The organism is Gammaproteobacteria bacterium, from assembly GCA_036381015.1.
Lineage (GTDB): Bacteria > Pseudomonadota > Gammaproteobacteria > Steroidobacterales > Rariloculaceae > ZC4RG20.
The window spans coordinates 114256-164398 of record DASVDR010000010.1 but is presented as its reverse complement, the minus strand read 5'-3'; the positions used below and the strand labels follow the sequence as shown (position 1 = coordinate 164398).

General features: G+C 67.1%; 56 protein-coding genes and 1 tRNA gene (1 of these 57 cut by a window edge). 14 read left to right on the top strand and 43 right to left on the bottom strand.

Annotation, left to right across the window (positions count from 1 at the left end; translation table 11 throughout):
- The 7 genes from dnaB to rnr form a co-directional block, all read right to left on the bottom strand.
- Positions 1 to 1266 (bottom strand): replicative DNA helicase (gene dnaB, locus VF329_04340; protein HEX7080221.1); only part of this gene is annotated, 1266 nt, incomplete at its 3' end.
- Between the two features lie 53 nt (positions 1267 to 1319).
- Positions 1320 to 1781: a 50S ribosomal protein L9 gene (gene rplI, locus VF329_04335; GenBank protein HEX7080220.1), complete on the bottom strand. Its 462-nt coding sequence runs from the start codon at positions 1779 to 1781 to the stop codon at positions 1320 to 1322.
- Positions 1782 to 1796: 15 nt separating this feature from the next.
- Positions 1797 to 2672: a hypothetical protein gene (locus tag VF329_04330; protein ID HEX7080219.1), complete on the bottom strand. Its 876-nt coding sequence runs from the start codon at positions 2670 to 2672 to the stop codon at positions 1797 to 1799.
- Positions 2673 to 2796: 124 nt separating this feature from the next.
- Positions 2797 to 3021 carry a 30S ribosomal protein S18 gene (rpsR, locus tag VF329_04325; GenBank protein ID HEX7080218.1) on the bottom strand — a complete coding sequence of 75 codons (225 nt, stop codon included), beginning with the start codon at positions 3019 to 3021 and terminating at the stop codon, positions 2797 to 2799.
- Positions 3022 to 3048: 27 nt separating this feature from the next.
- Positions 3049 to 3528: a 30S ribosomal protein S6 gene (rpsF, locus tag VF329_04320; protein ID HEX7080217.1), complete on the bottom strand. Its 480-nt coding sequence runs from the start codon at positions 3526 to 3528 to the stop codon at positions 3049 to 3051.
- A gap of 274 nt (positions 3529 to 3802) precedes the next feature.
- A complete protein-coding gene (gene rlmB, locus VF329_04315) occupies positions 3803 to 4552 on the bottom strand; it encodes a 23S rRNA (guanosine(2251)-2'-O)-methyltransferase RlmB (protein ID HEX7080216.1) in 750 nt (249 codons plus the stop codon).
- A 12-nt stretch (positions 4553 to 4564) separates the two neighbouring features.
- Complete coding sequence (gene rnr, locus VF329_04310) at positions 4565 to 6787, bottom strand: ribonuclease R (protein HEX7080215.1); 2223 nt, start codon at positions 6785 to 6787, stop codon at positions 4565 to 4567.
- Positions 6788 to 6925: 138 nt separating this feature from the next.
- Between rnr and VF329_04305 the strand changes: the two genes are divergently transcribed.
- Positions 6926 to 7012, top strand: a tRNA-Leu gene (locus tag VF329_04305).
- On the opposite strand, the gene VF329_04300 is transcribed toward VF329_04305, so the two are convergent.
- The 8 genes from VF329_04300 to VF329_04265 all read right to left on the bottom strand — a co-directional run bounded on the left by VF329_04300 (position 6991) and on the right by VF329_04265 (position 11781).
- The gene (locus tag VF329_04300; GenBank protein ID HEX7080214.1) at positions 6991 to 8595 is read right to left on the bottom strand and encodes a recombinase family protein; all 1605 of its coding nucleotides are present in this window, start codon (positions 8593 to 8595) and stop codon (positions 6991 to 6993) included. The two genes, VF329_04305 and VF329_04300, sit on opposite strands and share 22 nt — an antisense overlap.
- Entirely contained in the window at positions 8592 to 8762 is a 171-nt protein-coding gene (locus VF329_04295; protein HEX7080213.1) for a ribbon-helix-helix domain-containing protein, read from the bottom strand. The genes VF329_04300 and VF329_04295 overlap by 4 nt, the downstream gene beginning before the upstream one ends.
- Positions 8763 to 8855: 93 nt before the next feature.
- Positions 8856 to 9902 carry a hypothetical protein gene (locus VF329_04290; protein HEX7080212.1) on the bottom strand — a complete coding sequence of 349 codons (1047 nt, stop codon included), beginning with the start codon at positions 9900 to 9902 and terminating at the stop codon, positions 8856 to 8858.
- A 50-nt stretch (positions 9903 to 9952) separates the two neighbouring features.
- Positions 9953 to 10165, bottom strand: a complete 213-nt coding sequence (locus VF329_04285; GenBank protein ID HEX7080211.1) for a hypothetical protein — start codon at positions 10163 to 10165, stop codon at positions 9953 to 9955.
- 59 nt (positions 10166 to 10224) lie between these two features.
- Positions 10225 to 10443, bottom strand: coding sequence for a hypothetical protein (locus VF329_04280; GenBank protein ID HEX7080210.1), 219 nt, complete (start codon positions 10441 to 10443; stop codon positions 10225 to 10227).
- A gap of 185 nt (positions 10444 to 10628) precedes the next feature.
- Complete coding sequence (locus tag VF329_04275) at positions 10629 to 10895, bottom strand: hypothetical protein (protein HEX7080209.1); 267 nt, start codon at positions 10893 to 10895, stop codon at positions 10629 to 10631.
- 60 nt (positions 10896 to 10955) lie between these two features.
- Positions 10956 to 11336 (bottom strand): hypothetical protein, encoded by a 381-nt coding sequence (locus VF329_04270; protein ID HEX7080208.1) that lies wholly within the window; start codon positions 11334 to 11336, stop codon positions 10956 to 10958.
- Positions 11337 to 11421: 85 nt separating this feature from the next.
- Positions 11422 to 11781: a hypothetical protein gene (locus VF329_04265; protein HEX7080207.1), complete on the bottom strand. Its 360-nt coding sequence runs from the start codon at positions 11779 to 11781 to the stop codon at positions 11422 to 11424.
- A 225-nt stretch (positions 11782 to 12006) separates the two neighbouring features.
- On the opposite strand from VF329_04265, the gene VF329_04260 reads away from it, so the two are divergent.
- On the top strand, positions 12007 to 12135 hold the full coding sequence (locus VF329_04260; GenBank protein HEX7080206.1) for a hypothetical protein: 129 nt from the start codon (positions 12007 to 12009) through the stop codon (positions 12133 to 12135).
- Between the two features lie 184 nt (positions 12136 to 12319).
- Here VF329_04260 and VF329_04255 read toward each other — a convergent pair whose 3' ends face one another.
- The 6 genes from VF329_04255 to VF329_04230 all read right to left on the bottom strand — a co-directional run bounded on the left by VF329_04255 (position 12320) and on the right by VF329_04230 (position 15713).
- Positions 12320 to 12592: a hypothetical protein gene (locus VF329_04255; GenBank protein HEX7080205.1), complete on the bottom strand. Its 273-nt coding sequence runs from the start codon at positions 12590 to 12592 to the stop codon at positions 12320 to 12322.
- Entirely contained in the window at positions 12579 to 14534 is a 1956-nt protein-coding gene (locus tag VF329_04250) for an AAA family ATPase (protein ID HEX7080204.1), read from the bottom strand. The genes VF329_04255 and VF329_04250 overlap by 14 nt, the downstream gene beginning before the upstream one ends.
- Before the next feature lie 61 nt (positions 14535 to 14595).
- On the bottom strand, positions 14596 to 14958 hold the full coding sequence (locus tag VF329_04245) for a hypothetical protein (GenBank protein HEX7080203.1): 363 nt from the start codon (positions 14956 to 14958) through the stop codon (positions 14596 to 14598).
- Between the two features lie 4 nt (positions 14959 to 14962).
- A complete protein-coding gene (locus VF329_04240; protein HEX7080202.1) occupies positions 14963 to 15172 on the bottom strand; it encodes a hypothetical protein in 210 nt (69 codons plus the stop codon).
- 165 nt (positions 15173 to 15337) lie between these two features.
- The gene (locus tag VF329_04235; protein HEX7080201.1) at positions 15338 to 15505 is read right to left on the bottom strand and encodes a hypothetical protein; all 168 of its coding nucleotides are present in this window, start codon (positions 15503 to 15505) and stop codon (positions 15338 to 15340) included.
- Between the two features lies 1 nt (position 15506).
- Complete coding sequence (locus tag VF329_04230; protein ID HEX7080200.1) at positions 15507 to 15713, bottom strand: hypothetical protein; 207 nt, start codon at positions 15711 to 15713, stop codon at positions 15507 to 15509.
- An 83-nt stretch (positions 15714 to 15796) separates the two neighbouring features.
- Here VF329_04230 and VF329_04225 point away from each other — a divergent pair, with 83 nt between their 5' ends.
- Positions 15797 to 16159 carry a hypothetical protein gene (locus VF329_04225; GenBank protein ID HEX7080199.1) on the top strand — a complete coding sequence of 121 codons (363 nt, stop codon included), beginning with the start codon at positions 15797 to 15799 and terminating at the stop codon, positions 16157 to 16159.
- 30 nt (positions 16160 to 16189) lie between these two features.
- Here VF329_04225 and VF329_04220 read toward each other — a convergent pair whose 3' ends face one another.
- From VF329_04220 to VF329_04210, 3 genes are all read right to left on the bottom strand, one after another.
- Positions 16190 to 16702 carry a hypothetical protein gene (locus VF329_04220; GenBank protein ID HEX7080198.1) on the bottom strand — a complete coding sequence of 171 codons (513 nt, stop codon included), beginning with the start codon at positions 16700 to 16702 and terminating at the stop codon, positions 16190 to 16192.
- 545 nt (positions 16703 to 17247) lie between these two features.
- Complete coding sequence (locus VF329_04215; GenBank protein HEX7080197.1) at positions 17248 to 17457, bottom strand: hypothetical protein; 210 nt, start codon at positions 17455 to 17457, stop codon at positions 17248 to 17250.
- Positions 17454 to 17978 carry a hypothetical protein gene (locus VF329_04210; GenBank protein HEX7080196.1) on the bottom strand — a complete coding sequence of 175 codons (525 nt, stop codon included), beginning with the start codon at positions 17976 to 17978 and terminating at the stop codon, positions 17454 to 17456. Before VF329_04210 ends, VF329_04215 begins: the two co-directional genes overlap by 4 nt.
- Before the next feature lie 638 nt (positions 17979 to 18616).
- Between VF329_04210 and VF329_04205 the strand changes: the two genes are divergently transcribed.
- Positions 18617 to 18781 carry a hypothetical protein gene (locus tag VF329_04205; protein ID HEX7080195.1) on the top strand — a complete coding sequence of 55 codons (165 nt, stop codon included), beginning with the start codon at positions 18617 to 18619 and terminating at the stop codon, positions 18779 to 18781.
- Positions 18782 to 18861: 80 nt separating this feature from the next.
- Here VF329_04205 and VF329_04200 read toward each other — a convergent pair whose 3' ends face one another.
- The 7 genes from VF329_04200 to VF329_04170 form a co-directional block, all read right to left on the bottom strand.
- Positions 18862 to 19116, bottom strand: coding sequence for a hypothetical protein (locus VF329_04200; GenBank protein HEX7080194.1), 255 nt, complete (start codon positions 19114 to 19116; stop codon positions 18862 to 18864).
- Between the two features lie 127 nt (positions 19117 to 19243).
- The gene (locus VF329_04195; protein ID HEX7080193.1) at positions 19244 to 19690 is read right to left on the bottom strand and encodes a YetF domain-containing protein; all 447 of its coding nucleotides are present in this window, start codon (positions 19688 to 19690) and stop codon (positions 19244 to 19246) included.
- 48 nt (positions 19691 to 19738) lie between these two features.
- Positions 19739 to 20248 (bottom strand): hypothetical protein, encoded by a 510-nt coding sequence (locus VF329_04190; GenBank protein ID HEX7080192.1) that lies wholly within the window; start codon positions 20246 to 20248, stop codon positions 19739 to 19741.
- Between the two features lie 173 nt (positions 20249 to 20421).
- Positions 20422 to 20772 (bottom strand): P-II family nitrogen regulator, encoded by a 351-nt coding sequence (locus tag VF329_04185; protein ID HEX7080191.1) that lies wholly within the window; start codon positions 20770 to 20772, stop codon positions 20422 to 20424.
- On the bottom strand, positions 20762 to 21523 hold the full coding sequence (locus VF329_04180; GenBank protein HEX7080190.1) for a DUF1538 domain-containing protein: 762 nt from the start codon (positions 21521 to 21523) through the stop codon (positions 20762 to 20764). Before VF329_04180 ends, VF329_04185 begins: the two co-directional genes overlap by 11 nt.
- Positions 21523 to 22263 carry a DUF1538 family protein gene (locus tag VF329_04175; GenBank protein ID HEX7080189.1) on the bottom strand — a complete coding sequence of 247 codons (741 nt, stop codon included), beginning with the start codon at positions 22261 to 22263 and terminating at the stop codon, positions 21523 to 21525. The genes VF329_04180 and VF329_04175 overlap by 1 nt, the downstream gene beginning before the upstream one ends.
- A gap of 171 nt (positions 22264 to 22434) precedes the next feature.
- Entirely contained in the window at positions 22435 to 25212 is a 2778-nt protein-coding gene (locus tag VF329_04170; GenBank protein ID HEX7080188.1) for a TonB-dependent receptor, read from the bottom strand.
- 356 nt (positions 25213 to 25568) lie between these two features.
- On the opposite strand from VF329_04170, the gene VF329_04165 reads away from it, so the two are divergent.
- The 4 genes from VF329_04165 (at position 25569) to VF329_04150 (ending at position 28124) form a co-directional block, all read left to right on the top strand.
- Positions 25569 to 25958 carry a hypothetical protein gene (locus VF329_04165; GenBank protein ID HEX7080187.1) on the top strand — a complete coding sequence of 130 codons (390 nt, stop codon included), beginning with the start codon at positions 25569 to 25571 and terminating at the stop codon, positions 25956 to 25958.
- A gap of 4 nt (positions 25959 to 25962) precedes the next feature.
- Positions 25963 to 26784, top strand: a complete 822-nt coding sequence (locus VF329_04160; GenBank protein ID HEX7080186.1) for a hypothetical protein — start codon at positions 25963 to 25965, stop codon at positions 26782 to 26784.
- 85 nt (positions 26785 to 26869) lie between these two features.
- The gene (locus VF329_04155; protein ID HEX7080185.1) at positions 26870 to 27286 is read left to right on the top strand and encodes a DUF6152 family protein; all 417 of its coding nucleotides are present in this window, start codon (positions 26870 to 26872) and stop codon (positions 27284 to 27286) included.
- 16 nt (positions 27287 to 27302) lie between these two features.
- Positions 27303 to 28124, top strand: coding sequence for a hypothetical protein (locus VF329_04150; protein HEX7080184.1), 822 nt, complete (start codon positions 27303 to 27305; stop codon positions 28122 to 28124).
- Positions 28125 to 28211: 87 nt separating this feature from the next.
- On the opposite strand, the gene VF329_04145 is transcribed toward VF329_04150, so the two are convergent.
- The 3 genes from VF329_04145 to VF329_04135 are packed head-to-tail and all read right to left on the bottom strand — an operon-like array spanning position 28212 to position 31789.
- Positions 28212 to 28658, bottom strand: coding sequence for a cytochrome c (locus VF329_04145; GenBank protein ID HEX7080183.1), 447 nt, complete (start codon positions 28656 to 28658; stop codon positions 28212 to 28214).
- Between the two features lie 7 nt (positions 28659 to 28665).
- Entirely contained in the window at positions 28666 to 30504 is a 1839-nt protein-coding gene (locus VF329_04140; GenBank protein HEX7080182.1) for a thiamine pyrophosphate-dependent enzyme, read from the bottom strand.
- Between the two features lie 16 nt (positions 30505 to 30520).
- The gene (locus tag VF329_04135; GenBank protein HEX7080181.1) at positions 30521 to 31789 is read right to left on the bottom strand and encodes an MFS transporter; all 1269 of its coding nucleotides are present in this window, start codon (positions 31787 to 31789) and stop codon (positions 30521 to 30523) included.
- Positions 31790 to 32038: 249 nt separating this feature from the next.
- Between VF329_04135 and VF329_04130 the strand changes: the two genes are divergently transcribed.
- The 5 genes from VF329_04130 (at position 32039) to VF329_04110 (ending at position 36194) form a co-directional block, all read left to right on the top strand.
- Positions 32039 to 32989: a LysR family transcriptional regulator gene (locus VF329_04130; protein ID HEX7080180.1), complete on the top strand. Its 951-nt coding sequence runs from the start codon at positions 32039 to 32041 to the stop codon at positions 32987 to 32989.
- 230 nt (positions 32990 to 33219) lie between these two features.
- Entirely contained in the window at positions 33220 to 33648 is a 429-nt protein-coding gene (locus tag VF329_04125) for a DUF6152 family protein (GenBank protein HEX7080179.1), read from the top strand.
- Between the two features lie 71 nt (positions 33649 to 33719).
- The gene (locus VF329_04120) at positions 33720 to 34511 is read left to right on the top strand and encodes a hypothetical protein (GenBank protein HEX7080178.1); all 792 of its coding nucleotides are present in this window, start codon (positions 33720 to 33722) and stop codon (positions 34509 to 34511) included.
- Positions 34512 to 34617: 106 nt separating this feature from the next.
- Positions 34618 to 35652 carry an amidohydrolase family protein gene (locus tag VF329_04115; GenBank protein ID HEX7080177.1) on the top strand — a complete coding sequence of 345 codons (1035 nt, stop codon included), beginning with the start codon at positions 34618 to 34620 and terminating at the stop codon, positions 35650 to 35652.
- 179 nt (positions 35653 to 35831) lie between these two features.
- Entirely contained in the window at positions 35832 to 36194 is a 363-nt protein-coding gene (locus VF329_04110; protein HEX7080176.1) for a hypothetical protein, read from the top strand.
- A gap of 37 nt (positions 36195 to 36231) precedes the next feature.
- Here VF329_04110 and VF329_04105 read toward each other — a convergent pair whose 3' ends face one another.
- The 6 genes from VF329_04105 to VF329_04080 form a co-directional block, all read right to left on the bottom strand.
- On the bottom strand, positions 36232 to 37341 hold the full coding sequence (locus VF329_04105) for a 5-methyltetrahydropteroyltriglutamate--homocysteine S-methyltransferase (GenBank protein ID HEX7080175.1): 1110 nt from the start codon (positions 37339 to 37341) through the stop codon (positions 36232 to 36234).
- Between the two features lie 4 nt (positions 37342 to 37345).
- Positions 37346 to 39760 carry a DUF1592 domain-containing protein gene (locus tag VF329_04100; GenBank protein ID HEX7080174.1) on the bottom strand — a complete coding sequence of 805 codons (2415 nt, stop codon included), beginning with the start codon at positions 39758 to 39760 and terminating at the stop codon, positions 37346 to 37348.
- A 137-nt stretch (positions 39761 to 39897) separates the two neighbouring features.
- Positions 39898 to 41817 (bottom strand): PQQ-binding-like beta-propeller repeat protein, encoded by a 1920-nt coding sequence (locus VF329_04095; protein HEX7080173.1) that lies wholly within the window; start codon positions 41815 to 41817, stop codon positions 39898 to 39900.
- 91 nt (positions 41818 to 41908) lie between these two features.
- Positions 41909 to 43300, bottom strand: a complete 1392-nt coding sequence (gene pntB, locus VF329_04090) for a Re/Si-specific NAD(P)(+) transhydrogenase subunit beta (GenBank protein HEX7080172.1) — start codon at positions 43298 to 43300, stop codon at positions 41909 to 41911.
- 10 nt (positions 43301 to 43310) lie between these two features.
- On the bottom strand, positions 43311 to 44867 hold the full coding sequence (locus VF329_04085; protein HEX7080171.1) for a Re/Si-specific NAD(P)(+) transhydrogenase subunit alpha: 1557 nt from the start codon (positions 44865 to 44867) through the stop codon (positions 43311 to 43313).
- Positions 44868 to 45087: 220 nt separating this feature from the next.
- A complete protein-coding gene (locus VF329_04080; protein ID HEX7080170.1) occupies positions 45088 to 45816 on the bottom strand; it encodes a glutathione S-transferase in 729 nt (242 codons plus the stop codon).
- Between the two features lie 104 nt (positions 45817 to 45920).
- Between VF329_04080 and petA the strand changes: the two genes are divergently transcribed.
- Positions 45921 to 46487 carry a ubiquinol-cytochrome c reductase iron-sulfur subunit gene (gene petA, locus VF329_04075; protein HEX7080169.1) on the top strand — a complete coding sequence of 189 codons (567 nt, stop codon included), beginning with the start codon at positions 45921 to 45923 and terminating at the stop codon, positions 46485 to 46487.
- Between the two features lie 38 nt (positions 46488 to 46525).
- Here petA and VF329_04070 read toward each other — a convergent pair whose 3' ends face one another.
- The 3 genes in view from VF329_04070 to feoB are tightly spaced (at most 32 nt apart) and all read right to left on the bottom strand, a layout consistent with a single transcriptional unit that may run on beyond the window.
- Positions 46526 to 47770, bottom strand: a complete 1245-nt coding sequence (locus tag VF329_04070) for a multidrug effflux MFS transporter (GenBank protein ID HEX7080168.1) — start codon at positions 47768 to 47770, stop codon at positions 46526 to 46528.
- Between the two features lie 32 nt (positions 47771 to 47802).
- Positions 47803 to 48363 (bottom strand): NUDIX hydrolase, encoded by a 561-nt coding sequence (locus VF329_04065; protein ID HEX7080167.1) that lies wholly within the window; start codon positions 48361 to 48363, stop codon positions 47803 to 47805.
- A 31-nt stretch (positions 48364 to 48394) separates the two neighbouring features.
- Positions 48395 to 50143, bottom strand: partial view of a ferrous iron transport protein B gene (gene feoB / locus VF329_04060; protein HEX7080166.1) — the 3' portion only. Its footprint extends 450 nt past the window's final position; only the last 1749 of its 2199 coding nucleotides appear in the window; its start codon lies beyond the right edge, outside the window — the gene reads right to left on this strand; its stop codon occupies positions 48395 to 48397.

The following is a 50143-nucleotide window of genomic DNA, read 5'->3' as shown; positions in this document are numbered from 1 at the left end:
AATTCCCTTCCGCGGCGTATCGGGCTCATATACCTCCTCACGGTAGATGAACACGATGATGTCGGCATCCTGCTCGATGGCCCCGCTTTCTCTCAAATCAGACATCACCGGCTTCTTATCCGTGCGCTGCTCGACGCTTCGATTGAGCTGCGACAGCGCGATCACCGGCACATCGAGCTCCTTCGCGAGCGCCTTCAGACCGCGCGAGATCTCCGAGATTTCGGTGGCGCGGTTCTCCGTCGTGCCCGCGACCTGCATGAGCTGCAGATAATCGACGACGACGAGACCGAGGCCGTGCTCGCGCTTCAGCCGGCGGGCCCGCGCGCGCACGTCCGTCGGCGTGAGGCCTGCGCTGTCGTCGATGAAGATCGGCGCGTTCGACATCATCGACACGGCCGACTCGATCCGCGACCAATCCTCGTCGGTCAGTCTGCCGGTGCGCAGGTGCTGCTGATTCACGCGGCCGATCGAGCCGATCATGCGGAAGCTGAGCTGCTCCGCGGACATCTCCATGCTGAAGACCGCGACCGGGACGTTCGCGCCGATGGCCGCGTTCTCCGCGATGTTCATCGCGAACGTCGTCTTTCCCATCGACGGGCGGCCGGCAATGATGATCAGCTCGCCGCGCTGCAGGCCGGCGGTCATCCGGTCCATATCCGTGAAACCGGTGGAGATGCCGGTGATGTCGCCTTCGGAGTGGCTCAGCACGTCCAGCCGGTCGATCGTCTTCGGCAGGATGTGCTTCAGCGCGACGAAACCGGAGCCGCGCCGCTGACCGCGGTCGGCGATCTCGAACACGCGCTGCTCGGCCAAGTCGACGAGCTCCGCGACGGAGCGGCCTTCGTCGTCGTGGGCGCTCGCGGCGATGTCGCCGCCGATCTGGATGAGCTCCCGCAGCATCGCGCGCTCCCGCACGATCTGCGCATACGCTCGGATGTTCGCGGCGCTCGGCGTTTCCTCGACGAGCTGGGCGAGGTAGTCGACGCCGCCCGCCGCCTCGAGCTCTCCCTGCCGCTCGAGGATCTCGCTGACCGTGATCGCGTCCGGGGGCTGGTCGCGCTCGACGAGCGCGCGGATCGCCTCGAAGATCAGCCTGTGGTCGGCCCGATAGAAATCGGCGGCATCCACCGCATCGGCGATCTGATCCCATGCGCGCTGGTCGAGCATGAGGCCCCCGAGCAGGGACCGCTCGGCCTCGACCGAGTGCGGCGGAAGGCGCAGCCTCTCGGCCGCGCGGCGGCCCAGGCCGCCGGCCCGCTCAGCCATGGGCGGCGCCCGACCGTGCGTCGCGAGTCGTCATCTCGCGGGCGCCGGGCCGCCTACTCCACGACCTGTTCCGGCGACTCGACGACGACGGTGATCCAGACGTTGACGTCGCTGTGGAAGTGGAGCTCGACCTCGTGCTCCCCGACGACGCGAATCGGCCCCTCCGGCAGCCTCACCTCGCTGCGCTCCACCTCGACGCCGAGCGCCGTGCACGCCTCGGCGATGTCGAGCGTGCCGATCGACCCGAAGAGCTTCCCTTCGGGGCCCGCCTGCGCCTTGATCCGCAGCACCTGCCCCTCGATCTTCGCCGCGCGATCGCGCGCGGCCTCGAGCTCGGCCGCCGCGCGCTGCTCGAGATCCGCACGGCGCTCCTCGAACTTCGCGATGTTCTCCGGCGTGGCCACCGTGGCCTTGCCTTTGGGGATCAGGTAGTTGCGGGCATACCCGGGTTTCACCTTCACGAGGTCGCCGATCCCGCCCAGGTTGTCGATCTTCTCCAGCAGTATCACTTGCATGACGTCGTTCTCCGATCACGTGCGCGCGCGCAGCGGCGCGCGCAAATCGAACCAATTATCCATTAACCCGACCGCGCTCAACGCGAGCACGATCAGCGCCGACAGCGGCGTGACGAGCAGGACGTACACGGGCGCGACGAGCGCCGCGTGCCACCGGCGCGCATGCGCCCAGGCGTGCATGACCGAGACCCCTTGGAACAGGAACCCGAATAGTGCCAGAGCCGCGAGGTTCTGAACCAGTGGCCAATCGATCACGAGACCCGCCGTCACGAGAGCCGAGGCAGGTAACCCGAGCACCCGGCTCAAGCGCAAGCTTCGAAACTCGCGGCCGAAGAAGGAATCTCCGGCGGCGAGTCCGCGCCACCAGTACGCCAGAAACAGCGCGAGCAGCAGCGCGGTCAAGACGGCGGCGGCCAGCAGTCCGAGGACCAAAGGCTCCGCCGCCCGGAAAGCATCGATCTGCTGCTCCGTCGCGCCGCGCTCGCGCAACAGCGCGAGCATCAGCTCCAGGACGGGCGCGAGGAGATCCGCCCCTCCGGGCCCGAACGAGCTGACGACCAGCACGCCGGCGACGGTGAGCAGCACGACGGCCTGAAACGCGAGCGTGAGGCTGCCCGTCCAGCGGACGAGCGCACCGAGGCCGAGCCCGGCCCCGAAGACGACGGCCGTGATGGCGGCGACCACGGCGACATTCGCGCCGCCGGCGAGCGCAAGGGCGGTGACGCAGGCGGTGCCGAGAACCGCCACGAGAGCGCCCTGCGCGACACCGCGGCGCAACGTCTCTAGAGCGATCAGCGCCATCGTCACGCACTGAACGAACGGCGCGCTCGCGACAGCAAGGAGGACGAGCCGGTACTGACGCGCGAGGATCCAGTCGACGAAAAGCTTCATGGCGTGCGCGTCGGCGGCGGGCGATGACGCGTGGATTCGGGACCTGGCGATCCGCGAGCGCTACGCGCCGCCGTCGCGGTCAGTGCGGCTCGGTTTACCGCAGCAACGCGAGATATCGCGCGACTCAGTGCTGGTCGGTATACGGCAGCAGCGCGAGATATCGTGCCCGCTTGATGGCCGTGGCGAGCTGACGCTGGTACGGCGCGCGCGTGCCGGTGATCCGGCTCGGCACGATCTTGCCCGTCTCGGTGATGTAGGCCTTGAGCGTCGGCAGATCCTTGTAATCGATCTCCTCGACGCCTTCCGCAGTGAAGCGGCAAAACTTCTTGCGCCGGAAATAACGTGCCATGACTGTCTCCTCGATCCCGCGAATCCGCTATTCGGCCCGCTCGGCCGCGCCCTCGTCGCGCCGCTCCGCGGGGGCCTCGCTCGCCGACGACGAGCGTGCCGCAGGCCGGCCGCCGTCGCCTTCCTCCTCCGAGTCACGCTGGCGGCCGCCGCGCGCCGCTCCTTGCGAATCGCGGGTCTTCTCCTCTTCCTGCGCCTTGGCCATCGGCGACGGCTCCGTGATCGCGCGGTCGCGCTTGATCACGAGATGGCGAAGCACCGCGTCGCTGAAGCGGAACGCGCCGATCAGCTCGTCGAGCGTCGCCTTGTCGCACTCGATGTTGAGCAGCAGGTAGTGCGCCTTGTGAACTTTCGCGATGGAATGCGCGAGCTGTCGCCGCCCCCAGTCTTCCTGGCGATGAATCTTGCCGCCGGCGCCCTCGATCATGCTTCGATAGCGCTCCATCATGGCGGGCACTTGCTCGCTCTGGTCCGGATGGACCAAGAACACGATCTCGTAGTGTCGCATCGAACTCCTCTCGGTTTGGCAGCCTCCCGACCGGCCGCTCGGAGCCGAAGCCGAGCGCCACCGCGGTGAGGCAAGGAGCCTGTATCGGCCGGAGCGCTTCTCCGGCCGGGGCGCGCCATCCTACGCGAGCCCGGAGCGGAGCTCAAGCAATGCATCGGCCAACGGCGTCCGCCCGCCGTCGACGCGCGACGCTCGAATCCGGCGATCGGATCCCACGAGCCGCCGACCCCGAAAAGGTGTCAGACACCTTTTTCGTGACGCACGCTCCGCGCGCTCAGCGGCGCGGCCGCTCGACCGGCGACTGCCGCGCGAGCTCGTACATCAGCACCGCGGCCGCGACGGAAACGTTCAGGCTCTCGACCGCGCCGTGCATCGGGATCGCGACGAGCTCGTCGCACAGCTCGCGCGTGAGAGGCCGCAGCCCCCGTCCCTCCCCGCCGAGCACGAGCGCGAGCGGCGGCGCGAGCGCGGTGTCGAACAGCGGCCGCCCGCCCGCCTCCGCGCCGACGAGCCGCACGCCGGCCGCTTTCATCCAGCGGAGGACGCGCGCGAGATTCGGGGCGCGCAGCACGGGCACGGTCTCCGCCGCGCCCGTTGCCGCCTTCACCGCCGCGGGCGTGAGCTTCGCGGCGCGCGACCGCGGCACCACGACGGCGTCGATTCCCGCCGCGTCCGCGGTCCGCAGGCACGCGCCGAGGTTGCGCGGATCTTCGACCCCGTCGAGCACGAGCACGCGCAACGCGCTGCCGCGCGTCACGACGAGCTCCTCGAACTGCGCGAGCGGGAGCTCGCCGCCCGCCGTCGCTTCGACGACCACTCCCTGGTGCGTCCCGCCCCCGGTCAATCGATCAAGCTCCCGGCGATCGACGCGCTCGACCTGGATCCCGAGGGACTCGAGCGCCGCCTCGATCTCGCCGAGCCGCTCGGTCGACGCCCCCTTCTGGACCTTCGCGCGGCGAATCGATTCGGGGCGGCTCGCGAGGAGGCCGCGAACGGCGTGCAATCCGTAGACGAGCGTGCTCACCGGCGCCCCGCCCTAGCGGGAACGGCGCCGGAGCCCGGCGCGGCGGCGGCGCGTCTCCGGCTCGGCCTCCTCCGCGGCAGCCGCGCGCTCGATCGGCACGAAGTCGATCTTGCGCTCCTCCACGTCCGCGCGCACGAGACGCACGTGCATCGTATCGGTGAGCCCGTACGTGACCCCGGTGCGCTCCCCGCTCAGCCGCGTGCCCGCGGGGTCGCGATGATAGTAGTCGCGAGGCAGGGACGTGACGTGCACGAGGCCGTCGATCTTCAGCTCCGGCACACGGACGAACAGCCCGAAGGGCGCCACCCCGCTCACGATCACGCGGAAGTCCTCGCCGACCCGCGTGCTCATGTAGAGGCACTTGAGCTGCTCCTCGACGTCCCAGACCGCCTCGTCGGCACGTCGCTCGGCGCGCGAGCAGCGCTCGCCGAGCTGCTCCATCTCCGGCAGCGAGTACGGATAGCCCTTCGGCGAGGAGTGCTCGAGCGACCATCGGATCGCGCGATGCACGAGCAGATCCGGATAGCGGCGAATCGGCGACGTGAAGTGCGCGTAGGCGCCGAGCCCGAGCCCGAAATGCCCGACGTTGCGGGGCTGGTAGCGCGCCTGCTTCATCGACCGGAGCACGACCGTCTCGACCAGCTCCGCCTCGGGCTTTCCCGCGACGTGCTCGAAGACGCGCGCGATGTCTTTCGGCGTGAGCTTGCCGGGCGGCGGCAGCTTGAACCCGAATGACGCGAGGAACAGCGTGAGCTCCTCGAGCTTCTCCGCGTCGGGGCCTTCGTGCACGCGATAGAGCGACGGCAGGTGTGCCTTGCGAATGCGCTTCGCCGCCTCGACGTTCGCGGCGATCATGCACTCCTCGATCAGCCGATGCGTCTCGAGCCGCTCGACCGGGTGAATCGCCCGCACCTTGCCGTTCTCGTCGAGCTCGATCTTGGTCTCCGGCAGATCGAAATCGATGGAGCCCCGCCTTCGCCGTGCGCGCGCGAACGCTCGATACACGTCGCGGAGATGCAGCAATCCGGGATGAAGCTTGGCGTGAGGCCCGCGCGGCTTCGGGGCGTCGAGGAGCGCCGCGCTCTCCTTGTACGTCAGCCGTGCCGCGGAGCGCATCACCGCCCTGAAGAACCGCGACCGCTTCACCTGCCCCTGCGACGACACGATCATCTCGCACGCGAAGCACAGTCGATCGACGTGCGGGTTCAACGAGCAAAGACCGTTCGAGAGCTCCTCGGGCAGCATCGGCACGACGCGATCCGGGAAATAGACGGAGGTGCCGCGCGCTTGCGCTTCGCGGTCGAGCGCCGTTCCCGGCTCCACATAGTGGCTCACGTCGGCGATCGCCACGAGCAGCTTCCAGCCGTCGCCGTGCGGCTCGCAGTAGACCGCGTCGTCGAAGTCCTTCGCGTCCTCGCCGTCGATCGTCACGAGCGGAACGGAGCGCAGATCCTCGCGATCGCGCTTCGCGCGCGCCGGCACGTGATCCGGCAGCGCCTCCGCGGCAGCGACCACGGCCTCCGGCCATTCGCTCGGAATGCCGTGTGCGAGAATCGCGACCTCCGTCTCGATGCCGGGCTGGTCGAGGCCCCCGACGACCTTGATCACGCGACCGATCGCGAGGCTGTGCTCCGTCGGATGCTGCACGATCTCGACGTGCACGAGATCGCCGGGCCGGGCGCCGCCGCGCTGGCCGCGCGCGATCAGCACCTCGGTTCGCGACTCGCCTTCCTCGAGGACGTAGTCGATGCCGCGCTCGGTGTGAAAGTGCCCGACCAGCGTCGTCTTCGCGCGCTCCAGCACGTCGACGACGCGTCCCTCGCGCTGGCCGCGCCGGCCTTCGCTCACGCGCACGGCCACCCGGTCCCCGTCCCAGAGCGCGCGCATGTCCCGCGGCGGCAGATACACGTCGTCGCTGCCATCGTCCGGCCGCAGGAATCCGTAGCCGTCCCGATGCGCGAGCACGACCCCCGTCACGAGGTCGAGGCGGCGGGTCAGGCAGAACTCGCGGGCGCGGTTACGGATCAGCTGCCCGTCGCGCACCATCGCCTTCAGACGGTTCTCGAGCGCGCGGCTGTGCGCGTCTCCTTTGATCCCGAAGCGGCGAGCGAGCGCCTGGAGCGTCATGGGCCCCTCCGCCTGCTCCATCGCCGAGCAAATCTCGTCGCGGCTGGGAATCGGGTGCTCGTATCGGCGCTCGCGGTCGTCCCGCTCGTGCCGCTCTCGTCGCGCCATCAGGACGGAATCCGGCGCATCGGGTGGGTCATGTCATCCATTGGAACAGAATCTTATAACGAATCCGCTTCCGGCCGGCGAATGCCGTTTGACAGGTCCGAGGCGGGGTGAGTACATTTCTGCGCCTTCCTGCCCCCGGCCGAGGTGGCGGAACTGGTAGACGCGCTGGCTTCAGGTGCCAGTGGGGGAAACCCCGTGGAGGTTCAAGTCCTCTCCTCGGCACCATGAAATAGGGCGTTTACATACTCAGGACCTAGCCGCATCGTCGCGAAAACCTTACCGTTTTCTTCGGTGACGATTACGGGCCCCAAAAGCTCTTTCAACGCCTTTCGCGCCGGCTCGATATCACCTTGCGCGTGTTGCAGGTCGGCAACGAACGCGCGCCACTTCTCGCCGAGCTGCGGCAGAATGTCCGGCAGCTTCGCGCTGCGCGTCACGTGCTCGGCGAGCCGCTTCTTGGCGTTCGCTTGCTCGCGCTCGAGCGTCGCCAGCTTGCGCTTGAGCGCATCCGACATGCCGGCTTGGGTGATGGCGTCCACGACGCGCGCTATCTCGCCGTCGAGCTCCTTGAGCCGCAGCCGCAAGCCTCGCACCTCGCCGGCCGACTGCTTCGCGTTGCGGTTGCGCTCGCGGAGCTTGGCCTGGATACGCTTACCGGCTTCCCGGAGCAGATCGGGACTCAGCAGATCGTCCTTGATGCCCGAGAGCACTTCGCGCTCGACACGCTCGCGCACGATGTATCGCTTGTGGTCGCAGTGTCCGCCGTTCGTCTTCGCCGAGCATGTGAAGCTCCGGCCGTTGGCAATGATGTAGTTCGAGCCGCACGAGCCGCACTTGAGGATACCCGACAGCAGGTAGCGGGCCGGCCGTCCGCGCGGGCGTCGCGGTCCTTTCGGTGCCACGCGAAGCTTGGCCAGCCGCAACCGCTCCTGCGCGGCCTTGAACTGCTCATCCGTGACGATGCGCAGCTCCGGTATCTCGACTGTGCTCCATTGATCCTCGGGCCGCTTCAACTGAATGCGCTGCTTCGTGCCAGGCCGGTACTTCCCTTTCCGCTTGTTCCACGTCGCGCGGCCGGTGTAGATCGGATTGCGCAAGATACCCGACGCCTTCGACTCGGAGCCTGTCAGCGTGGTATGCGTCCAATGATCCGAGCGCCGCGCCTTGAGGCTCCAGTAACTCCCCGGTGAGGGTACGCCGCGCGCGTTCAGATCGCGTGCAATGGCTTTCGGTGATTCGCCGTCAACATACCGCTCGAAGATTTCGCGCACGATCGACGCTTGCTCCGGATCAATAACGCGGCGCCGGTAACCGTCCGGTGTCGGCTCCGACGTGTAGCCGTAGATTTTGCCGCCGGCCGATCGTCCCGCCTTGTGCCGCTCTCGAAGCGAGCCATACGTGCGATACGCGATCTTGCGCCGCTCCTGCGCGGCAGCCGTCGCCTTCACCGCTAACAGCCACCGGAACGACTCGCCGCTTCTCGAGTCGTCGCCTTCGGCCGTGACAATGAACTGATCGCCGAACTCCAGCACGTCCGCGAGCCGGTGCAGTTCCGCCTCGCTACGCGAAAGCCTGTCGAGCGCGTCGCATATGACGCCTTGCACGTCGCCGCGCTCCAAACACTTCAGCAGCTCGCGGTAGCCCGGCCGGTCGTTATCCTGCCCCTTGCCGGCCTCATCCTGAAACGTGAACGCGACATGGAACCCTTCGCGCTCGGCGAGTGCTTCGCAGTTCGATACCTGCCGCTCGATCGAAGTGGCGTCTTGTTGGTCCGTCGAGTAACGCGCGTACAGCGCGACGCGGGTCATGATCGCTTCCCCTTCGCGAGCGTGCGTCGGTACTTCTTGAATAGATCGTCTGCGGCCTCGCGCAGCAGCACTTGCTGCGGGATGCGCGTGACCGCCGACAGCCGTACCAGCTTCTCGCCTTGCTCTGCCGTCAGGTCGAGCGCGATGCGTTTCTTTCCGGGTCTCATTTGTTGCGGCTCCAGTCCAGTACTCTCATATGCAATTGTACGTCCATACTGGCATGAGCCGCAACGGACAGAAACGCACAGCGCGTCAGAGACTTATCCGGCCCTTACGTGCTCCGGCGGCGTGGTGTCGAGCCATTCGCGCTGTAGCTGAGGGTCAGCCGCGAAGACTTGGGACAGCGCCTCTTTGTAGGCCAGGCCTTGTTTGGCTTGCACGACTCTCACTCGCCGCTCGATCTCGGCGAAAACATCCCGCTCGCGCTCGAACGCGCTCGGATCGCTCCATGCCACCTCGACCGTGGTGAACGCGAGCGAGGTCGCTCCGGAGAAGGCGCGCTCCAGCTCGTCCAACAGTCCGTCTCGCATCACGGTTGCGTCGTCGTCGAGATTGAACAACCGCTCGAACGTTTCGCGCTGCGCCGGGAGGATTCGATTGTCCTTTACCGCGCGTTCGATGATCGCCTCGGCCTTGGCTCTGCGTTGCTTCACCTCGGCCGCGCGACTCTCGCCCAAGTCGGCCTCGAACTTCGCCGCCTTCGCTTTCTCCGCGTCGAGCTGCTTACGCAACTCGTCGTTCTCGGCCTTCAGCGGATCGACGGCCGCTCGGATCATCTCGGCAACCTTCGCCTCGTCGATGCCCGGCTTCTCCGGCTCATCGCTGAACTCGAACGACAGCCGCTCGCCCGCGTCCTCGAAACACTCGCGGCTCGCCAAGTACGTCGCCAAGTCCTTCAAGCCCGAAACAGCGGGTTGTGATGCACCGAGCAACGCAACGGCGTCCAACACATTGCCGAGCACCTTGCCCTGAAACTTCACGCCGCGCAGCAATTCGATACTCAAGCCGGAGTAGAGCCGCTTCTTGATTGCGTCCTTCACGATGCCGGGCACATCGCGAAAGTCCGCCAGCAGCTTGTCGCCGACACGCCGCACGTTCTCCGCGAACCCAAGCGCCGGCTGCTCGAGGCCAGTCCCGTCGTCGGCCAATTGCTCCTTGGCCTTGCCCTTGTGGCCGAGTTTCAACGGCACTCGATGCACCGCCGACAGCAGCGAGAAATTCGCCGCAATGTCGTCGAGCATCGCCTCGTCTACTTCGAGGCCATTCCAAACTCCGCTGCGAAACAGCACAACGTCTTTCAAATCCATTTTTATCTCCCGCAGAAAAGGGAGCGGCCCTCCGACCGCTCCCCGTCTGGTTACGCCTTTGCGCCGTTCAACAAAAACCGCGCTTTCTCGACAGTCCACCCGCGATGCTTCGCGACGGCCTCCGGTGTCACGTGACCCTCGGTCATGCTCTGATAAACAAGATCGAGATCGCGCTCGCGTGCGAACTTCGCGTCCAGCCTCGCGCGCTCGGCATTTCGTCGCGGCACGATCACGTCCAAGTAGTGCAGCTCGTCGGGACTCATGTCCTTTCGAGACTTCGGCCGTGTGTAACCCGTTTTCGGGTCCAGGCTTCGCAACGCCATTACGCACCTCCGTTGTGGTGCAGCGGCGGCGTCGTGCGCACGTACAGCTCGCACAAGTCGCGGTCCTCGTTGAAAACCGCTCTCACGGCCGCGCCATAATCCAACTGGCTGTTGGCGCTCATTAGCCTCCGAGCACGAAGGTCCGTCTCGCGAAACACGTCCTTCGCCTCGTTTTTCGCGTCGAAGGTGACGCGCTCCGTCAATTCATCAATTGTCATATCCGTCTCCGTGGAAAGTGAAATACGTCTCCCGCTTCTCCCGCTCAAAGGTCGCGCAGGCACGCGAGAACGAACAGCCGCCGACCACGGGAATAACCCGCTCGCGACGAGACGGCCGCACTCGACGTGCCGCGCTGTGAGTCCGCATGTCGGTGGCGGGAGGAACACCACTCGCGGACTCGAACTCAATGCAAAAACCTCACAATCTGCGCCTGGCTGAGACCCAGCACCTTGAGCCTCGCCTCGATCGACTTCGCGAGCCGCGCACGCTCCAAGCCGATCGGGAAGCGCAGCACATCGGCGCCCGCCACCTCGAGCGCCGCAACAAACGTCTCGACACGATGCCGCATCACGAGCTCGTGCGCCGCGAGATCGGCAATCAACCGCTCGAACGGCCCCACCTCACCGGTGAGCGCGTCCAGTATCTCGGCGCGGTACGTCTCGGCGTCCATCAGCCCGTCCGGATCGGTGAAGGCGGCGGATTCTTCAGCGGCCTCGGCGCGTGCGCTGTTTTAACGCTGATCGTCGTCATGTCCGATCCGCTCCCGCGCCGGCTGCTCGATCACCAACGGCTCGACACCGCCGGTACCGCCGCGATCAATGTTGATGACCACTTCGAGCCGGCCGCCGGCCGACTCCTGCCGATACTCGTCACGACTCTCCGGCGCGACCTCGAGCATCCACCGCGCCGAGCGCGAGTCTTTCGACGCGGCCACCTTCGCCGCCGCAGCCGCCAATACCGAATACCGCGCCGCTCGCACCGCGCGGCGGAACCGCTCATCCGTGCGCAACAACTCCGCAGCCTCCGCCGGCTCCAGCCCGCAGGCTCCCGACGCAAGTCGAAGCGTGCTCCCGGTCGAGACCAATTCGAGAATGCGCTGCTTCGTGTTCATGCCCGGCTCCTGGCGCTGAATTTTTTGTTGTCGGCCGCGTGTGCGTACCCGCGCCGAAACGAAAACGAAAATGGCAGCCTCGGCCTCATGGCTGGCCTCCGTTCACGATCGCCGAGTAGTCGTCGATATCGAATACCGGCCGAGACTGGCGCTCGATCCCAAGTGCTTTGAGGTACGTCACAAGCTGCTGTAGCAGCGCCGTGTACTCGCGCGTGCTCGCCGTATCCTCGCCATGCTCGATTCGCGATATGCGCCATGAGAGCCACACAGCGCGCCTCGCGAGCATATCCTGTGCCTCGCTCGGCTCCCCACCGGTCGCGTCCGTGAGCAGCTGCGTGTACTGCCTCATCAGCTCCCGGTGCTCGGTCCGCCGTAGGTCCAGCCTCTCGACAAAGGCCGGTGTCCACTTGGCGGGTAGGGTCGCGTTACGGCGGTCTCGACGCATGGCTAACTACCCGTCTCCATGTAGGTAAACATTCCGTAAATTGCTGATATCCCTAAGTATATCAGCATAGTCACGGGCGCCGGGGTCGCGATTGCCGAGACGGGTTTGCGACACTTGCCGTGCCGTGTGCGCTCACTGCTCCGTCTCCCGCTGGTACGCTTGCCGCCGGTGTCTCCAGCACCGATCGTGCAAGGTGAGCGTGCGGCACCGTGAGCCGTCCGGCTCGTGCGCCTCACAGCGCTGTACGCGGTCCTCCAGCCGTTCCGGTGCCGGGTCGTCGATCGTGTGCTCTCCGTACGCGTTCACGAGAGCACCCATGCGGCGGCCGTGAGCCAGAGCGGCGCCGTGATCTGAACGACGACAGCGGCGCGGTATAGCCGGCTCAATGCTGGCTCCTGCGCGCTCTGGGGATGTCTAGTTGCCCACCCGAGAAGACGTGCAATACCAATAGATTGCACATCGCGTGCCTCGGTCGAGGCGCGGCAGCGGCTAGCACGCGCTCGGCGTCGTCCCAATGCATGTCTCTGCTCCTCTTGTCTCAACCCCACGCGCCACACCACCAACAGCCGCGCTCGCAGCCGTGGCAGACATACCGGAAGCCGCGCCGCTTGAGCCGCAACGGCGGCTCCAATGCCGGCCGGTAACGCAGCACGTCGGCGAGCGCGTCCCGGTGCTCACGAATGAGTGCGCGCAGCTCGTCCGTGAGTGCAGCCGCCGGCCGTGCTCGGATGCGGCCGTCCACGAGCTCGACCGAGACGCCAGCACGGCGCAGCGCCGAGCGCACAGTGCGAATGGCGCTAGAAGTCCTCATGGTCCTGTTGCTCTTTGGCGCGGATTTGCGGGTCACAATGCCGGCAGCCCTTGCCGTGGCAGTTCAGGCATTCGTAGCGGTAGCCGGTCGCGCCGTTACGGCTACCCCCTAAGAGAGAGCCGTTACGATCCGTAACGATCCGTGACGGTGTTACGCTTCGTAACGGATCGTTACGGCTATCACTGGCAGGGGTATCTGTTACACCCTTCTTCGCGCGCTCGCGTTGTGCTTTCTGCCGACACGCTCCCGAGCAGTACTTTGCGTCACGTCGACGGCCTATGAATGTCTCGCCGCATTGCTCGCACTCGGCCGTGTGTCCGCCGCCGTCGCCAACCCCGAGTAGCTCGTCGGCCGTGCGAAACTCCCGCTCGGCGCCCCACTGGGTGTAAGGGTCGCCGGCCGCCGTCGTCGCGATGCGGAAGCTATAGCCGGTCGTATCGGCCGCAAGGTTGCACTTCAAGCACACGACCAGCCGTTGCTGCTCGTCCTCGGGATCGGGTACGACGGCGTACACGGCGCGCGCGGCGGCCGTGAACGCGACGGAGCCAATGACGCGGCCCTGTGGGGAGTCGGAGCCGCCCTTGCGGAAGTGCCGCACCGCGAGCACGGCGGCTCTCGATTGCTGCGCCAGCTCGGCGACGCCCGCGAGCACCCGCCGCACGTCGCCTTCGTTGTGAGAGTCGGCACGGCCCATATAGGCCGAGAGGGGATCGATGACGATCAGGCGCGGCTTGATCTGCCGCACACCGTCGGCAAGCTGGCTCCAGTGCCGATCGAGGGAGAGCCAGTCTATGCGGCCGTCCTCGCCACGCACGCCCGCGATAATGCGAATGCGTGAGCGATCGGCGCCGGCCGCGTCGAGTCGCGGAATGATAGTGTCCTCGGCGTCGTCCTCGGCCGACAGCAGCAGTACGTCACCCGGCTCGCGCCGCTCGGTATCGCACGGCCACGGCGCCCCCGTGGACACACGCGCGGCAATGTCGAGTGTGGCAAGCGACTTGCCCTTGCCGGGGTCGCCGACGATCAGCGTCGGCTTGCCGCACCACAGCACGCCCGGCCATACCGGCTCGAGCTTGCGCGGCTTGATCGTGCTCGCTTGGATCATGACGAGCGCCGGCTCGTCGCGTGTCTCGCGCTTTTCGTCGGCGACGAGCGCCGGGAAGTCCTCGATCGCGAGCCATTCGCGCAGCACGCCAGCGGTCGGGAATATCTCGGCAAGTGTCGGCCAACCCGTTACCGGCTTGCCGGCCGCGTAGTCGTCGCACGTGTCCTTTGCTGCGCGCACTCTATCGGCCAATTCTTCGTCGGTTACGGCGCACGCTTCGATGAACGTCACCACATCGTCCGCGCTCCAGCCGGCATGAGAGAGCGCACCCGCGAGCGCGAGCGCCAAGTCATGCCGGCCGGACTCGTGCCAGTGCATTGCAACGAGCGCAGCGGCCGCCGTGCGGTTGAGTGCGGCCGTCAGCTCCGCTAAACCGATCTCTACGGCCGGTGAGCGCACGAATGCGTCCCGAGCGTACCGATCTCCGTCCGGGTGCGTACTCGGCGGTATGAGCGACTGACAGCCCGTGGAGCGCAGCTCAACCAAAGTCCGGCCGCCGTGGCGCCACTTCTTCGTGGCGGCACCCGGACACACATACAGCCGATGCGAAGCCGGCCGGCGCTCGCGGCCGTAAATGTAGGTATCGGGCAGGAAGTACGGCGCGGCCTTCACGGCCTCGTCCGCGTCCAAGTCGATGTCAACAAGGCCGCCGCTCGGCTCGCCGAGCAACAGCCCGATATTCGAGTCGGCGCCGTTGAAGTAGTCGCCGACCGTCTCGGCGGTAATGCGCAGCGCCGGCCAGTTCGCGAGCACTGGCGCCTTTTGCTTGTGCGGGATCGGAATGACCGCGCGGCCCTTTTCGATCCAAGCTAGCGCGGCTGTTGTTGTGTCTCTCATAGGTGCGTCCCGTGGTAGAAGACGCGGCCGGCAGCAGGGGAGCCGCCGGCCGCGAGTCCGATCAAGCCGCTTCCGAGTCGCCGTCCTTGCCGAACGGGATCGCATCGTCAAATTCGACGGCCGAGACGCGAATCGCGTCCACCACGTCGCCCTTGAAGCTCACCTTCTCGCGGCGCAAGTGCACCTTGCGCGTGCTCCACTCGGCTACCTTGTTGCCGTACTCGCTCGCGATCATCTTGGCGTTGGTCTTGTTTAGTATTAATCCCCTGTCCTCGCCGACGAAGTAGAGAATCCACTTCGTGTCGTCGCCGACCTTCTCCTGTTCCACGCTGTCGATCTCCAGCGTTTTACCGGCGCGCGGCAGATCGGCCGCCTTGAGGTACTTGGAAGGGAACATGTCGTCTACTGTTACGTCTCTGCTCATGTCGTCACCTTTCATTTGCAGTAGTGAGTGCACCGGCCGCCGCGCCCGCGACGGTCTCGTGCTCGTGCGCGCTCTCGGCGAGCGCGGCTAGCCGCTCGGCTGCGTCGATCAGCTCGACGAGTGCGGCGTCAATATCGGGAGGAAAGGGGCAGCGCTGCCGAAGCGCTCGCCATTCGGCGGCCGTCGAGCGCGCGAGTGCGGCGAGCTCGTTCATGACGTGACTCGACGCGGTAGCCACGCTATGTGGTGGCCGCGTGCGCAGCGCAGCTCAGCCGCGTGCGGTCCACGGCCGGCCGCGATGTAGCCTGTAGCTACAGTGCAGCGGCAAGGTGCGCGCAGCACGACGGGTGCCGCGTCACCGCCGAAAAGATCCGGCGTCTCAGGTTTGCGGGTTGTCCGCTCGGCGGGTAAGATCCGCGTCGATCTCAGCATGTTTCGCACCTTCCGAGCCGGCCTCCAGCGCCGGCTCACTTTCTTCTAGAAGCCGCACAAACAGCTCGGCGAGCGCGTCTAGCAGCGCGTCGTACCGTGCCGTGCGTGCGTCCATATCAGCCTCGGCGCCGGTTCCGCTCGTACAACGCGGCGCATTGGCGCTGCGCCTCCGGCGTCAACATCGAGTACGAGCCGACGCTCACGGCCTCGACCCGGCCGGATTCGACATAGCGCCTGATCGTCATCTCACACGCGCCGAGCCATCGCGCGGTCTGCGAAATGGTCCGCATGTTGGCGAGCGTCTCGCGTAACTCGTCAGACATTCTTATCTCCGGTTCGGTGTTCAACGTGTATACTCTCGGACGAAGCGGCAGCAGATGCCGCCCATCGTTCGAGCAGGTTTTTCGTGAAGCGGGATCGAGACGTATTCGCTCGGGACGAGCGCGCGGCGCGCATCCATGACGCGGCGGCCGAGTCCGGCGTGCCGGTCGGCTCGCTGGCCTTATGGCGAGAGGGTTACGACGAGGCGGCGGATTACTGGCAGGTGCCGAAAAGCACGCTGTACGGCTGGATCAATCCTGCCAAGAGCGCCAACACCCGCATGGGGACGGCTGTTACCAGCAGCGTGCCGGTCCATTACATCGGCCCGCGCCCATATCTCAACGTCACATCATGCCAGCCAGGGATAGACCTATTTCGCAACTATGCTGGCCATGTCAGCCGCGCGAATGGTGCCAAGGGTGGACGGCCACGTAGCAAGAACCTCTAAAGCACGGCCGCCGGTGGCGGGAGGGGGCAGTTACTCGTCGAGACCGAGCCGCGCCTTGTATTCGCGTATCGCGTCGATCGACAGCGGTTTGTCGAGATACCCGGCTTCGCGTCCCGCTTTGATCTCTCTCGGACTGAGCGACGCCAGCTCGTGCGCGTGATCCTCGCAGCACCCGAGCGCGTTCACGTGCAGGAACCATTCGTCCAGCAACTTGTCCGCCGCTTCCGGGTTGCCGAAAGCCTTGCTCATCATGCGCTGCGCCGCGTCGCGCACAATGTCGTCCTTCGTCTTCTTTTTTGGCTTCGGGATCGACTCGTTGAGCTTCTTCGGCCAGCGCCGGAGCCGCCGCAAGCTGTTATCCGTGCGCACGCGGTAGACGGCGCGGACGTTGCTGTTCTCGGTCAGTAGCACATACCGCAGCTCCCGAAACGAGCGCGTGTACGAATGCGTGATCCGGTGCCCGGCGTCGGCGCCTTCGCTCTCGACGTAAGCCACTAGCGCGCGGGTCCGGTAGTCCTTGGCGAAGTCGAGCTTCTTCGGCATGCGGCTATTTCTGGCATTAACAAGTAGGCTTGTCAAGCCAAGGTACGTGTCTACGGTCGCAGAGCCGACGTTTGCCGATCGGTCGTTGCTACTCAATAGCTTGGAGATTTCGCGCCCGGTCGGGCGCAGTTTGCAGAGCCGACGTTTGCCGATCGGTCGTTGCTACGTCAGGAGGAAATTTCGGCCAAGTTGGCCGAAAAATCGTTGCAGAGCCGACGTTGCCGATCGGTCGTTGCTACTCAAGCCCTCGGCGGGCTGTCGCGCCGCAGCACTGGTTGCAGAGCCGACGTTGCCGATCGGTCGTTGCTACAGTCTCTCCCGAGACCCGCGCCGTTGCTTGCTCTGGCGGCGTATTTCCGAGCGGTGGGATAAATTCGGCCGTTCTGAGGCCGTTTCTGAGCCGATTTCAGGCGACCGCTCGCAGGGCAAGGGGTAACCAAGGGTCGGAGGCGATCGGCGATTCTGGCGGCTTCGGCAAAGCCGAGGGCGATTCTGGCGCAAAAAAAGCCGGGCACTGAGGCCCGGCTCGAAGGGGTGCGCCGCGGTCAGTCGATCTGCCCTTTCGTCGCCTCGATCTCGACGCGGATCGTGTGCTCGGCTTGGTCGAGTCCTGCCATGTAGCCGCGCGTGAAGGCTTCGGCGAGCATGATCGACACGAGCACGGTCGAGTCCGGCGCGCCGTGGATACCCTCCGGCGCGCGCTTCTCTATGATCTCGCGCGCGGCGCGGCCGGCGCGTGCCATGAGGCCGCTCATGATCCGTGCCTCGTGCTGATCCCGACCGGCGCGAGCGCGTCGAAGGTCGTCCGCAGCTCGAGCGCGACCGGCCAGCCGGAGATGTCCACCCACGGTCCCGCGACCGTCCGCGAGGCGATGAGCACGCCGTGGTCTACCACGGCATCGGCATCGTGCCAGTCGGCCCAGTGCGACGTTTCCGGGACGCGGTAGACGCGCTGGCCGCCGGACTGCATGTCGACCTTGCGCAGACTCGACCGCTCCGGTTCCCGCCGCGTCTCGACGGAGAACATGCTGCCGCACGTGACGCACTTGCGCGCGCCGGGGACGTACCCGGCTTCATGCCATGTCATGTGTCCGCCGCAGTCGGGACACGGCGGCAACGGCACGTCCCACCACGCGGTATTCGGCGGCAGCGTTCCCATGTCGATGTCGACCGGCGAGCATTCGTCGGCGGAGACGTAGGTGCCGCGGTAGAGGCGCAGTTCAGACTCGGGGCCGTAGCAGCGTAGACGGGTGAGATAGACTCGGGTGTTAGCCATGATCGTTACTCCTCGGGTAACGGTTGTGGTCAGAGCCGGCGGCGTGGTCGCACACGTCGTCGGCTCGCTTACCTGCCCGGCCGGCAGGATTCGGATAGCCGTCGCTCGAAGCGTTCGTCAGAGCGGCGGAAAAGGATCGAAAGCATGTGAAGGCGGGCTCGTGCGTCCGACATGCAGCCGTAGAGGCACGAGCGGCGGCGGGCACTCGGTCCGGGCTTTCGCCCGTGGGGTACACTATCTGAAGCCATTGGTAGCCCTCCTGTTCAGGGTTGCTGGTGGTCAGGCTCCGGCGGCGTGTTGACGCACGCGCCGGGGCCGCCTCAAGCGTATGTCACCCAAGGCATTTTTTCACGGTAGGTAATTCGAGTTTTCGAGCCAACGCGTCCTCGGCACCATGGTTTATCTACACGTTTCCGCAGCACCCACGGCTTATCCACGCCTCGAGTGCCCGGCGGGGAATCGGCGCAACGGAGCTGCGCGCCGGCCATGACATGCTCGTCACCTCTTGGCCGGGCGCTGCCACTTAAAGCGTTCAGTCAACCACCGGACACAACGGCGCCCATCGATGTGAAGCGCTTCACAACGCCGGATGCCTCGGGCTGTATCCTCCGCGACTGAGCGACGCGAAGGATGACGGCATGAGCAGTGGAGAAAAGGTCGACCCCACGAACACATACGTTCTCGAAGAGACTGCGGTCACGAAGGCGATGACGATCGAGGAATTGGCGAAACTGGCGACTACCGCGCCCGATGGCGGTCTCCGGCATGAAAACGGTGCGCCGAAGCCGTTCGAGGGGGAATGAAACCGCCGGGGCGTGCGCTAAAGCGCCGCCCGCATCGAGAGTCCTCGAGCCGCTTGCAGCCGACCGCGCGTTCCGCCGCTCTACTCCGTCGGGGAGATTTCGCCGGCTTGCTCGAAGACGCACATCTCGCCGTCGGAGCCCGCGAGCCGCCAGGTTCCCTCTACTCCGGCCGCGGTGATCACGACGATGTCGCCGGGGGCCACGCCCGGCGGAGGGGGAATGCGAACCTCGAGCAGCGCGGGCTGCGGTGATCCGCCGACGCGCGCAGGCTCGAGCTGAGACAGCGTCCACTTCGCGTCGTAGGAAATGCCGTTGATTTCGATCGGATTCGTCACTGTATCTCCCCGGTCGGATGCCACTGCCCGGTCGGCGATGCAACGCATGTGCCAGCCCGCGCGTAGCGGAGCGGATGCCCGGACCGGCGACGCAGCAGCCCGCGGCACCGGGAGCCCGCCCAGGCTCCTAGCGCGACTTCGGCACGATCGAGATGCCGCCGTTGCGCTCGAGCACGGCGTACTCGATCTCGTCCATGCGTTTCAGGCCTTGCAGCTCGCGCGCCGCGTTCAAGACGTCGCTCTCGTCCACGCGCGCCTTGTGCATGCGATCCGCCAGCGGCTTGCCGTGCTCGACGATGACCATCGGCACGCCCTCGACGAGCCGATCGAGCTTCGGCCACTTCCTCTTGAGCAGCGACAAGGTGATGTCGAGGAGAACGAGGGTGATGATCAGCAGGAAGGCGTTCGTCACCGAGAAGTCGTCGCCGAGCAGCGCCTGCTGCGTGGTCTCGGCGATGATCAAGAGGAGCACGAAATCGAAAGTCGTCGTTTGGCCCAGCGTGCGTTTACCGCCGATCCGAAACACGACGAGCAGGAACAGATAAATCGTCACGGCGCTGAGGAAGGTGTCCATCGCGGCAGCTCCATCGCTCGTCCCGCCCGGCCCGCGGCGCTCGCGCCGTCACGGGTAGACGAACTGACTGAACATCACCATCTCCCCGCCCTCGACGCCGACGCGGCCGCGCACGCGCCACGGCCGCTGCGGCTCGACCTCGAACGTCGCGCGGAGCGGCTCGCCGGCATGGGCCAACGCGAAGACGTAGATCAGCCGGTCTGCGGCCGCCTCGACGCTCTCGGGCTCGGGCGTGATGCGGTCGACCTGCACCGACTCGACGTACGCGCGGTCCATCCAGATGCGTGCTCGGTCGCCGGTCGGGACGGTTTGCGCGGCCACGCCCACCATCATCGGAGATTGCATGCGCCAGAATCGGTAGTACTCGACGGTGAGCGTGCCGTCGGCGGCCGTTGCCTCCGCGTGCCCGAGAAGGCCCTTGCCGAACAGTCCGAGAATCGCCGCGACGACGATCAGCGCGAGAACTGCCCAACCGAAGCGCTCGACGATCCACGTGCGGCGCTGAAACTCCATGTCCTCGGAGATTTCGAGATCCGATGATCGGCGCTGATCGGACATGCCTTTCCGACGGAATGAACGGCGGCCCCGGCGTGATGCAGTAAACGTGCCAGAGTGTTTCGAGATCAGCGGGAAGGGACGGGATCGGAGAGGGACGCAGCGACGATCGATGCACGAGCGAGAGCGCGCGTCGCGCAGCGCGACGCTGCCGCCGGGCGAGTGCTCTGCGCGCGTCAGATCTCCTCTTCTATCCGGTCGGTGAGGACTTGGATCTGCGACGTCAGGCCGATCGCATCCTCGATATCGACCTGGAAGGCGATACCCGATCCCGGCTCGCCGTCGAAATGGCCGGCCTCCGCGATCGTCTCGAGAATGCGCCGACTCAGGTGCTCCTCGACGACCAGAATGACGATGTCGCGGTGTCGAGTGAGGTCGAGACCGAGAAAGGTCTTCTCCTGCCGCAGGCCCTCGCCGCGCGCGCTCGTGATGACGGTGGCGCCAGTGGCCCCGGCCTCCCTGGCGGCCTTCAAGATCGGTTTGACCTTCGCGTCCTCGGTCAGCGCGATCAGCAGCTTAAATTGCACCTTTATCTCCTCTCTTCAGCCAAGTGTACAGCCGAAAGACGTGGGCAAACAGCAACAGCGATGCCGCCGGCCCGAATAGCGCGAGCACGATCAGCCCGAAGCCGTCCGTGAGTGCCGCGCGCCCGGGCATCGCGTTCGCCGTGGCGATCCCATAGGAAGCGATCAGGGGCACGGTGACCACGGAAGTCGCGATCCCGCCGCTGTCGAGCGCGAGCGGGACGATCGTCCTCGGCGCCGTGAGCGCGAGGATTCCGACGAGGATGACGGCGCCGCAGAGCAACGGCTCGAACGGAATGCCGGTCACGATGCGCACCGTTCCGACAGCCAGGCCGGCGGCGACGCCGAGCGCCACGACGAGGCGTAAGCTCCACGGCCGGACCGTGCCGCCCGACAGCTCGCGGAGCCGCTCCGCGACGGCGATCAACGTCGGCTCGATCAGCGTCGCGGTGAACCCGATCAATGCGGAAAAGACCACGATCGGGACGTAAGTGCCGGGATGCGTGATGTCGACGGCCCGCTCGACGAGCTCCGCCGCCATCGTGGCGCCCGTGGGGAGCACGGACGCCGCAAGACCCGCCCGGAACAGCGTCAAGCCGACGACGACGTAAACGAGCCCGGCAAGGATCCTGCCGACATTCGGTACTGCTGTGCGCACCGCTCCGACGTGAAACACGGCGAACAGGATGGCGATCGGCACGAGATCGCGCGTCGTGCCGAGGGCCTCCAGCGCCAGGGTGCGCAGTAAGTCCATTACCCTCCGAGTGCCACGGCCGCGAGCTGAATCACGATCATCGGCATCAGGCTCGCGCCGGCGATGAGGCCGAACCCGTCGGTAATCGGGTCGCGCGCGTCGATCAGGGACGCGAGCCCGGTTCCGAGCGTCATCATCAGCGGTATGTTGACCGCGGAGGTCGCCGCGGCGCCGGCGTCGAAGGCGACCGCGGCGAGCGGCGAGTCGTGCGACAGCGCGATCACCGTGGCGAGCGCGTAGCCGGGCACGACGAACCAGGCCGTCGGCCACCCCTTGACGATCCGGAACACGCCGGCCGCGACGGCGAGCCCGACCGCTGCCGCGACGATGTAGCGCAGCAGATCGCTGAAACGCTCGATATCCGCCGCGGTGCCGCCGAGCCTCCCCGCCGAGGACGCCGTCGCGGCCGCCTGATCGGCGACGGAGGCGAGCGCGGGCTCCGCGACGGTGCTGCCGAAGCCGAGCGCGAAACCGAACGCGATCAGCAGGATCAGGCTACCGCGCCGCGCGAGCCCGCCGGCGAGGCTCTCGCCGATCGGGAAGATGCTCATCTCGAGACCGCGCACGAACAGCGTGAGGCCGATCAGCGTGACGACGATGCCCGCGATCCGCTCGCCGAGATCCGCCATCGGCTGGCCGACGATGAACCACTGAAAAAACACGACGACGCCGAGGATCGGCAGAAAATCGCGGCAGTTCCTGCCCATTTCGCGGAGGAGCGCAAGTAGTTGATGCAGCATGTGAGGGGTCGTTTTTCCTGGTCCGAGTCGGCGGCCATACTACCGGACTGCCGAGGACCGGAGGAAATCCGGACAGGAACGTCCCGCGACGCGGGAGGCGCCGGGCAGGAGGACGGGAAGGTCGGAAAATGGTGTCAGACACTCGTGTCTGACACCATTTTGTCGGCGCGTCTAGAACGCGACGTCGAAGCCGACCCTCAGGACGCGCTGGCGCCAGTCGTAGATGTTGCTCGCCACCGGCAGGAGCGTGCCGAAGCGGTTCGGGTCTTCCTCGCCGAACACGTTGATCACGCTCGCGGAGAGGTTCACCGGGCCGAGCGTCGTGCCGCCGACGATGTCGAGCGTCGTGAACGGCTCCCGCTCGTTGATCTCGTTCGGCGCGCTGTTCGCCCCTTCTCCAAGCTCCGAGATATAGCGGAGCGTGGCGCGCGCGAAGTGATCGCCGCGGCGCCATGTCAGCGCGAGGTTGCTGCGGAGCTCCGCGAAGGTGTTGCCGCCGACGTTTTCCTCGGCGACGAGCCCGTCGGTCGAGATTTCGTACTTGTCCGTGTAGACGCCGGTGAGACGCAGGTTCCAGTCGCTGCCGAGCCCGAAGAAATCGTAGTTCAGCGTGAAATCGACGCCGGCCGTCTCGCGGAAATCCTGGTTGATGAAGCTCGTGATCACCGTCGCGATGTCGACGCCCGTGACGCAGTCGTCCGGAGCCGGCTCCCCGGAGTTCGGATCCCACCGCCCGGTGACCTCGCACACCTCGGCGGGGTTCGGGGCGTCGTCGAACAGCACGATCTGGGGGTTATCGAGGAAGCCGTCGGCCATGTCGGTCTCGATCAGCCCCTGGGCACTTTCGGCCGTGACGAGGTTCTCGAAGTAGACGTCCCAGTAGTCCAACGACAGGCTGAGGTTGTCGTTCACGTCCCACGTGAGGCCCACGGTCCAGTTCTCGGAGGTCTCGGGCTCGAGGTTCTCGTTGCCCTCCGTCAAGCCGCGCGCGTTGATCCCCTCGCCGCCGATCGGGATCGTGCTTGCGCCGCCCGGGCTCCGGCCGAAGAGCTGGATCTCCGTCGGCATCCGGAACGACGTGCCGTACGTGCCGCGCAGTGCAAAGCTGTCGGTGGCGTTCCAGATGAACCCGATCTTCGGATCGGTGCTCGACGCCCGGTCGAACTTCTCGCGCCGCGCGGCGAGTTGCACCTCGAGGCTCTCGGCCGGGTACATCACGAGCTCCGCGAACAGCGAATCGGCGTTACGGGTGCCGCTGAAGTCCGGAATCGCGGGCTGATTGAATCGGTAGCCGGTGCCGGTGACCGGGTCGAAGCCCTGCCGCACGAGCTCGTCCCAGCGCTGAGAGAAGTCCTGCTCGCGCCGCTGCAGACCGATGGCGATGCCGGTCGCGCCGCCCGCCATCTCCCACAGCTCGCCGACGAACTTGATCTCGGCCGCGCGAAGCTCCGCGTCCCCGTCGTTGCGCCGGTTGCCGACCACGAAGTCGAGCATCGCCGGATCGTTGTAGTTGGGATCGCCGGGAGAAGCGAGCGCGCTGTTCGCGAACGGGTTGAACCAGAAGCAGCCGATCTCGGTCGCGCCTTTGAACTCGCCGGTGGGATCGGTCTCTGGGCGATACGGGCAATCCTGTCCGCCGTAGCCGTTGATCGCGTTCAAGAAGCGCTCGCTCACGACGTCCTTGTTGATGAAGAACGTGCGGCTTCGGGACATCCACGTCGCGGCCGACCACTCCCAGTCCTCTCCGATCGGGCCGGTCATCGCCAAGCTCACGCGGTACGTGTTCTGCCCGGTGCGATGCAGCGCGCCGATCCTCTGGTTGGCCGGGCTCAGGAACCGGCCCCACCAGCGATACGGCTGGACCACGAAGCTCGGGTCCATCTCATGCTGCGCAATGACGCCGGGATTGTCCGCGGGCACGACCGGCAGCGGCGTCAGCAACGGCGTGACGAAGCCGAACGGGATCTCGAAGTCCGTCTGCGCGAAGCCGAGCTCGCCGTTGGCCGTGATCCCGTTGCCGAAGTCGTGCCGCATCAGCGCGAGGCCGTTCCACTGCTCGGAATCCGGCTGCATCGTTCGCCCGAGCGAGTTCACCTGCCCGCACGCGTCGCCGTTGATCACGCCCGCGCGCAGCCCGCTCGGCCCCGCGAGACGCGGGTCCTCGCAGAGCGGGTCCGGGAAACGGCCGGCGACGGGCGATCCGACCTCTCCCGGGACGAACGAGCCCGGGTTTGCGAAGCTCGAGATCAGCGTGTTCGCGAGCCTCTCGCGGTCCCACAGATCCTCGGCCAGAATCAACGAGGTCTTCTTGAACTCGATGCCGGCGACGACCCCCGAGTCGTCGCTCTGGGAGCCGGTGATGAAGCCGAAGCTGAAATCGCCGCCTTCCTCCGAAGCCTCGATCTGCTGCATGTCCAGACGGACTTCGCTGCCCTCGAAGTTGTCGCGCGTGATGTAGTTGACGACGCCCGCGACCGCATCGCTTCCGTAGATCGCCGAAGCGCCGTCGAGCAGCATCTCGATGCGCTCGATCATGATGGACGGCGCCATGTTGTTCACGTCGACGCCGGTGCCGCTGCCGTCGATCGTCTGCCTTCGCCCGTTCAGCAGAACCAGCGTGCTGCGGTTGCCGAGGCCTCTGAGGTTGATAGTGCTCGTGGGCGAGTTGCCGCCGCCCTCCTGGGTGTTGATCGTCGCGATGCCTCCGACGACCTGCGGCATGACCTTGAACATCTCCGCCAACGAGTTGCTTTGCTGAAGCTGGATCTCGGTGTTGTCGATGATCTGAACCGGCTGCGCGAAGTCGGCCTGCCTGCGGATCGAGGACCCGGTGACGACGACCTCCTCGAGCTGCTCTTGCTGAGCGTGCGCGGGAATCCCGACCAGGCCGGCGCAGACGACGGCCACGGCGGACGCCAGAGTGCGATAGCGAAGCTCCGCTGCATTCATGATGGTCCCCCCTCCCTTGTGTCGCTCGGGCTGCAAGCCGGCAGGCGGCGCCGCCCAGCCCGGTGTCCGAGGCGTTTGCTGCGGCATTCTAGGGCAACAGTCTCGACGGGCGATGTGAAGAAGTGCGGCAGTGGCGTGGCGTTTCCATCACAACCGGGCGCTACGCGGCCCCGCGCCTTGGGATTGGCCGTTTGCCGGCGCCGCCCTTCAGTATGGGAAGAACGCCACATACCGTCGCTGAATCGGCACTGGCACACGTCCGCTCGCGTTCGTAGCATCCCTCCGAGCCTACCGGCCGCGTTCGGCCGCGTACGCGCTTCCGCTTGAAGTTTTCACGAACCATCGAGATCGCCTTCATGAGACTATCGAGGAACTTGCTCGCTCGTCGCTTCGCGCCCGTGCTCGCTACGCTGCTCGCCGCCTCTTTCGTCGACGCCCAGGAGGGCTTTCCGCTCGACGGCACGTGGCGCGGCGAATGGGGATCCGGCAATGTCGTCGTCATCGCAATGGAATGGGACGGCGAACGCATCGAGGGCATGATCAATCCCGGACCGCGGGCGGTCCCGTTCACGTCGGCGGTGCTCGAGCCCGAAACGTGGACCGTGCGGATCGAGGCGCAAGGCGCCGACTCCGAGCCCATTCGCATCGAAGGGCAACTGAAGGACATTGGGTCCTACAACCGCTACGTCGAGGGCACGTGGACCGTCGGAAGCGAGCGATATCCTTTCAAGATCACGCGGGAATGACGCCGTGCGAACCGTCTTGACCGAAGCGGCGATCGCCGGCACGGCCGCTCTCGTGCTGGCCGCGACGGCCTCGCCATCCGACGCGGCCGCGCAGCCCGCCGCCGGCTCGCCCGAAGCCGCCGAGCACGGCAGCCGTCCCACGCCGCGTTTCCCGGACGGCACGGTCCGTTTCGATCGGCCGCCCGGCGAGAAGGGCTACTGGGGCCCGGCGAGCGTCAGCTCGCTGTTCGAGCGGGGCGTCGAGGTGGAGATGGACGAGAACGGCCTGCTCGCCGACATCGGCGACGCGAGCAAGGTCGCGCCGTTCCGGCCGTGGGCGGAGGCGCTCTACCGTTACCGGCAACAGAACGGGCTGAAGGACGATCCGGTGAAGAAGTACTGCATCTCGCCGGCCGGCCCGCGCCACCTGCATACGCCCGGAGGATTCCGCATCGTTCAGGACCGTCACTACGATCGCGTCTACATCCTGTTCGGCGGCGGCAACCGCAACTGGCGCCTGATCCACATGGACGGCCGCGAGGCGCCGAATCCCGAGGAGGTCGTGGGCACCTACTACGGCCATTCCACCGGCCGGTGGGAAGGCGACACGCTGGTCGTGGAATCGAGCGGCTTCAATGCCCGGTTCTGGTTCTCGAACGGCGGGCTGCCGCACACGGAGGCACTGCGCCTCGTCGAGCGCTTCTCGCGTCCCGATTTCGACACGCTGAAGTACGAGGTCACGATCGACGACCCGTACACCTACACCCGCCCGTGGACGGCGGAGTGGACGGTCGATTGGGTCGAGGGCGGCGAGATCGAGGAGCGGTTCTGCGAGGATCAAAGTTGACCGTGTCGGAGCGAACGGCGTGAATCGGGCGGGGGCGGCGCTCCCGTCGGTCACGAGCTCCTCTCGGGCACGAGGAGGCAAAAAAATGATACGAAACGGCTTTCGACTCGTTATCGGCGCTTTGCTCGCGGCGGCTGTCGCGGCCCCGGCGCTCGCGCATCATTCGTTCCGTTCACAGTACGACTCGAATCAGCCGATCACGCTGACCGGTGTGGTCACGAAGATCGAGTGGCTGAATCCGCACGTCTACTTTTATATCGACGTCACGAACGAGGAGACGGGCGAGATCGAAAACTGGGCCTTCGAAATGGGCCCTCCACACATGCTGCAACGCCGCGGCTGGAAGCGAAACTCGATGAACATCGGCGACATCGTCCAGGTCGAGGGGACTCGGGCGCGCGACGGCAGTCTCACGGCGAACGCCCGGCGCGTGATGATGACGGCCACCGGCCAGGTGCTCGGCGCCGCGTCGAGCGAAGGCCAGACGATCACCGGCAACTGACTTTCGGAGGCACGACGTGATGCAGCGTTCGAGCACGCGCGCCGCAACGGCCGTCGCCCTCGTCGCCGGCGGTCTCGCCGTCGCGGCCGTCCACGCCCAGGACCGCGACGCGGAGAAGCCGCGGCCGGCGCCCCACTGGCCGAACGGCATTATCAGCTTCACCGGCCCGCCGGGCGAGGTCGGCAACTGGGACGGGCGCGCCGGTGCCACGCTCTTCAACAACAATCGCGAGGGCGCGATCGACAACCCGCGCTACAACCTGCCGACCAACCTCGACATCGACGAGGTGCCGTTCCAGCCGTGGGCACGCGCGCTGTACGACTACCGGCAGGCGACGTTCACGAAGGACGACCCGCACACGCGCTGCATGCCGTCCGGCGGCGCGCGAATGTTCCACACGCCTTACGGCATGGAGATACTTCAGCTTTTCGATTCCCAGGAAGTGATCTTCGTGAGCGTCGGCTCCCCTCATTCCTGGCGCGTCGTGCACATGGACGGCCGCAAGCATCCGGAGAATCCCGAGCCCTCGTTCTTCGGCCACTCCATCGGATGGTACGAGGGCGATACGCTCGTGATCGATACCGTGGGCTTCAACGAGAAGTTCTGGCTGAGCCGCGAGGGTGTTCCGCATACGTCGCAGCTGCATACGATCGAGCGTCTATCGCGGCCGGACTTCGATACGCTGAAGTACGAGATCACGATCGACGACCCCGGCGCCTACACCGCCCCCTGGACCGGCGGCTGGTACATCCCATGGGTCCCGGAGAACGAGCCGTTCGATTACCTGTGCCAGGAAAACAATCTCGACGCGGAGCGGATGGTCGGCCCTCAGGGGTGATTCGGCGCGCGTCGGCGGCTTCGCGGCCTCGACTCTGAAGGCTGGTCTTCGCCGCCGGCGCCCCGGCGGCGAAGACCTTCCCCCCTCTCAGCGCCCTTCCCCCCGGCCGCGCCGAATCTCGTCCACGATGGCGTCGAGCGCAGGGATCGGCTTTCCCGGATCCGTCTGCGGCAGCGAACGAATGAAAGCGTGAATCGCGCCGGCGTCCTCGTCGGAGAGGACGTCGGCGGTATAGGGCGGCATCCGCGTCGGCAGCGGCGGATTGCGGAGATACGTCGTGAAAGCCGCGCGCGACAGCCGCATCGGGACGAGCGTCGCGCCGCCCGGGACGCCGGAATAGCCCGCGCCGGAATAGAGATGACACGCGTAGCAGCCGAACCGGACGTAGAGCTCCCGGCCCCGCTCGACGTCGTCGGGCCGGGCAGCGTCGGCCGCCGGCGCCGGAGCTCGTTCCTGCGCCGACAAGCCGCCGGCCGCGGCGAGCAGCGCGGCGAGGACCGGCGCGCGAAACCGCGATGAGACCGCTCGCCTCATTTGTGCGTCACCGCGGCTGCGTCACGACGTCGATCAGAGCCGGCTCGCCGCGCTTCACGCGCGCGATGCCGCGCTCGAGCGCCGGTCGCAGGTCGCGCGGGTCCGTGATCGGCCCTTCGCCATACACGCCGAACGACTCCGCCATCTTCGCGTAGTCGATGTTCGGATCCCGCAGCGTCGTGCCGATATGGGCGCGATCCGCGCGCCGGTTGTGCCAGTTGGCCATGCGCTGCATGAACATGACTTCCTGGTGGTACGCGCGGTTGTTGTGCATCACGGTGAGGAGCGGTATCCGGTGGTGCGCGGCCGTCCACAGCACGGCCGGCCCGTAACAGAGATCGCCGTCCGTCTGAATGTTGATCGACAGCCGACCGTGGCGCCGGTTCGCGAGCGCGGCGCCGACGGCCGCCGGCGCCCCGTAGCCCATGCCTCCGGCACCCTGCCCGCCGATGTAGTGGTAGTGCCGCTCGAAGCTCCAGAGTCGCCCCGGCCAGCCGCTGAGAAACCCTTGCGGCGACACGAGCGACCAGTCCTCGTCCTTGACGAGATCCCAAATCTCCGCGCAGAGCCGCGCGACGCTGATCGGGCTCGCGTCCCAGCCGAGCCGTGCCCGCGCGACGGCCTGCACCCGCTGCTGCACGTGCACTTCGGCGATGCGCTCGCGACGCGCGGCATATTCCCGGCGGCGCGATGCGGTGACGAGTCGGCGCACCTCCTCGATCAGACCCGGCAGCGAAGCTTCGGCGTCCGCGGCGACGACGAGCTCTCCGCGCGCCGCAGCCGGAGAGAGCTCGTAGTTGCCCGCCATCATCAGCTCGGCCGAGCTGATCGTGAGCTCTACCGCGCCCTCCGGCGCGCGTCCTCCGGACGTCTCGAGGTTCAGCACGACGTCGGCGTCGCCGACGCCGCTCCCCGCGAGCGGATGGCGCGACGGAAAGTTCACTCGGTCGTTGCCCCCTTCGACGGGCGCCGCGAGCAACTCGGCGAGCTCGACAAGGAGATCGATTCCGTGCTGCGAGCGAGCCGCGCGCCCGCAGCGGATCTTCGGGTTCGCCGCTTCGACGAGACGCCGCGCAATCTCGCGCAGCGACGCGGGGTCGGCGGACGGGGGACGCGGCATCGCGAGCTCCGGCACCGCAGGCGGGCGCTCCGGCATCGGCGCGGTCTGCATGTCGAGATCGACGACGAGAAGCACCGGAGCCGTGGGCGGCGTCATCGCGAGCCGGTAGGCCTGCACGGCCGACTCGGCAAAGTCGCCGAGGGTGAGCGGCTGGCGATCCCACTTCACGTAGTCGCGAACCATCGCCGCCATGTCGGTAGCGGCATGGGCCCGCACGGCATCTCGTCCGAGCCCGGCGATCAAGTAGACCGGCACGCGGTCGCCGTATGCGTTATAGATCGCCATCGAGGCGTGCTGAATGCCGATCGTCCCATGCAGCAGCGCGGCCATCGGCTTGCCCTCGATCTTCGCGTAGCCGTGCGCCATCGCGACGGACGACTCCTCATGGCAGCAGGTGAGGAACTCGGGGCTCGTGTTGTCGCCGTAATTGATGATCGACTCTTGCAGGGAGTCGAAGCTCGAGCCCGGATTCGCCGCGGCATACTCGATGCCGAGCGACTTGATGACGTCGACCATGAAGTCGGACTGGGGGCGCTCGACGATGATCGGCGGAAGCGGAGGCAATCGGCCGCCGGTCTCGGCCGCGACGTCGGCGTCGGAAGGAAGCGGTGCGGCCGGCGCGGGAGGCGCCGGCTGCGCCCCGGCCTCGTCGGCCGGCCGCCCTGCGGCCACCGCGGCCGCCGCACCGGCGGCGACGCCCTTCAGAAACCCACGCCGGCTCGACACTCCTTCCGGCTCGTGACTACCGTCCGACGGCAACGCTCGGCTCGGCGCGCACGACGGCCCGCTCGGCCGGCGAGACCCAGTAGCGCGGCTTGACCCACCAGATCGTCAAGGTCGCAAGCGTCGAGATCGTCCCGAACACGATCATGCCGGAGGTGAAGTTGCCGTAGGTGTCCGCAAACCAGCCGAAAACCGGCGGCCCGGCAGCGAAGCCGAGGTTCACGCACACCGACATGATCCCCATCGTCATGCCGATCCGTTCCATGCCGAAGTAATGCTTCGTGAGAATCGGCACGTCGACGATCAGCCCGCCGTGCGCGACCCCGCGCACGACGATGAACAGCAACAAGGTGCCGATGCCGACGACCGGCAAGCCGAGGAAGATCGAAATTCCGCAAAGCAGATAGAAGAACGCGATCCCGCGGATCGAGAAGCGGTCGTAGAACCATCCGGAGCCGACCTTCGCGAGCACACCGATGATCGCGAGCAGGCTGCCCGCCCACGAGATCGTCGTCTGCAGATCCATGCCGCGGTCGAAACGCAGGAAGTTCACGTAGTTCTGCATCAGCGCCTGGTCGACGCCGGACACGATGAAGATGCCCGCCGCAATCAGCCAAAACGCGGGCTCGCGGCTGATCGTGCGGAAATGCTGCCACATGCTGACGCCGCTCTTCGACACGGACGGGGCGTCGACGATCTTGCGCGTGCCTTCACTCTTCGCCATGAAGACGAGCCAGAGCGGCACGGCGATGAGCAACGGCCCGATCGAGAGCAGCGCGACGATCTCCCGCCAATTCATGACCTCGAGCAGCGGCGGCCACACCTGCGGCATCACCACGCCCCCGAAGCTCGTGGCCGTGAGGACGATGCCCATCGCAAGCCCTTGATTCGCCGAGTACAGCCGCGCCACGATGACCTTCATCGCCGCGACGATCGACGCGGCCGAAAACCCCTCAAGCGCGCCGGCGAGGTAGTAGACGGGCAGATTCGTGGCGAACAGGAAAAGCGCCATGCCCACTCCGCCGACGGCGGTGCCGGCGAGGACCGTCCACCGGCCGCCGACCTTGTCGATGAGCATGCCCATGCCGAGCGCCGCGATCGCACCGATCAGGAATCTCGCCGTGGCCAGGAGGTTGACCTCTGCGTTGGTCCACCCGAATTCCTGCATGGCCGGCCCGTACATGAAGGGGAGCGAGTAAGTCGGGACGCCGAACGCGAAGAACACCAGGAGGAAGGCCACGACCATCATCGGCCAATTCGCGGCGAGTTCTTGTCGCGCTGTGCTCATATCGAAGCTCCCCCGATCACCACGTGCGCATGATGCCCACGAGCGGGCCGGCGTGTCGAGCGTGCCCGGCTCCCCTCGCCGAATCCTAAGGGCCGCTCCCGCCGCGTACCAGTGCCAAAACGCCTCGCCTCTATGGCTTTCCCGCCAGATCGCGAACCGCGACCCGATCGCCCGCCGCGCTCACCGGGCACGGCGCCGGCGTTCGTGACCTATGGTAATGTTGCCATACTGCCGGACCGGGCTGCGGCGATGAAAGCGGTGAAGAAGGGGCAACAAGAGATCAAGCATCTGCTGCTGACGCGCTTTCGGATGCGCCAGCTCGTCGCGTACATCGCGGTTTACGAGCACCGCAACATTCAGGCCGCCGCGCGGGAGCTCTCGCTCGACCACTCCACGGTATCGAAAAGCATCTCGGAGATCGAGGACATTCTCGAGACCGAGCTGTTCGCGCGGCATACCCGCGGCGTGACGCCGACGCCGGCCGCCGACATCCTCTACCGGCACGCGCGGCAGATCGTCAATCAATGCGCGCGCACCGCCGCCGAGCTTTCGCAAATCAACTCCGAGCCGTCCACGCACATCGTGATCGGCTGCGTCTCGTATCTCGACACGGTGGCAGTCAAGGCGTTGACGCGCTTCAAGGCGCAGCGCGAGGAGGGGCAGATCATCCGGCTCGTCTTCGGCCGCACGAAGGATCTGCACCGGCGCCTGCAGCTCGGAGAAATCGATTTGGTCATCAGCCGGTTAGGGATCGCCGAAGATCACGGCGACATTCAATGCGTGAAGGCGTACGACGTCGGCGACATCATCGTCGCGCGCAGCGATCATCCGTGCGCCGGCCGCGACGACATCTCGCTCGACGACCTGATTCACTTTCCGTGGATCCTGCCGCCGCCGAACAATCCGTTCAGGAGCTACCTCGAAGGCTTGTTCTATCACGAAGGGCTGCCGTTGCCGAGCAACGTCTTCGAGATCGCGTCGATGTTCGCCGCACGGGACATTCTGCTCGCCGACGGCAGTGTCGTCTGCACGCTCCCATCGAAGAGCTTGCGCACCGACATCGAGGAAGGCCGGCTGGTCCGCCTGAACGTTCCGATCCCCCTGAACCCGCCGCCGGTCGGGGTGCTGCATAAGCGAGATGCGACGATGGACCGCTATGCCGAGGATCTGATCCGCGCGTTACGTGAAACGGTGAACTGAGCCGGGCCGTGCCCTCCGCTCTCCGGAGCTCCGGCCTACGCACTCGATCTGACGGATCGCCCATATCCCCGTCGGTGTTATTCATGACGATGGGCGGATGCGTGCAATAGAATTTCATCGGTCGGGCTCGAGCCCGAGCCGGACCGAGCGAGGGAAACCCGCTCGGAATTCGTCGTGCAACACCTTCACGTCGGGCGGCAGGCCGCCGACGGACGAAGCGAGAGGGTAGGATGAACGTTCACTCATCGGTTTTGGCGCGGATTTGCCTCGTCGGGACGTTGATCGCCGGGCCGGCCGCGGCGCATCACGCATTCACGGCTCAATACGACCAGACCAAGCCGATCTCGCTGACCGGCGTGGTAGTGAAGATCGAGTGGCTGAACCCTCATGCCTACTTCTATATCGACGTCGAGGACGAGAAGACGGGCGAGGTCGTCACGTGGGCGGCGGAGCTCGGCTCCCCGGTGTCGCTCGTGCGCCGCGGGTGGTCGCGGAACTCGATGAAGATCGGAGACGTGGTCCAGGTGGACGGGATCCTCGCGCGGGACGGCAGCTCGTCGTTGAACGCTCAAGCCGTGATCCTCACGAGCACCGGGCAGCGCCTCTTCGCCCGCTCGCCGTCCGAGGAACGGTCGGTGCAGACCGAGAGCGGCAACTGACCCGGGGACCGCGTCGCCTCGCCGTTCCCCTTTCCGACGTGCGGCTATCGATAAGCTCGAGGAGACTGAGCATGCACTCAACGCGTTACCGCGCGATCCGGCTCGCATCCGTGGCGCTCGCGGCTCTCGCTCTGTCACAGGCGGGAACCGGCGCGTTCGCGCAAGACGGGAAGGAGAGCGCGACTGCGCCGCCGACGCCCCGTCTGCCCGACGGCACGCCGAATCTCGGGCCGCTGGAGGACGGCAAGGGCTACTGGGGCCGCGGCCCCGGCCCGATGGTCGGCGGCGCCGACTATCCTCCGGCCGATCAGATCCCGTTCAAGCCGTGGGCGCGCGCGCTGTACGACTATCGACAAAAGACGCTCGCGAAGGACGATCCGCACGTGCGCTGCGCCCCTCCGGGCGGGCCGCGTCAATTCGCGGTGCCGTTCGGGCTGCAGATCGTGCAGGTGCCGCGAATGAAGCGCATCTTCATCCTTTCCGGCGGATCCACTCGCCCGTGGCGCGAGATCTACATGGACGGGCGGCCCCATCCGGACCCGGATCTGTTCAACCCGAGCTACTTCGGCCACTCGGTCGGTCACTGGGAAGGCGATACGCTCGTCGTCGACACGGTCGGATTCAACGAGCGCTTCTGGATACACCGTGAGGGTTACCCCCACACGGAAGCTTTGCATCTGATCGAGCGCATTTCGCGTCCGGATCTGAACACGCTCCGCTACGAGGTGACCATCGACGACCCGCATGCGTATACACGTCCATGGACGGCGGTGTGGACCAAGACCTGGGAGCCGGACTCGGAATTCATCGAGTACTTCTGTCACGAGAACAATCGCGACCAGTACCATATGGTCGGGCAGTGACGAAACGAGCGTCTCGCGCGGCAACGCGGGCCTGTCCTTCCGCCGGGCACGGCCGGCACGGCGATGCGCCGGCGCTCGAAACAGCCAAAGGAAAGACGCGAATACAATGATCATCGACTGTCATGCTCACGTGTCCGGCCCGAAAGCGTACTGGGCGTACAAAGCAGGGCTCGTATCCCATCGAGGGTCCCACGGCCGCGGCGGCCTGCGCTTGAGCGACGAGGAAATTCTTGCTGCGTGGAAGGCCAAGGAGATGGCGCCCACCGGCCATCTCGATCACATGAAGGCCTGCGGGATCGACATGCAATGCATCTCGCCGCGGCCCTTTCAGATGATGCATTCCGAGAAGCCGGCCGCGATCGTGCATGACTGGACGGAAGTCACGAACAACCTGATCCACCGCAGCTGTCAGCTCATGCCGGACAAGTTCTACGGCATCGCCGGCTTGCCTCAGGTTGCCGGCGCGCCGATCGAGGATTGTCTGCCCGAGCTCGAGCGGTGCGTCACCGAGCTCGGCTTCAAGGGCTGCGTGCTGAACCCGGACCCGTACGAAAACGGCGGCGTGAAGGCCCCTCCGCTCGGCGACCGGTACTGGTATCCGCTCTACGAGAAGCTTTGCGAGCTCGACGTCGTCGCGCACGTGCATGCCACGGGGTCCCGCGAGCCCGAGCGCGAGCCTTACACGCTGCACTTCATCAACGAGGAGACCACGGCCACCTACGGGCTCGTCAACTCGTCGGTGCTCGACGATTTTCCCGATTTGAAGATCCTGATCTCGCACGGCGGCGGAGCAATTCCGTTCCAGCTCGGCCGTTTCGATTCGGCTTCCGCCCGCCGGGAAGGCGAGCGCTTTCGCGACCGTCTGCGCCGCCTCTACTTCGATACCGTGCTCTACACGGCCGAAGCCCTCGAGCTGCTGATCAAGACCGTGGGGGTCGACCGCGTGCTCTACGGCGCCGAATGCCCCGGGGTCGGTTCCGCGATCAACCCCGACACGGGGCTGACGTTCGACAACATCGTCCCGCTGATCCGCGGCTTCGACTGGCTGTCGGCCGAAGACAAGGAAAAGATTCTGGAGAAGAACGCCCGGCAGCTGTTCCGGCTCGATCCCGCGCGCGCGGCCGCTGCTGCCGCCGGCTGACCGCGGCGTCGGCGCGCGGCGACATCTCCTATCCGACGCGCCCGCGCGCAGCGCCGTTTCCCGTAAGCGTTCCACCCGCCGGTGCCGAGGCCCGCGGCGCGGCGCGTGGGCAGCCAGTAGTGAGGTTTCGGGCCTTGTGCTACCGTCAACCGTCCAAAACGGCACCGGGAGGAGCCCGAATGAGATCTCCGACGACGTTCCCCGCCCTTCTGATCGGCATTCTGTCTCTGCCGGCCTTCGCCGATTGCGAGCAGCCTCCGCTCGTAATGCTTCCGGGGGCGGAGGAGGATGTCGCGGGCCGGGAAGACGAGATTCTCGAGGAGACGCAGGAGTACTTCCAGGCGATGCAGGAGTACGTCGAGTGTATCCGCGACGAGCTCGAGTCGGCCGGCGGCGACCAGGCGTCCGAGCTGTATCGGCAAATCATGGTGCAGCGCAACAACCGCGCCGTGGCGGAAGCGGAAGCGGTGCAGCGCTGGTTCAACACCCGCTTCCCGTCGGCCCCTACCGTGGAAGCGCCGGCCGAAGGGCAAGAAGACTAGGGCCGTAAGCCGCGCGCAGCGGGCTGCGGCGCCGCGGTCAACCCCAGATTTCCCGGGCAAGCTCGACGACGAGCGCGAGCTTGGCCTTCTGCTCGTCCTCCGAGAGCAGATTGCCTTGCATCGCGCTCGCAAAGCCGCACTGCGGCGAGAGGCACAGCTGCTCCAACGGAACGTGGCGCGCCGCCTCGTCGACACGGCGCATGATCTCGTCGCGGCTCTCGAGCGCTCCGCGCTTCGTGGTCACGAGGCCGAGGACGACCCTCTTGCCCGGCGGCACGAAGCGTAACGGTGAAAAGTCGCCCGAGCGCTCGTCGTCGTACTCGAGAAAAAAGCCGTCGACGTCGATCTCGTTGAACACGATCTCGGCCACCGGCTCGTAACCGCCTTCGGCGAACCAGCGGCTGCGGGCGTTGCCGCGGCAGAGATGGATGCAGACGCCCATGTCGTCCGGCCGCCCGGCGAGCGAGGCGTTGATGAGCCTTGCGTAGTCATGCGGCAGGCGGTCGATATCCTCGCCCCGGCCGCGCACCTGCGCGCGAATGCGCTCGTCGCAGAGATAAGCCAGGTTCGTGTCGTCGAGCTGGAGGTAGCGGCATCCGGCCACGGCGAGCGCGGCGATCTCCTCGCGGTAGATCCTCGCGAGATCGTCGAAGAACTCCTCGATCTCCGGGTATGCGACCGCATCGATGGCCTGCCTCCCGCCGCGAAAATGCACCATCGTCGGCGACGGAATCGTTTGCTTCGCGGTACGATTCGTGACGGAGTGCAGGAAGCGAAAGTTCTCGACCTCGATACCGTCCGGCGGACGCCGCATCTTCGCGGAGACGACGGCGACGAACGGCGCCTTGCCCGAATCGCCGGGCCGGCCGACCTGCTTGAACTCGACCCCGTCGATTCGGCGCAAGAAGTCGCCGTGGAAGCTTTCCCGCCGATACTCGCCGTCGGTGACCGCTTCGAGCCCGATCGACTCCTGGAGCCCGACGACCCGGCGAATGCAATCGTCCTCGTGGGCCCGCAGGGCTTCGATGCTCTCCTCCCCCCTGTCGACGCGCGCCCTCATCTCGAGCAGGCTGCGCGGCCGCAGCAGGCTGCCGACATGATCTGCCCGGAACGGCGGGCGCCGCGGATTCGTTCCCTCGACTCGCAACAGCCTACCTCGCGGCGGTCGTCACGCCGGGCTCCGGGCCCGCGGGGCTCGGCTCGCGCGCGGCCCGCCTCAGTCTGAACGGCGTGCAGTTCGTGATTCCGAGGATCAGCGAGGAGAAGCGGTAGTCGTCGTCCTCGGCGTCGCGGACGATCTTCCGCACGGCCGGCATGTCGTACGGCTCGAGGCCGCGGCCGAGCGCGTACGTCAGCAGCTTCTCGACGAGCACGCCGACGAACTGCTCGGGCTCCGCCGACAGCGCCTCGCGGAGCTCGCTGGGTCCGTTCACGAGCGTGCCGTCCGCAAGGCGCCCGGACGCGTCGATCTCGCCGCCCGGCTCGACCGTGCGCCAGCGGCCGACCGCGTCGAAGTTCTCGAGGGCGAGCCCGAGCGGATCGAGGATGTCGTGGCACGACGCGCAAACCGGGTTCTCGCGGTGATCCTGGAGCCGCTGCCGCACGGAGCGCGCGACGCCGCCCGGCTCGTTCTCGTCGAGCGCCGGCACGTTCGGCGGCGGGGCCGGCGGCGGCGTGCCGAGCACGTTCACCATGATCCACTTGCCCCTCAGGACCGGCGACGTGCGGTTCGGGTACGACGTGATCGTGAGGATGCTGCCCTGCCCGAGGAGCCCGCGCCGCGCGTCGTTCGGCACGTGGATCCGACGGAAATGGCTGCCGTAGATCCCGGGGATCCCGTAGTGGCGCGCGAGCCGCTCGTTCACGAACGTGTAGTCCGCCGTGAGGAGATCCATCACGTTGCGGTCCTCGCGAATGATGCTCTCGAAGAAGAGCTCCGTCTCCCGCCGCATCGAGCGCCGCAGGTTCTCGTCGAAGTTCGGAAACTCCTCGACGCCCGGCCGCGCGCTGCGCAGGTTGCGCAGGAACAGCCATTGCCCGGCGAAGTTCTCGACGAGCGCATGCGACCGCGGGTCCGCGAGCATGCGGCGCACCTGCGCTTCATAGACCGCCGGGTCCGAAAGCTCGTGCCGCTCGGCGAGGCCCAACAGCTCCTCGTCCGGCAGACTGCTCCACAGGAAGAACGACAGCCTCGAGGCGAGCGCGAGATCGTCGACGGGATAGACGCTGCCGGGCGCAACGCCGTCGGGATCGGGCTCGCTCCGATAGAGAAACGCCGGGTTCGCGAGCATCACGCGCAGCGCGTTCTGGATGCCGGCGTCGAAGTCGCCGCGAGCGCGGCCCGACTCGAAGAAGCGGAGGAGCAGCCCGATGTCCTCCTCCGTGGCCGGCCGGCGGTACGCGCGCCGCGCGAGCGTCGAAAGAATCTTCTCGGCGCACGGCAGCTCGTCGGCCTCGCTCGCCGGACGGCACGTGAAGATGCGCTCGCGGCTCGGCGTGGCGCCTCGGCCGCGGGGCTCGTACGGACCGGTGACGTTGACGTAATCGAGCAGCGGTACGCCGTTCATGTTCTGCAGGTCGAGGTCGCGCGTGTGCAGCTCGAGCGGCTCGTGCGTCTCGGCCGCGCTCTTTCTGACGAACGCGACCACCACGTCGTGCGGGCCGGCCGTGACGAAGACGCGGGTCCGCAGCCGCCGATCGATCGCGTCGGCCGCGGCCGAGAAGTTCGCGTCGGACATCGCATTGTCGGCCTCGCCGCCGACCTGCGCATGAAACACGCGCTCGCCGTCGACCGAGATCTCGAGCTCGTGCGGCCACTCGAGCCCCTTCATGTAGCCGACGATGTTGCGCAGCAGAAAGACGTTGAAGTCGTACTCGGCATCCAGCGGAAAGTTGTGCCGAAAGCGCATGCCTCCGCGGGTGCCGAGCGGCAGGCCTTCGATGTGCTCGCGCTGCGCGAGATCGGGCGGCGCGCGGTAGACGCGGGTCACGAGCGGCGTGCTCGGATCGCCGACGGCGAGCGCCGCGATCTTCGACGCCGCGGAGAGGTATTGCTCGAGCAGCGACGGCGACACGCGCAGGACGTCCGCGATGTTGTCGAAGCCGTAGGCTTCGTCGTCGGCGGGCAAGAGCTCGGCCGGATCGATCTCGAGCGCCAGGAGGTCGCGGATCGCATTGCCGTACTCGGCGCGGTTCAATCGATGGATCGGGGCCGGCCCGGGCTCCGGATCGAGTGCCGCGGCGGCGTCGAGCCGGGTCTCGAGGTAGGCGACGAACGCGTCGGCATCCCGGCCTTCGGGGCGCGGCCGTCCGGGCGGCGGCATCAAATTCCCGCGGAGCTTCACGATCACCTTCTCCCACAGCGCGGGATTCTCGGCGACGTGCGCGAGGTCTGCCCCTTCGAGCGTCATGTCGGCTTCACGCTCGATGTCGTTGTGACAGTCGGTGCAGAAGCGGTCGATCGTGGCCGTGTGCCGCGCGATCCGCTCCGCTTCGGACGGCTGGCATCCCGCGAGAATCAGCGCGGACGCGGCGATCGGCGCCGACTGCATGACGAAGTGCTTCACGTCTGGCTCCGTGGCCCGGCAACGGCTCCGCCAACTGTACCACCGCGAAGACGTGGATCCGAAAAAACGAAAAAGGTGTCAGACACCATTTTTCGGCGAATAAGGTGTCTGACACTTTTTTTCAGCGGACACCTTTTTCAGCGGGGCAGCGCGAACGCGACGATCGCATCGGCATTCGGAGGGCTCGGGTCGTCGATCGCGGCGGCGCCGGAGGCCGTGATCGCGACGTACTGCTTGCCGTCGCGGCCGAGATACGTGACGGGCACCGCGTGCGCGCTCATGTCGAGCTTCGCGACCCAGAGCTCCTCTCCGGTCCGCGAGTCGAAGGCGCGAAAGCGCCGGTCGTTCGACGCACCGATGAAGACGAGGCCGGTCGCCGTTGTGATCGGTCCGCCCATGTTCAACCGGCCGGTCCGCTGCTTTTCGGGAGGCAGCGTATCGGTGATCCCGAGCGGCACTTGCCATGCGATCTCGCCGGTGGCGGCGTTCACGGCGACGAGCCGTCCCCACGGCGGCTTTTGGCACGGCCATGCACGCTCGCCGGCGCCGAGGATGTTGCCGGACTCCGGCGTGCCTTCCGACCACTGGAACCGCGACGTCGGGCCGACCGCGCTGTTGCGCCGATACGGGAGCCTCGAGCCCGGCGGCGAAGCTTCGATCCAGCCGATGCTCGCCTCGTCCTGCGTGTTCACGAACACGTAGCCGAGCGACGGATCCGATGCGGTGCCGCCCCAATTCGCGCCGCCGATCGAGCCCGGGAAAAGGATCGTCGAGCGTGGCGGCCGACCGGCCGCGCGGTAAACGTACGGCGTGAACGGCCCCTCGTTGACCAGCTCGCCGCTCCGGGCCGCGAGCTTGCGGCAAAACGCCGCGTGCTCCGCGGTCGTGTCCTCCGCCGTGACGATGTCGTCGGGCGCGAACGATACGCGGGCGATCGGCGGCGGTGCGAGCGGGATCGGCTGCGTGGGCGAGGCGCGCTCGCCGGGCACGTCGCTCGGCGGCACCTCGCGCTCCTCGATGCCGAACACCGGCCGTCCGGTCTCCCGGTTCAGGATGTACATGTAGCCGGTCTTCGCCGCGAGCGCGAGCACCGGCACGCGCTCGCCTTCGATCGTCACGTCGAGCAGACCCGGCGGCGCCGGCAGATCGTAATCCCACAAATCGTGATGAACGACCTGGAAATGCCACTTGCGCTCCCCGGTATCGACGTCGAGCGCGACGATCGAGTTGCCGAAGAGGTTGTCGCCGGGACGATCGCCGCCGTAGTAGTCGAACGGGCCGGGCGCGTCGAACACGGCATAGAGCGTGCGCCGCTCCGCGTCCACCGTCATCGAGAAGGCCCAATGGAGCGCGCCGGAATTGTCCCGCCACGCGTCGTTCTCCCATGTGTCGTTCCCGGTCTCGCCCGCGCGCGGAACCGACCGAAACGCCCACACTTCGGCGCCGTCGCGCGCGTCGAATGCGCGCACGCTGCCCGGCGGGCCGTTCGACCCGACGATCAGCAGGCTCTCGAACACCGTCGGCACGCCGTCGTAGCTCACCGGCATACGCACCGCTCCGGCCTCGCCGAACCCGACGGCCGGCCGTCCCGTGGCGGCTTCGAGCGCGTGCAGCATGCCTCCGGACGTGACGAAGACGCGCGGCTCGTCGCCTTCGCCGCCCGGCCAATAAGCGAGGCCGCGTCTCGACGGCACGCGCTCGCCGAGCGAATGCCGCCAGATCTCGCGGCCGGTGTGCGCTTCGATCGCAACGACCGCGTCGGGCGTCGTCGCATACATCACGCCGTCGACGACGACGGGAGTCAGCTCGGATCCGCCGGAGATCGAGCCCGCGGTCGGATGCTCGCCTAGCCGGAACGACCAGGCTTGCTGCAGCGTCGCGACGTTGCTCGGCGTGATTTCGGTCAGCGGCGAATGGCGCGTGCCGGCCAAATCGCGGTTGTACATCGGCCAGTCGCCCGCATCGCCCGAGACCCGCTGCGCGGCCGCCGCCGCGCTCCACGACGCGGTCACGACGGCCAGCGCCTCGATCCAAAGCCCGCGTCGTGAACGTGGCATGACGCCGTCTCCCCCGGGGTCGTTCGATGCGCCGCAGCCGCCTCGCTCGGCCGCGGCGCTGCATCGTGCGCGGCGCGCAGCGGACGCCCTCTCAAAGCGCGCTGATCAGCGCCGTCAACGTATCCCGCGCATCGCCGAAGAGCATGTACGTGTTGTCCTTGAAGAACAACGGGTTCTCGACGCCGGCATAACCCGTCGCCATGCTGCGCTTCAGCACGAACGTCGTCCTGCCCTTCCAGACCTCGAGCACCGGCATCCCGGCGATCGGGCTGTCCGGGACCTCCTGCGCGGACGGGTTCACGATATCGTTCGCACCGATCACGATCGAGACGTCCACGTTGGGGAAATCGTCGTTGATCTCGTCCATCTCGTGAACGATGTCGTACGGCACGTTCGCCTCCGCGAGCAGCACGTTCATGTGTCCCGGCATACGGCCGGCGACGGGATGGATCGCAAAGCGCACGTCGACGCCCCGCTGCTGCAGCCGCTTCGTCAGCTCGTAGACGGCGTGCTGCGCCTGCGCGACCGCCATCCCGTAGCCCGGCACGATCACGACGTGCTTCGCGTCGGCGAGCATCGCCGCGGCGTCGGGGGGCTCGAGGGAATGCACCTCGCCGGCCTCCGCCGTGCCGGCTGCCGGCGTCCCGCCGCCGGTGCCGAATCCGCCGGCGATCACCGAAAGGAAGCGCCGGTTCATCGCCCGGCACATGATGTAGCTCAGGATCGCGCCGCTCGAGCCGACGAGCGCGCCGGTGACGATCAGCAGATCGTTGCCGAGCATGAAGCCGGTGGCCGACGCCGCCCACCCGGAGTAGCTGTTCAGCATCGAGATCACGACCGGCATGTCGGCGCCGCCGATCGCCATGACCATGTGGATGCCGAAGAGGAGCGCTACCGCGGTCATCAGGAGCAGCGGCAGGAGACCCGCGCCGTGCTCGGATGCGTCGAGAAACCACCCGCCGAACCAGATCGCGAGCACGAGCAGGCCGAGGTTCAGCCAATGGCGCGCGGGCAGAACGAGCGGCTTGCCGCCGATCTTGCCGCTCAGCTTGCCGAAGGCGATCACGGACCCGGAGAACGTGACGGCACCGATCAGGATGCCGAGATACGTTTCGACGTCGTGAATCGTCTTCTCGACGCCCGCGAGCTTCGCGGCCGGATCCATGAAGTTCGCGAAACCAACGAGCACGGCGGCGAGGCCGACGAGGCTGTGCAGGATCGCGACGAGCTCGGGCATTTGCGTCATCTGCACACGCCGCGCGAGCACCAGGCCCGCGGCCCCGCCGACGACGAACGCAACGAGCAGCAGGCCGTAGTTGGCAGTGACGACGCCGAACAGGGTCGCGAGCAGCGCGATCCCCATGCCGATCATCCCGTAGAGGTTGCCGCGTCGCGCGGTTTCCTGATGGCTCAGACCGCCGAGCGCGAGGATGAACAGCACCGTGGCGCCGATGTATGAAGCGGTGACGAGTCCGTTCGGCATCGGCGTCTCCCTAACGGCGGAACATGGCGAGCATGCGGCGCGTGACCGCGAAGCCACCGGCGATGTTGACGGCCGTGATCAGCACAGCGACGCCGGCCAATACCATGATCATGGGCTCCGGGGAGCTGATCTGGAGCAGCGCGCCGATGATGATGATGCTCGAGATCGCATTCGTGACGCTCATCAGCGGCGTATGCAGCGCCGGCGTGACGTTCCAGATGACCATGTACCCGACGAAGCACGCGAGCACGAAGACGGTGAAGTGGGCCATGAACGACGGCGGCGCCGCGAGCCCGAGACCGAGCAGCACCAGCGCTCCGACGCCGAAGACGGCGGCTGCACCGAGCCCGTGCGACCTTGCGCCGCCCGTCGCGGCCGACGGCGAGGCGGCCGCGGCGGCGGGCTTCGACGCGGCCGGTGCAGGCGCCGGCGGCGCGGCCGAGAGCTTCGGGGGCGGCGGCGGCCACGTGATCTCGCCATCCTTGACGACGGTGGCGCCGCGAATGACCTCGTCCTCCATGTCGACGACGACGGCGCCGTCCTTGCCCGGGCACATCTCGGCGAGCAGATGCCGCAGGTTCGTCGCATACATTTGGCTCGACTGGCCCGGCAGCCGGCTCGGCAGATCCGTGTAGCCGATGATCGTGACGCCGTCGTGGACGACGACGTGCCCGGCCTCGGTGAGCTCGCAGTTGCCGCCCTGCTCCGCCGCCAGGTCGACGATCACGCTGCCCGGCTTCATCGACTCGACCATGTCTCGCGTGACGAGCTTCGGTGCCGGCTTCCCGGGGATCAGCGCCGTGGTGATGATGATGTCGACTTCCCGCGCCTGCTCGCGAAAGAGCGCCATCTCGGCCTCGATGAACGCGGCGCTCATGACCTTGGCGTACCCGCCGGTACCCTCGCCTTCCTCCTCGATGTCAACCGTGAGGAACTCCGCGTCCATGCTCTCGACCTGCTCCTTCACGGCCGCGCGGGTGTCGAACGCGCGCACGACTGCGCCCAGGCTCTTCGCCGTGCCGATCGCGGAGAGCCCGGCGACGCCCGCGCCGATCACGAGGATCTTCGCCGGCGGTACCTTGCCGGCCGCCGTGATCTGGCCCATGAAGAAGCGGCCGAAGTGCTCGGCGGCCTCGATGACGGCGCGGTACCCGGCGATGTTCGCCATCGAGCTCAATGCGTCGAGCTTCTGTGCGCGCGAGATGCGCGGAATGCTCTCGACCGCGAGCGCCGTGACGCCCTTGTCGGCGAGCTTCTGCAAGAGCTCCGGGTTCTGTCCCGGCGCGAGGAAAGCGACCAGAATCTGACCGCGCCGCAGCCGCTCGACCTCCTCGTCGACCGGCGCGCGCACCTTCAGCACGATCTCGGCGTCCCAGACCGCCTGCGTGCTCGGTGCGATCTCGGCGCCGGCAGCCCGATACGCGTCGTCCGTGAAGGCGGCGGCCGCACCGGCACCGGCCTCGACGAGCACCGAGAAACCCAGCTTCCGCAGATGCCCGACCGCCTCGGGCGTCGTCGCCACGCGTTTTTCGCCGCTCGCCACCTCCTTCGGCACGCCGATCCTCATGCAATCGCTCCTTCTTGTTGTTTCCTCGACGGACGGGCCGCCCCTGCGGCGACGCGCAGATTACCTTAAAGAAGGCGGCTTGTTGACCCGATCGACTTGGGGGATCGGCAGGATCGGGAGCCGCGCGGGGATCGGCGGGACGCGACTCGAGCCGCCGCGCCGTTCGGGAGCGCCACGACAGCCGGCGGAAGCCGGCCGCGTCGGCGGACCGGCGCAGCGGTCACTCGTCGAGCTCCGGGTAGCGGCGAAAGAGCCCGTGCTCGTTGAACGGGACCCGCCGGCCCGATCGGACATAACGCTCGATGCGAGGACGGCTGAACACGCGCTCGTGCAGCGCGAGGAGCTCCGGATGCTCGCTCAGCGCCCCGCGGCTGCGCTTCGGGAACGCGTAGCTGAGCCCGGCGACGACCTGCGCGAGCGAGAGGTCGACGTAGGTCGGGCTCGAGCCGATGAGCCAGCCGCTTCGCTCCGGGTTGCGCGCGAGCACGGCGGCGAAATACGCGAGAAACTTCGGCATTCGGTTATCGAGAAAGTCCTTCGAGCGGCGCTTCGCAGCCGGCTTCTGCTGCTCGTAATAGAGGCTGCTCGCGATCGGATGATGCGTGTCGTGGATTTCGGCGACGAAGTCGGCGATCGTGAGCTGGAGCTGATGCGCCCAGAGCTTGCCCCCCTCGTCGCGCGGCGCGAGACCGAGCCGGCCGCCTAGAAACAGGAGGATGTTGGCCGTCTGGGCGATCATGCGGCGGCCGGCCTTGAGGAACGGAGGCGCGAACGGCGGCCGCTCGACGTCCGCGTCGGAAAGAAAGCGCCGCAGACCCGCGATTCCGCCGCCCTGATCCTCGGGCACGAGCGCCATGTCGCGGTACTCGGCTCCGCCCTCCTCGAGCGCCAGCCGCACGAACTCGGCGCGCCCTTGAATACCCGGCCAGTAGTAGAGCTCGTACGTCACGTCGGGGAAGCTACCACAGTGCGGCGCTCGGTTTCACTTCGGGCCGATTCCTTTACAATGCGGAAGCAACTGACTCCCTGAGAGCCGCTCGGAAGGAGAAGGCTTTGAACAGGCGCGGATTCTTGAAGCTCTCGCTCACCGGCCTTTCGGGCCTCGCAGCGTTCCTCGGGTCGATCCCGTTCGTTCGAAGCTTCTTGCCGAGCGCGAAGGCGAAGGCGCTCGGAAACCCGATCGAGGTGGACCTGTCCCGGCTGCGGCCGGGCGAAGTCGGGGCCTACGCTTACCGGGGCCGCACGATGCTCGTGCTGCGGCGCACGGACGAAATGCTCGCGCAGCTCGGTGCGGCCGAGCAGCGTCTTCTCGATCCGGGAATCGTGCCGGACCCGGCCTACGTGCACGCGCCTTACCGGTCGATCGACCCCGAGTATCTCGTCGTCGAAGGCTTCTGCACGCACCTCGGGTGCGTCCCGCGGCTGAAGGATCGGGAGGAAGGCCGGCAGGCCATGGGCGGCTGGTGGCCCGGAGGCTTCATCTGCCCGTGCCATCGCTCGGGCTACGATTACGCCGGGCGCGTGATCCAGGGCCCGGCGCCCACGAACCTGCCTATCCCGCCGCATCGCTACGTCTCCCCCACGCGTATCGTGATCGGCGAGCCCACCGAAGTCAGCTGAGCCTCGCGCGGCGGAACGGCCGCGCTGAAATTTACACTTCAGGCGCGCCGGGCCGTCTGCGCCGGAAGCGATGTCGCGATCAGATTCGCCGCGGCCGTAGCCGCGAGCATCACGGCGATGACCGGCAGCGGCGTGCCGTCGTAGAACACGCCCGTCAGCGCACCGAGCAGCCCGCCGAACGAGAACATCATCGTCGTGTACACCGACGACGCGCTGCCCGCGAGCTGCTCGAAGAAGCCCATGTAGCGGGCTGAGCCGGCCGGACCGACGAGCCCGAGCGTAGACATCGCGACGACGATCAACGGCACGACCGTCGCGAGCGACGCCGCGCCGAGCACCAGCACGAGAACCAGCAACGCGACGGCCGCGATCTGGATCAGCAGACCCACGCGGAAGAACGCGGCGGCGTTCACCGGCGTCAGCCGCTTCATGCTGAAGAGATTCATCGACATGAAGCCGAGCACGCTCAAACCGAAGTACAACGGAAACCGGTCCGCGCTCACCTGAAAATATTGCATGTAGAGGAACGAGGCATTGGTCACGAAGATCATCAGAACGCTCACGGAGAGCGCCATGGCCACGGCATAGCGAATCGGCACGAGGCGGCCGCCGACGCGCCGCGAGACGACGCGCGCGCATTGCGCGAAGAGCGCGCGCAGCGACCAGTCGCGCCAACGTCCGCTCCGCGTCTCCGGGACCACCGTCGTGTAGATGCCGAAGAGCAAGAGCGCGTATGCGCTTTTCACGAGAAAGATCGCACGCCAGCCCCACGCGAGCAGGAACGAGCCGAGCGCCGGCGCAACGAGCGGCGCGACCAGCACGACCATCGTGAGCGTCGCGAACTTGCGCCCCAGCTGCTCGACCGGATACACGTCGCGGATCGAGGCCATGCAGATCACGGTGGCGAAGCCGCTGCCGATCGCCTGCACGAACCTGAGCCACTGCATCATCTCGACACTCGACGCGAACGCGATCGCGAAAGTCGTCGCGAGATAGAGCGCGAGACCGGCCGTCCCGATCCGCTTGCGGCCGACCTGGTCCGACAGCGACCCGCCGAAGAACTGGCCGAGCGCGTAGCCGAGCAGGAATACGCTCAGCGTGTTGTTCAAGCGGACGATGCCGACGCCGAACTCCTCGGCCATGCTCGGGATGGCCGGCAGATAGGCATCCATGCTCAAGGGTCCGAGCGCGGCGAGCGCGCCGAAGAAGAGCACGAGGCTGCCCCGCGCGCGCGTGCCGCCGGCAAAGGCCGCCGGCGCGGCGCCGCGTGTCGAATCGTCCATGAGCGTGCGGGCGGCGTGTAAAGGGGCGGAAATTATCTCAGAGCCGCGCCGCCGGCGTCATGCAGGTAGCGCCACAGCGTGGCGACGACGAGCGCGTGGTCGATGACGCCTTCGATCAGCAGCCGCGAAATCTCCGATTGCGGCACGATCTCGACGCTCGTGCGCTCGGCTCCGGAGTTCCGGATCGGGCCGACCCGCTCCGCACCTTCGCCGACGAACGCGTGCAGGCGGTTCGAGAAAAGCGCGGGATTCGGGCTCAGCACGCCCAACGGGCGCACGGACGCCGCGCGGTAGCCCGTCTCCTCGAGCATCTCCCTCACGGCCGCGTCGCCGGGGGCTTCGCCGCGGTCGACGAGACCGCCGGGAATTTCGAGCGTCTCGCGCTGCACCCCGTGGCGGTACTGACGCACCATGACGACGTCGCCCGACGCCGTGACCGGCACGATCTGCGCCCAGTCCACGGACTTGATGCGGTAGAAGTCGTGCTCCGTGCCGTCCTCGAGCAGGCGCGCGGACGAGCGCTCGACAGAGAAAACGCGGCAATCGGCGACGTGCGCGCACCGCACCTCGAGCCATTCGCCGATCGTCTTCATCGCCTCGGCGCCCGCGCGGCCGGAACGTCCCTCACGTGGACCCGACCTGATAGATCAGCATCGCCGCCGTGTAGCCGAGAGCCGTCATGTACGTCCAGGCGAAGATCGGCCACCGCCAGCTGTTCGTCTCGCGGCGGATCACCGCGAGCGTCGCGGCGCATTGGAGGCACCACGCATAGAACACGAGCAGGCCGAGCACCATCGGCAGCGTGAAGACCGGCGTGCCGTCGGGCCATGTGGCCGCTTGCAAGCGGCCCGCGAGGCGCTCCTCGTCGGCCTCGCCGCCGACGGCGTAGATCGTGCCGAGGACGGCGACGACGACCTCGCGCGCGGGGAAGCCCGCGATCACCGCGGCGGAGACGCGCCAGTCCCAGCCGAGGGGCCGAAACACGGGCGCGACGGCCTGTCCGGCGCGGCCCAGCCAGCTTTGCGCAAGATGCGCCGCGGCCGCTTCGTTCTCGATGGCCTGGAGGCGGGCTTCGAGCGCGTCTCCCGACAGCGTCGCCGTCGCGGCCTCCACGGCCGCCGCACGCTGGGACTCGACCGCGTCGGAGCGCGGGAAATAGGCGAGCGCCCACACGATGACCGCGACCGTGAAGATCACCGTGCCCGCCCGGCGCAAGAACACGCGCACGCGGTCCAGCAGCTTCATGCCGACCGTGCGCGGATGCGGCAGCCGAAAGTCCGGCAGCGGGAGCACGAAGGTGGGATTCTCGCCGCGGAGCGCCGAGCGGCGCAGGAGCAACGCCGTGCCGATGCCGCCGACGATGCCGAGGACGTACAGGCCGAACAGCACGAGGCCCTGCAGGTTGAGCATCGCGATCTGCCGCTCCGGAACGAACGCGGCGATCAGAAGCGCATACACCGGCAGCCGCGCCGAGCACGTCATGAACGGCGCGGCGAGCATCGTCGCGATGCGGTCGCGGCGATTCGGAATGACGCGCGTGGCCATGATCGACGGCACGGCGCAGGCGAAGCTCGACAAGAGCGGAATCACGGACTGACCGGACAAGCCGACCGTGCGCATCGCGCGGTCCACGAGGAACGCCGCGCGCGCGAGATACCCGGTGTCCTCCATCAGGATGATGAACAGAAAGAGGATCACGATCTGCGGCAGGAACACGATCACGCTGCCGACGCCGGCAATGACGCCTTCGGTGAGGAAGCTCGTGAGCACGCCCTCGGGCAGCACGGAAGCGACGCTCGCGCCGAGCGCGCTGACGCCGGCGTCGATCATGTCCATGAACGGCGTGGCCCAGGCGAACACGGCCTGAAACACGACCGCCATCGCGAGCACGAAGAGCAGGGTTGCGGGCCACGGGCGGTTGATCCAGTCCATGATCCGCGCGCGGGTGCCGGCGACGAGCGAGCCGCGGGACTGCACGTCCTCGAGAGTGCTACGTATCCACGCGTAACGCCGGCGCGCCTCGACGGCGAGCGGCGGATCGGCGCCGAAAAGGCGCGCCCGCGCGGCGGCGACGGCTCGGCGCGCGGGCTCGTCGAGCGCGGGAGCGCGAAGCTCGTCGCCGAGAAACTCGCCGTCGATCAGCAGCCGTTCGATCTCGACGCGGTGCAGCGCCGGGGCGTGCCCCGCGAGCGCCCGCTCGAGCTCCTCGGCCGCACGTCTCAACGCCGGCCAATGCTCGACCGGCTCCGGAGGCCGCGCGCCGATCAGCCCGGCGAGAGCGGCCTTCAGAGGGCCGAACCCGCGCCCGGTCGTCGCGACGACCGGAAACACGCGCACTCCGCCGAGGTGCCGCTCGAGGCGCTCGAAGTCGAT

Bases quoted from the DNA above. Each gene is read 5' to 3' on its own strand.
- rpsF (HEX7080217.1), bottom strand. From the start codon at position 3,528: ATGCGACACTACGAGATCGTGTTCTTGGTCCATCCGGACCAGAGCGAG.
- VF329_04295 (HEX7080213.1), bottom strand. From the start codon at position 8,762: ATGAGACCCGGAAAGAAACGCATCGCGCTCGACCTGACGGCAGAGCAA.
- VF329_04145 (HEX7080183.1), bottom strand. From the start codon at position 28,658: ATGAGGCGAGCGGTCTCATCGCGGTTTCGCGCGCCGGTCCTCGCCGCG.
- VF329_04235 (HEX7080201.1), bottom strand. From the start codon at position 15,505: ATGGACGCACGCACGGCACGGTACGACGCGCTGCTAGACGCGCTCGCC.
- pntB (HEX7080172.1), bottom strand. From the start codon at position 43,300: ATGCCGAACGGACTCGTCACCGCTTCATACATCGGCGCCACGGTGCTG.
- VF329_04065 (HEX7080167.1), bottom strand. From the start codon at position 48,363: ATGAAGACGATCGGCGAATGGCTCGAGGTGCGGTGCGCGCACGTCGCC.
- VF329_04190 (HEX7080192.1), bottom strand. From the start codon at position 20,248: ATGTCCGATCAGCGCCGATCATCGGATCTCGAAATCTCCGAGGACATG.
- VF329_04240 (HEX7080202.1), bottom strand. From the start codon at position 15,172: ATGAACGAGCTCGCCGCACTCGCGCGCTCGACGGCCGCCGAATGGCGA.
- VF329_04165 (HEX7080187.1), top strand. From the start codon at position 25,569: ATGAGACTATCGAGGAACTTGCTCGCTCGTCGCTTCGCGCCCGTGCTC.
- rnr (HEX7080215.1), bottom strand. From the start codon at position 6,787: ATGGCGCGACGAGAGCGGCACGAGCGGGACGACCGCGAGCGCCGATAC.
- VF329_04300 (HEX7080214.1), bottom strand. From the start codon at position 8,595: ATGACCCGCGTCGCGCTGTACGCGCGTTACTCGACGGACCAACAAGAC.
- VF329_04120 (HEX7080178.1), top strand. From the start codon at position 33,720: ATGCACTCAACGCGTTACCGCGCGATCCGGCTCGCATCCGTGGCGCTC.
- VF329_04115 (HEX7080177.1), top strand. From the start codon at position 34,618: ATGATCATCGACTGTCATGCTCACGTGTCCGGCCCGAAAGCGTACTGG.
- rpsR (HEX7080218.1), bottom strand. From the start codon at position 3,021: ATGGCACGTTATTTCCGGCGCAAGAAGTTTTGCCGCTTCACTGCGGAA.
- VF329_04245 (HEX7080203.1), bottom strand. From the start codon at position 14,958: ATGAGCAGAGACGTAACAGTAGACGACATGTTCCCTTCCAAGTACCTC.
- VF329_04130 (HEX7080180.1), top strand. From the start codon at position 32,039: ATGAAAGCGGTGAAGAAGGGGCAACAAGAGATCAAGCATCTGCTGCTG.
- VF329_04070 (HEX7080168.1), bottom strand. From the start codon at position 47,770: ATGGACGATTCGACACGCGGCGCCGCGCCGGCGGCCTTTGCCGGCGGC.
- rplI (HEX7080220.1), bottom strand. From the start codon at position 1,781: ATGCAAGTGATACTGCTGGAGAAGATCGACAACCTGGGCGGGATCGGC.
- VF329_04135 (HEX7080181.1), bottom strand. From the start codon at position 31,789: ATGAGCACAGCGCGACAAGAACTCGCCGCGAATTGGCCGATGATGGTC.
- VF329_04290 (HEX7080212.1), bottom strand. From the start codon at position 9,902: ATGGATTTGAAAGACGTTGTGCTGTTTCGCAGCGGAGTTTGGAATGGC.
- VF329_04205 (HEX7080195.1), top strand. From the start codon at position 18,617: ATGAGCAGTGGAGAAAAGGTCGACCCCACGAACACATACGTTCTCGAA.
- VF329_04265 (HEX7080207.1), bottom strand. From the start codon at position 11,781: ATGCGTCGAGACCGCCGTAACGCGACCCTACCCGCCAAGTGGACACCG.
- VF329_04125 (HEX7080179.1), top strand. From the start codon at position 33,220: ATGAACGTTCACTCATCGGTTTTGGCGCGGATTTGCCTCGTCGGGACG.
- VF329_04280 (HEX7080210.1), bottom strand. From the start codon at position 10,443: ATGACAATTGATGAATTGACGGAGCGCGTCACCTTCGACGCGAAAAAC.
- VF329_04155 (HEX7080185.1), top strand. From the start codon at position 26,870: ATGATACGAAACGGCTTTCGACTCGTTATCGGCGCTTTGCTCGCGGCG.
- VF329_04095 (HEX7080173.1), bottom strand. From the start codon at position 41,817: ATGCCACGTTCACGACGCGGGCTTTGGATCGAGGCGCTGGCCGTCGTG.
- VF329_04085 (HEX7080171.1), bottom strand. From the start codon at position 44,867: ATGAGGATCGGCGTGCCGAAGGAGGTGGCGAGCGGCGAAAAACGCGTG.
- VF329_04170 (HEX7080188.1), bottom strand. From the start codon at position 25,212: ATGAATGCAGCGGAGCTTCGCTATCGCACTCTGGCGTCCGCCGTGGCC.
- VF329_04175 (HEX7080189.1), bottom strand. From the start codon at position 22,263: ATGCTGCATCAACTACTTGCGCTCCTCCGCGAAATGGGCAGGAACTGC.
- VF329_04180 (HEX7080190.1), bottom strand. From the start codon at position 21,523: ATGGACTTACTGCGCACCCTGGCGCTGGAGGCCCTCGGCACGACGCGC.
- VF329_04330 (HEX7080219.1), bottom strand. From the start codon at position 2,672: ATGAAGCTTTTCGTCGACTGGATCCTCGCGCGTCAGTACCGGCTCGTC.
- VF329_04250 (HEX7080204.1), bottom strand. From the start codon at position 14,534: ATGAGAGACACAACAACAGCCGCGCTAGCTTGGATCGAAAAGGGCCGC.
- VF329_04195 (HEX7080193.1), bottom strand. From the start codon at position 19,690: ATGGACACCTTCCTCAGCGCCGTGACGATTTATCTGTTCCTGCTCGTC.
- VF329_04275 (HEX7080209.1), bottom strand. From the start codon at position 10,895: ATGGACGCCGAGACGTACCGCGCCGAGATACTGGACGCGCTCACCGGT.
- VF329_04210 (HEX7080196.1), bottom strand. From the start codon at position 17,978: ATGGCTAACACCCGAGTCTATCTCACCCGTCTACGCTGCTACGGCCCC.
- VF329_04110 (HEX7080176.1), top strand. From the start codon at position 35,832: ATGAGATCTCCGACGACGTTCCCCGCCCTTCTGATCGGCATTCTGTCT.
- VF329_04230 (HEX7080200.1), bottom strand. From the start codon at position 15,713: ATGTCTGACGAGTTACGCGAGACGCTCGCCAACATGCGGACCATTTCG.
- VF329_04220 (HEX7080198.1), bottom strand. From the start codon at position 16,702: ATGCCGAAGAAGCTCGACTTCGCCAAGGACTACCGGACCCGCGCGCTA.
- VF329_04270 (HEX7080208.1), bottom strand. From the start codon at position 11,336: ATGAACACGAAGCAGCGCATTCTCGAATTGGTCTCGACCGGGAGCACG.
- VF329_04285 (HEX7080211.1), bottom strand. From the start codon at position 10,165: ATGAGTCCCGACGAGCTGCACTACTTGGACGTGATCGTGCCGCGACGA.
- VF329_04215 (HEX7080197.1), bottom strand. From the start codon at position 17,457: ATGAGCGGCCTCATGGCACGCGCCGGCCGCGCCGCGCGCGAGATCATA.
- VF329_04255 (HEX7080205.1), bottom strand. From the start codon at position 12,592: ATGAGGACTTCTAGCGCCATTCGCACTGTGCGCTCGGCGCTGCGCCGT.